This window comes from Streptomyces sp. NPDC014891, from assembly GCF_043081085.1.
Classification (GTDB): Bacteria; Actinomycetota; Actinomycetes; order Streptomycetales; family Streptomycetaceae; genus Streptomyces.
Window position 1 is genome coordinate 286,820 of sequence record NZ_JBIBWF010000006.1, and the last position, 55,793, is coordinate 342,612.

The 55,793-nt window shown below is 72.8% G+C and carries 49 protein-coding genes and 1 tRNA gene (1 of these 50 cut by a window edge); 27 read left to right on the forward strand and 23 right to left on the reverse strand.

The window, feature by feature from the left end; genetic code table 11:
* Positions 1–59: 59 nt before the first annotated feature.
* Both ACF09E_RS19730 and metH read right to left on the reverse strand, forming a co-directional pair.
* The gene (locus ACF09E_RS19730) at positions 60–758 is read right to left on the reverse strand and encodes an HAD family hydrolase (protein ID WP_392206294.1); all 699 of its coding nucleotides are present in this window, start codon (positions 756–758) and stop codon (positions 60–62) included.
* A 136-nt stretch (positions 759–894) separates the two neighbouring features.
* Positions 895–4,425 carry a methionine synthase gene (gene metH, locus ACF09E_RS19735; protein ID WP_392206295.1) on the reverse strand — a complete coding sequence of 1,177 codons (3,531 nt, stop codon included), beginning with the start codon at positions 4,423–4,425 and terminating at the stop codon, positions 895–897.
* 243 nt (positions 4,426–4,668) lie between these two features.
* Here metH and ACF09E_RS19740 point away from each other — a divergent pair, with 243 nt between their 5' ends.
* The 6 genes from ACF09E_RS19740 to ACF09E_RS19765 all read left to right on the forward strand — a co-directional run bounded on the left by ACF09E_RS19740 (position 4,669) and on the right by ACF09E_RS19765 (position 12,191).
* The gene (locus tag ACF09E_RS19740; protein WP_392206296.1) at positions 4,669–5,433 is read left to right on the forward strand and encodes an IclR family transcriptional regulator; all 765 of its coding nucleotides are present in this window, start codon (positions 4,669–4,671) and stop codon (positions 5,431–5,433) included.
* A 267-nt stretch (positions 5,434–5,700) separates the two neighbouring features.
* A complete protein-coding gene (locus ACF09E_RS19745; protein WP_361851268.1) occupies positions 5,701–6,459 on the forward strand; it encodes an MIP/aquaporin family protein in 759 nt (252 codons plus the stop codon).
* Positions 6,460–6,494: 35 nt separating this feature from the next.
* A complete protein-coding gene (gene glpK / locus ACF09E_RS19750; protein ID WP_388804540.1) occupies positions 6,495–8,021 on the forward strand; it encodes a glycerol kinase GlpK in 1,527 nt (508 codons plus the stop codon).
* 6 nt (positions 8,022–8,027) lie between these two features.
* Positions 8,028–9,632: an FAD-dependent oxidoreductase gene (locus tag ACF09E_RS19755; protein WP_392206297.1), complete on the forward strand. Its 1,605-nt coding sequence runs from the start codon at positions 8,028–8,030 to the stop codon at positions 9,630–9,632.
* Positions 9,633–9,746: 114 nt separating this feature from the next.
* Positions 9,747–10,808 (forward strand): LLM class flavin-dependent oxidoreductase, encoded by a 1,062-nt coding sequence (locus tag ACF09E_RS19760; protein WP_392206298.1) that lies wholly within the window; start codon positions 9,747–9,749, stop codon positions 10,806–10,808.
* Between the two features lie 141 nt (positions 10,809–10,949).
* Positions 10,950–12,191 carry a PAC2 family protein gene (locus ACF09E_RS19765; RefSeq protein WP_392206299.1) on the forward strand — a complete coding sequence of 414 codons (1,242 nt, stop codon included), beginning with the start codon at positions 10,950–10,952 and terminating at the stop codon, positions 12,189–12,191.
* 294 nt (positions 12,192–12,485) lie between these two features.
* Here the strand turns inward: ACF09E_RS19765 and mshC are convergent, their stop codons facing one another.
* From mshC to ACF09E_RS19785, 4 genes are all read right to left on the reverse strand, one after another.
* Positions 12,486–13,715, reverse strand: coding sequence for a cysteine--1-D-myo-inosityl 2-amino-2-deoxy-alpha-D-glucopyranoside ligase (gene mshC / locus ACF09E_RS19770; protein ID WP_392206300.1), 1,230 nt, complete (start codon positions 13,713–13,715; stop codon positions 12,486–12,488).
* A 159-nt stretch (positions 13,716–13,874) separates the two neighbouring features.
* Entirely contained in the window at positions 13,875–14,681 is an 807-nt protein-coding gene (locus ACF09E_RS19775; RefSeq protein ID WP_392206301.1) for an SCO1664 family protein, read from the reverse strand.
* Complete coding sequence (locus ACF09E_RS19780) at positions 14,678–15,268, reverse strand: DUF3090 domain-containing protein (protein ID WP_388804523.1); 591 nt, start codon at positions 15,266–15,268, stop codon at positions 14,678–14,680. Before ACF09E_RS19780 ends, ACF09E_RS19775 begins: the two co-directional genes overlap by 4 nt.
* 68 nt (positions 15,269–15,336) lie before the next feature.
* Positions 15,337–16,026 (reverse strand): histidine phosphatase family protein, encoded by a 690-nt coding sequence (locus ACF09E_RS19785; RefSeq protein WP_392206302.1) that lies wholly within the window; start codon positions 16,024–16,026, stop codon positions 15,337–15,339.
* Positions 16,027–16,119: 93 nt separating this feature from the next.
* Between ACF09E_RS19785 and corA the strand changes: the two genes are divergently transcribed.
* Positions 16,120–17,112, forward strand: coding sequence for a magnesium/cobalt transporter CorA (gene corA, locus ACF09E_RS19790; RefSeq protein WP_392206415.1), 993 nt, complete (start codon positions 16,120–16,122; stop codon positions 17,110–17,112).
* A 40-nt stretch (positions 17,113–17,152) separates the two neighbouring features.
* On the opposite strand, the gene ACF09E_RS19795 is transcribed toward corA, so the two are convergent.
* Both ACF09E_RS19795 and ACF09E_RS19800 read right to left on the reverse strand, forming a co-directional pair.
* Positions 17,153–17,938 (reverse strand): ferritin-like domain-containing protein, encoded by a 786-nt coding sequence (locus tag ACF09E_RS19795; protein ID WP_392206416.1) that lies wholly within the window; start codon positions 17,936–17,938, stop codon positions 17,153–17,155.
* Between the two features lie 312 nt (positions 17,939–18,250).
* Complete coding sequence (locus ACF09E_RS19800) at positions 18,251–19,300, reverse strand: LLM class F420-dependent oxidoreductase (RefSeq protein WP_392206417.1); 1,050 nt, start codon at positions 19,298–19,300, stop codon at positions 18,251–18,253.
* Positions 19,301–19,430: 130 nt separating this feature from the next.
* On the opposite strand from ACF09E_RS19800, the gene ACF09E_RS19805 reads away from it, so the two are divergent.
* Positions 19,431–20,408, forward strand: a complete 978-nt coding sequence (locus tag ACF09E_RS19805) for an aldo/keto reductase (protein WP_361858946.1) — start codon at positions 19,431–19,433, stop codon at positions 20,406–20,408.
* On the forward strand, positions 20,405–22,768 hold the full coding sequence (locus ACF09E_RS19810) for a helix-hairpin-helix domain-containing protein (protein ID WP_392206303.1): 2,364 nt from the start codon (positions 20,405–20,407) through the stop codon (positions 22,766–22,768). The genes ACF09E_RS19805 and ACF09E_RS19810 overlap by 4 nt, the downstream gene beginning before the upstream one ends.
* Before the next feature lie 88 nt (positions 22,769–22,856).
* Here the strand turns inward: ACF09E_RS19810 and ACF09E_RS19815 are convergent, their stop codons facing one another.
* Positions 22,857–23,555, reverse strand: coding sequence for a hypothetical protein (locus ACF09E_RS19815; RefSeq protein ID WP_392206304.1), 699 nt, complete (start codon positions 23,553–23,555; stop codon positions 22,857–22,859).
* A 47-nt stretch (positions 23,556–23,602) separates the two neighbouring features.
* Here ACF09E_RS19815 and ACF09E_RS19820 point away from each other — a divergent pair, with 47 nt between their 5' ends.
* A complete protein-coding gene (locus ACF09E_RS19820; RefSeq protein WP_073915128.1) occupies positions 23,603–23,791 on the forward strand; it encodes a DUF5703 family protein in 189 nt (62 codons plus the stop codon).
* 122 nt (positions 23,792–23,913) lie between these two features.
* Here the strand turns inward: ACF09E_RS19820 and ACF09E_RS19825 are convergent, their stop codons facing one another.
* From ACF09E_RS19825 to ACF09E_RS19835, 3 genes are all read right to left on the reverse strand, one after another.
* On the reverse strand, positions 23,914–24,819 hold the full coding sequence (locus ACF09E_RS19825) for a chaplin (RefSeq protein ID WP_392206305.1): 906 nt from the start codon (positions 24,817–24,819) through the stop codon (positions 23,914–23,916).
* Positions 24,820–24,959: 140 nt separating this feature from the next.
* Positions 24,960–25,193 carry a chaplin ChpH gene (gene chpH, locus ACF09E_RS19830; RefSeq protein WP_030315925.1) on the reverse strand — a complete coding sequence of 78 codons (234 nt, stop codon included), beginning with the start codon at positions 25,191–25,193 and terminating at the stop codon, positions 24,960–24,962.
* 128 nt (positions 25,194–25,321) lie between these two features.
* Entirely contained in the window at positions 25,322–26,656 is a 1,335-nt protein-coding gene (locus tag ACF09E_RS19835) for a M20/M25/M40 family metallo-hydrolase (protein ID WP_392206306.1), read from the reverse strand.
* Positions 26,657–26,864: 208 nt separating this feature from the next.
* Here ACF09E_RS19835 and ACF09E_RS19840 point away from each other — a divergent pair.
* Both ACF09E_RS19840 and ACF09E_RS19845 read left to right on the forward strand, forming a co-directional pair.
* Positions 26,865–26,952 (forward strand) — tRNA-Leu (locus ACF09E_RS19840).
* A gap of 76 nt (positions 26,953–27,028) precedes the next feature.
* On the forward strand, positions 27,029–27,955 hold the full coding sequence (locus tag ACF09E_RS19845) for a pseudouridine synthase (protein WP_392206307.1): 927 nt from the start codon (positions 27,029–27,031) through the stop codon (positions 27,953–27,955).
* On the opposite strand, the gene ACF09E_RS19850 is transcribed toward ACF09E_RS19845, so the two are convergent.
* From ACF09E_RS19850 to ACF09E_RS19865, 4 genes are all read right to left on the reverse strand, one after another.
* Positions 27,939–28,568, reverse strand: coding sequence for an MBL fold metallo-hydrolase (locus tag ACF09E_RS19850; protein ID WP_392206308.1), 630 nt, complete (start codon positions 28,566–28,568; stop codon positions 27,939–27,941). The two genes, ACF09E_RS19845 and ACF09E_RS19850, sit on opposite strands and share 17 nt — an antisense overlap.
* On the reverse strand, positions 28,568–29,653 hold the full coding sequence (locus ACF09E_RS19855) for an S-(hydroxymethyl)mycothiol dehydrogenase (protein ID WP_392206309.1): 1,086 nt from the start codon (positions 29,651–29,653) through the stop codon (positions 28,568–28,570). Before ACF09E_RS19855 ends, ACF09E_RS19850 begins: the two co-directional genes overlap by 1 nt.
* 122 nt (positions 29,654–29,775) lie before the next feature.
* On the reverse strand, positions 29,776–31,233 hold the full coding sequence (locus tag ACF09E_RS19860) for an amino acid permease (protein ID WP_392206310.1): 1,458 nt from the start codon (positions 31,231–31,233) through the stop codon (positions 29,776–29,778).
* A 211-nt stretch (positions 31,234–31,444) separates the two neighbouring features.
* Positions 31,445–32,146 (reverse strand): FadR/GntR family transcriptional regulator, encoded by a 702-nt coding sequence (locus tag ACF09E_RS19865; protein ID WP_392206311.1) that lies wholly within the window; start codon positions 32,144–32,146, stop codon positions 31,445–31,447.
* 156 nt (positions 32,147–32,302) lie between these two features.
* Between ACF09E_RS19865 and ACF09E_RS19870 the strand changes: the two genes are divergently transcribed.
* The 3 genes from ACF09E_RS19870 to ACF09E_RS19880 all read left to right on the forward strand — a co-directional run bounded on the left by ACF09E_RS19870 (position 32,303) and on the right by ACF09E_RS19880 (position 34,783).
* Positions 32,303–32,830, forward strand: a complete 528-nt coding sequence (locus tag ACF09E_RS19870; RefSeq protein WP_392206312.1) for a gluconokinase — start codon at positions 32,303–32,305, stop codon at positions 32,828–32,830.
* Positions 32,831–32,891: 61 nt separating this feature from the next.
* The gene (locus ACF09E_RS19875) at positions 32,892–34,289 is read left to right on the forward strand and encodes a gluconate:H+ symporter (protein ID WP_388804489.1); all 1,398 of its coding nucleotides are present in this window, start codon (positions 32,892–32,894) and stop codon (positions 34,287–34,289) included.
* A 53-nt stretch (positions 34,290–34,342) separates the two neighbouring features.
* Positions 34,343–34,783: an ASCH domain-containing protein gene (locus ACF09E_RS19880; RefSeq protein WP_392206313.1), complete on the forward strand. Its 441-nt coding sequence runs from the start codon at positions 34,343–34,345 to the stop codon at positions 34,781–34,783.
* On the opposite strand, the gene ACF09E_RS19885 is transcribed toward ACF09E_RS19880, so the two are convergent.
* The 3 genes from ACF09E_RS19885 to ACF09E_RS19895 all read right to left on the reverse strand — a co-directional run bounded on the left by ACF09E_RS19885 (position 34,771) and on the right by ACF09E_RS19895 (position 40,260).
* Positions 34,771–38,133, reverse strand: a complete 3,363-nt coding sequence (locus tag ACF09E_RS19885) for a HEAT repeat domain-containing protein (RefSeq protein WP_392206314.1) — start codon at positions 38,131–38,133, stop codon at positions 34,771–34,773. The two genes, ACF09E_RS19880 and ACF09E_RS19885, sit on opposite strands and share 13 nt — an antisense overlap.
* Positions 38,130–38,537, reverse strand: a complete 408-nt coding sequence (locus ACF09E_RS19890; protein WP_392206315.1) for a hypothetical protein — start codon at positions 38,535–38,537, stop codon at positions 38,130–38,132. Before ACF09E_RS19890 ends, ACF09E_RS19885 begins: the two co-directional genes overlap by 4 nt.
* 67 nt (positions 38,538–38,604) lie before the next feature.
* On the reverse strand, positions 38,605–40,260 hold the full coding sequence (locus tag ACF09E_RS19895; RefSeq protein ID WP_392206316.1) for an FAD-binding dehydrogenase: 1,656 nt from the start codon (positions 40,258–40,260) through the stop codon (positions 38,605–38,607).
* Positions 40,261–40,365: 105 nt separating this feature from the next.
* Between ACF09E_RS19895 and ACF09E_RS19900 the strand changes: the two genes are divergently transcribed.
* From ACF09E_RS19900 to ACF09E_RS19920, 5 genes are all read left to right on the forward strand, one after another.
* On the forward strand, positions 40,366–41,019 hold the full coding sequence (locus ACF09E_RS19900; RefSeq protein WP_392206317.1) for a TetR/AcrR family transcriptional regulator: 654 nt from the start codon (positions 40,366–40,368) through the stop codon (positions 41,017–41,019).
* Positions 41,016–41,780, forward strand: coding sequence for a glucose 1-dehydrogenase (locus tag ACF09E_RS19905; RefSeq protein ID WP_392206318.1), 765 nt, complete (start codon positions 41,016–41,018; stop codon positions 41,778–41,780). Before ACF09E_RS19900 ends, ACF09E_RS19905 begins: the two co-directional genes overlap by 4 nt.
* A gap of 63 nt (positions 41,781–41,843) precedes the next feature.
* A complete protein-coding gene (locus ACF09E_RS19910) occupies positions 41,844–42,380 on the forward strand; it encodes an NUDIX domain-containing protein (protein WP_392206319.1) in 537 nt (178 codons plus the stop codon).
* Between the two features lie 223 nt (positions 42,381–42,603).
* Entirely contained in the window at positions 42,604–42,999 is a 396-nt protein-coding gene (locus ACF09E_RS19915; RefSeq protein WP_361856845.1) for a DUF202 domain-containing protein, read from the forward strand.
* Positions 42,996–43,322: a DUF202 domain-containing protein gene (locus ACF09E_RS19920; RefSeq protein ID WP_392206320.1), complete on the forward strand. Its 327-nt coding sequence runs from the start codon at positions 42,996–42,998 to the stop codon at positions 43,320–43,322. The genes ACF09E_RS19915 and ACF09E_RS19920 overlap by 4 nt, the downstream gene beginning before the upstream one ends.
* 28 nt (positions 43,323–43,350) lie before the next feature.
* Here the strand turns inward: ACF09E_RS19920 and ACF09E_RS19925 are convergent, their stop codons facing one another.
* Complete coding sequence (locus ACF09E_RS19925; RefSeq protein WP_361856851.1) at positions 43,351–44,280, reverse strand: NADP-dependent oxidoreductase; 930 nt, start codon at positions 44,278–44,280, stop codon at positions 43,351–43,353.
* A 94-nt stretch (positions 44,281–44,374) separates the two neighbouring features.
* Here ACF09E_RS19925 and ACF09E_RS19930 point away from each other — a divergent pair, with 94 nt between their 5' ends.
* Positions 44,375–45,304: an MBL fold metallo-hydrolase gene (locus tag ACF09E_RS19930; RefSeq protein ID WP_392206321.1), complete on the forward strand. Its 930-nt coding sequence runs from the start codon at positions 44,375–44,377 to the stop codon at positions 45,302–45,304.
* 85 nt (positions 45,305–45,389) lie between these two features.
* Here the strand turns inward: ACF09E_RS19930 and ACF09E_RS19935 are convergent, their stop codons facing one another.
* A complete protein-coding gene (locus ACF09E_RS19935; RefSeq protein WP_392206322.1) occupies positions 45,390–46,754 on the reverse strand; it encodes an enolase C-terminal domain-like protein in 1,365 nt (454 codons plus the stop codon).
* 132 nt (positions 46,755–46,886) lie between these two features.
* Here ACF09E_RS19935 and ACF09E_RS19940 point away from each other — a divergent pair, with 132 nt between their 5' ends.
* Together ACF09E_RS19940 and ACF09E_RS19945 are read left to right on the forward strand one after the other, a co-directional pair.
* Positions 46,887–47,909 (forward strand): phosphotransferase family protein, encoded by a 1,023-nt coding sequence (locus ACF09E_RS19940; RefSeq protein WP_392206323.1) that lies wholly within the window; start codon positions 46,887–46,889, stop codon positions 47,907–47,909.
* 6 nt (positions 47,910–47,915) lie between these two features.
* Complete coding sequence (locus ACF09E_RS19945; protein WP_392206324.1) at positions 47,916–49,130, forward strand: acyl-CoA dehydrogenase family protein; 1,215 nt, start codon at positions 47,916–47,918, stop codon at positions 49,128–49,130.
* Between the two features lie 39 nt (positions 49,131–49,169).
* Here the strand turns inward: ACF09E_RS19945 and ACF09E_RS19950 are convergent, their stop codons facing one another.
* Positions 49,170–49,763 carry a TetR/AcrR family transcriptional regulator gene (locus tag ACF09E_RS19950; RefSeq protein WP_392206325.1) on the reverse strand — a complete coding sequence of 198 codons (594 nt, stop codon included), beginning with the start codon at positions 49,761–49,763 and terminating at the stop codon, positions 49,170–49,172.
* A 105-nt stretch (positions 49,764–49,868) separates the two neighbouring features.
* Positions 49,869–50,645 (reverse strand): SDR family oxidoreductase, encoded by a 777-nt coding sequence (locus ACF09E_RS19955; protein ID WP_392206326.1) that lies wholly within the window; start codon positions 50,643–50,645, stop codon positions 49,869–49,871.
* Between the two features lie 182 nt (positions 50,646–50,827).
* On the opposite strand from ACF09E_RS19955, the gene ACF09E_RS19960 reads away from it, so the two are divergent.
* The 4 genes from ACF09E_RS19960 to ACF09E_RS19975 form a co-directional block, all read left to right on the forward strand.
* A complete protein-coding gene (locus tag ACF09E_RS19960; protein WP_392206327.1) occupies positions 50,828–52,102 on the forward strand; it encodes an exo-beta-N-acetylmuramidase NamZ domain-containing protein in 1,275 nt (424 codons plus the stop codon).
* Between the two features lie 163 nt (positions 52,103–52,265).
* Positions 52,266–53,612 carry an erythromycin esterase family protein gene (locus tag ACF09E_RS19965; RefSeq protein WP_392206328.1) on the forward strand — a complete coding sequence of 449 codons (1,347 nt, stop codon included), beginning with the start codon at positions 52,266–52,268 and terminating at the stop codon, positions 53,610–53,612.
* Between the two features lie 211 nt (positions 53,613–53,823).
* Positions 53,824–55,056: a serine-threonine protein kinase gene (locus ACF09E_RS19970; protein WP_392206418.1), complete on the forward strand. Its 1,233-nt coding sequence runs from the start codon at positions 53,824–53,826 to the stop codon at positions 55,054–55,056.
* Between the two features lie 190 nt (positions 55,057–55,246).
* Positions 55,247–55,793, forward strand: the 5' portion of a protein-coding gene (locus ACF09E_RS19975) for a hypothetical protein (RefSeq protein WP_361858796.1). 65 nt of this gene lie beyond the right edge of the window; only the first 547 of its 612 coding nucleotides appear in the window; the start codon lies at positions 55,247–55,249; its stop codon lies off the right edge, out of view.

Sequence of the window (55,793 nt, forward strand, 5' to 3'; positions counted from 1 at the left end):
TCCCCGGGGGTGCCTCCCCGGGCGAAATGACATTCCGCCCGGGAAAGCTCAGAAGGAGCTCAGATTCCGGTGATCAATGTGCGGAGGAAGGGCACGTCGACCTCTTCGAGGGAGCGCACGACGACCCGGCCCGGGGAGGGCGCGATGGGCGCGACCGAGGGGACGGCGACGACCCGGCAGCCGGCCGCCTCGGCGGCCGCCACACCGGTCGCGGTGTCCTCGACCACGGCGCACAGCGCGGGGTCGGCCCCGACGCCTCTGGCGGCCGTCAGGTAGGGGTCCGGGTGCGGCTTGGTCCGGACGACCTCGTCGCCGGCCACGGTGAGGGCGAAGCGGTCGGGGCCCAGGGAGTCGAGGACCCGGTCGATGATCCGCCGGTGCGAGGCGGAGACCAGCGCGGTCGGGATGGAGTGCCGGGCCAGCTCGGCGAGCAGCCGGTCGGCGCCCGGCATGAGGGGCACGCCGCGCTCGATGCGCTGCTCGAACTTCTCGTTGAGCAGGACGGTCAGCTCGGCGAGGGTGATGTCGGCGCCGGTGGACTCGATGAGGTAGCCCGCGCTGCGCGTCATGGGGCCGCCGACGACGACGTCCCGCCAGGCCTCGTCCAGCCGGTGTCCGAGGTCGGCGAAGGCCTCGACCTCCGCGTCCCACCAGAAGCCCTCCGTGTCGACGAGGGTCCCGTCCATGTCGAGGAAGACCGCCTGCAGGGCGGAGCTTCCGTTCGTACGGATCAGGGACGCGGGGACCGTACTGGTCATCCGGCACACCTCCATGGAGGGACGAGAAGGCCGGCCCCCTCCCCGGTACGGGGAGGAAGACCGGCCTGCACTGGACCGACAAGTGTACGTCCGGATCACCGAAAGGGCGCGGATTTGCGGACGGGGTCCGGTCCGGTCACCGCGCGTTGAAGTACTTCGCCTCCGGGTGGTGGATCACGATGGCGTCGGTGGACTGCTCGGGGTGGAGCTGGAACTCCTCGGAGAGGTGCACGCCGATCCGCTCGGGACGCAGCAGCTCCGCGATCTTCGCGCGGTCCTCCAGGTCGGGGCAGGCGCCGTAGCCGAGGGAGAAGCGCGCGCCGCGGTACTTGAGGTCGAACATGTCCTCGACCGCGGCCGGGTCCTCGCCGCCGAAGCCGAGCTCGGCGCGGACGCGGGCGTGCCAGTACTCGGCCATGGCCTCGGCCAGCTGGACGGAGAGCCCGTGCAGCTCCAGGTACTCGCGGTAGGAGTCGGAGGCGAACAGCTTGGCGGTGGCCTCGCCGATCTTCGAGCCGACGGTGACGACCTGGAGGCCGACGACGTCGGTCTCGCCGGACTCCTCGGGGCGGAAGAAGTCCGCGAGGCAGAGGCGGCGGCCGCGGCGCTGGCGGGGGAAGGTGAAGCGGGTCCGCTCGTTGCCGTCGTCGTCGAGGATGATCAGGTCGTCGCCCTTGGAGACGCAGGGGAAGTAGCCGTAGACCACGGCCGCCTCCAGCAGGTTCTCGGTGTGCAGCCGGTCGAGCAGGCCGCGCAGCCGCGGCCTGCCCTCGCTCTCGACGAGCTCCTCGTACGTGGCGCCGCCGGCGCGGGCCTGCTTGAGGCCCCACTGGCCCTTGAAGAGGGCGCCCTCGTCCAGCCAGGAGGCGTAGTCCTTGAGCGGGATGCCCTTGACGACGCGGGTGCCCCAGAACGGCGGGGTGGGGACGGGGTTGTCGACGGCTACGTCGGAACGGCCGCCGGGCTCCTCCGCCTCCTCGACCTGGACGACCGGGGCGTCCCGCTTGGGGACGCGGCGCTGCTTGAGCGGCGGGAGTTCCGCTCCGGGGACGCCGCGCTTGACGGCGACGAGGGCGTCCATGAGGCGCAGGCCCTCGAAGGCGTCGCGGGCGTAGCGGACCTCGCCCTGGTAGATCTCGTGCAGGTCCTGCTCGACGTACGCCCTGGTGAGGGCGGCGCCGCCGAGGATCACGGGGTACTTGGCGGCCAGCTCGCGCTGGTTGAGCTCCTCCAGGTTCTCCTTCATGATCACCGTGGACTTGACCAGGAGGCCCGACATGCCGATGACGTCGGCGGAGTGCTCCTCGGCGGCTTCCAGGATCGCGGAGACCGGCTGCTTGATCCCGATGTTGACGACGTTGTAGCCGTTGTTGGACAGGATGATGTCGACGAGGTTCTTGCCGATGTCGTGGACGTCGCCGCGGACGGTGGCCAGCACGATCGTGCCCTTGCCGTCCGCGTCCGACTTCTCCATGTGCGGTTCGAGGTGCGCCACCGCGGTCTTCATCACCTCGGCGGACTGGAGCACGAACGGCAGCTGCATCTGGCCCGAGCCGAACAGCTCGCCGACCGTCTTCATGCCGTCGAGCAGGATCTCGTTGACGATCTCCAGCGCGGGGCGGACGGTCAGCGCCTCGTCGAGGTCCGCCTCCAGACCGTTCTTCTCGCCGTCGATGATCCGCCGCTTCAGCCGCTCGTCCAGCGGCAGGGCGAGGAGCTCCTCGGTCTTGCCGGCCTTGAGCGACTTGGTGTTGACGCCCTCGAAGAGGGCCATCAGCTTCTGGAGCGGGTCGTAGGCGGGTTCGTCGCCCTGTCCGGGGCGGCGGCGGTCGTAGATCAGGTCGAGGGCGGTCTCGACCTGCTCGTCGTCGAAGCGGGCGATCGGCAGGATCTTCGAGGCGTGCACGATCGCCGAGTCCAGGCCGGCCTTGACGCACTCGTCGAGGAAGACCGAGTTCAGCAGGATGCGCGCGGCCGGGTTCAGACCGAAGGAGATGTTGGACAGGCCCAGGGTCGTCTGCACGTCCGGGTGGCGGCGCTTCAGCTCGCGGATCGCCTCGATGGTGGCGATGCCGTCCTTGCGGGACTCCTCCTGGCCGGTGCAGATGGTGAAGGTCAGGGTGTCGATGAGGATGTCGGACTCGTGGATGCCCCAGTTGCCGGTGAGGTCGTCGATGAGCCGCTCGGCGATGGCGACCTTGTGCTCGACGGTACGGGCCTGGCCCTCCTCGTCGATGGTGAGGGCGATGAGCGCGGCGCCGTGCTCCTGGGCCAGCCGGGTGACCTTGGCGAAGCGGGAGTCGGGGCCGTCGCCGTCCTCGTAGTTGACGGAGTTGATCACGGCCCGGCCGCCGAGCTTCTCCAGACCGGCCCGGATCACCTCCACCTCGGTGGAGTCGAGGACGATCGGCAGGGTGGAGGCGGTGGCGAAGCGGCCGGCGAGCTCCTCCATGTCGGCGACGCCGTCGCGGCCCACGTAGTCGACGCAGAGGTCGAGCATGTGGGCGCCCTCGCGGATCTGGTCGCGGGCCATCTCGACGCAGTCGTCCCAGCGGGCCTCCAGCATCGCCTCGCGGAACTTCTTGGAGCCGTTGGCGTTGGTGCGCTCGCCGATCGCCATGTACGCGGTGTCCTGGCGGAACGGCACGGTCTGGTAGAGCGAGGCGGCGCCCGGCTCGGGGCGCGGGTCGCGCGGGCCGGGGGTGAGGTCGCGGACGCGCTCGACGACCTGGCGGAGGTGCTCGGGGGTGGTGCCGCAGCAGCCGCCGATGAGGGAGAGGCCGTACTCGCGGACGAAGGTCTCCTGGGCGTCGGCGAGCTCGGCGGGGCTGAGCGGGTAGTGGGCGCCGTCGGAGGTGAGGACGGGCAGGCCGGCGTTGGGCATGACGGAGAGCGGGATGCGGGCGTGGCGGGCGAGGTAGCGGAGGTGCTCGCTCATCTCGGCGGGGCCGGTGGCGCAGTTCAGGCCGATCATGTCGATGCCGAGCGGCTCCAGGGCCGTCAGGGCTGCGCCGATCTCGGAGCCGAGGAGCATGGTGCCGGTGGTCTCGACGGTGACGGAGACGATGAGCGGCACGTCGGCGCCGAGGGCGTCGAGGGCGCGGCGGGCGCCGATGACGGAGGCCTTGGTCTGGAGCAGGTCCTGGGTGGTCTCGACGAGCAGGGCGTCGGCGCCGCCGGTGAGGAGGCCCTCGGCGTTCTGCTGGTAGGCGTCGCGCAGCAGGGTGTAGGGGGCGTGGCCCAGGGTGGGGAGCTTGGTGCCGGGGCCGATGGAGCCGAGGACCCAGCGCTGGCGTCCGGTGGAGGCGGTGAACTCGTCGGCGACCTCGCGGGCGATGCGGGCGCCGGCCTCGGAGAGCTCGTGGACGCGCTCGGGGATGTCGTACTCGCCCAGGGCGGCGTGGTTGGCGCCGAAGGTGTTGGTCTCGACGCAGTCGACGCCGGCGGCGAAGTACTCCCGGTGGACCGAGCGGACGATGTCGGGCCTGGTGAGGTTGAGGATCTCGTTGCAGCCTTCGAGGTTCTCGAAGTCCTCGAGGCTGGGGTCCTGTGCCTGGAGCATGGTGCCCATGGCTCCGTCGGCGACGACGACTCGGCTGGCGAGTGCCTCACGGAGGGCTGCGGCGCGGTTCCGGCTGTCTGCGGAAGGGGTCGGCAACGAGGCCATGGATGAGCTCCCTGGGATGCGACGGCTGTCGGCTTTGCACCTTCGGTGGAGGGTGCACGGGGCCAGCGTAACCGCGCGCCGGTCGGGGTGGACACGGCGTCTCGCGGGGCGGACGGCATCCTGTGTGCGGGGACTCCCGGTTCTGCCCGTTCTCGGCCGACACTGTCATGTGTAACGCGAGGTCGGCATCGACCGATAGTGTTCAGCATTGTCGAACAGCGTGAGAGGGAGAGGGGTCGGGCGATGGCGAAGAACATCCAGTCGCTTGAACGGGCGGCGGCCATGCTGCGACTGCTCGCGGGCGGCGAGCGCCGGCTGGGCCTGTCCGACATCGCGTCCTCCTTGGGACTCGCCAAGGGAACCGCCCACGGGATCCTGCGCACGCTCCAGGCGGAGGGCTTCGTGGAGCAGGACGGGGCCTCGGGCCGCTACCAGCTCGGCGCGGAGCTGCTCCGGCTCGGCAACAGCTACCTCGACGTGCACGAGCTGCGCGCGCGGGCGCTGGTCTGGACGGACGACCTGGCCCGGTCCAGCGGCGAGAGCGTGCACCTGGGGGTACTGCACCAGCAGGGCGTGCTGATCGTGCACCACGTCTTCCGGCCGGACGACAGCCGGCAGGTCCTGGAGGTGGGGGCCATGCAGCCGCTGCACTCCACGGCGCTGGGCAAGGTGCTCTCGGCCTACGACCCGGTGGCGCACAGCGAGGTCGTGGAGGTCGACCGGGAGGCGTTCACGCCCCGGACGACCACGGCGCTCGGCGACTTCGAGTCGCTGCTCGACATGACGCGCGCCAAGGGCTGGGCGGCGGACGTGGAGGAGACCTGGGACGGGGTCGCCTCGGTGGCGGCGCCGATCCACGACCGGCGGCGGATGCCGGTGGGCGCGGTGGCGGTGACGGGCGCGGTGGAGCGGCTGTGCCCGGCCGGGGAGCTGCGGCCCGAGCTGGTCGCGGCGGTCCGGGACTGCGCCCGCGCGGTCTCCCGGGACCTGGGGGCCGGGCGGTTCTGACCCTGCGCCACCTCGCCCCCCGACCTGAGTGAACCCGCCGGTAACGATCGCGTTATCGGCGGGTTTTTCGCATCCCGGGGCCTTGACGTGCTGTTAACCCCGGGGCAAAACTTCCGTTCATCGGTCGGCAATGCCGAACACTTGACGGCAATACGCGTTACAGTGTCGCAGTGCCAAGGGCCGGAAACAGCCCTCACACGAGGGTGCGGACCTCCGGAGGGACCCGGAGTCCGCCGTTCCCCTGGACGAAGGACAAAGGAGTCGCGGGTGTCCAGCTCCGACATCTTCCTCGGCGAGACCATCGGTACCGCCGTTCTGATTCTGCTCGGCGGCGGTGTGTGCGCCGCCGTCACGCTCAAGGGCTCCAAGGCCCGCAACGCGGGCTGGCTCGCGATCACCTTCGGGTGGGGCTTCGCCGTCATGACGGCCGTCTACATGACGGCTTCCCTCTCGGGCGCCCATCTGAACCCCGCCGTCACGGTCGGCATCGCGATCAAGGACGGCGACTGGAGCAACGTCCCCGTCTACATCGCGGGCCAGATGCTCGGCGCCATGATCGGCGCGGCGCTGGTCTGGGTGGCCTACTACGGCCAGTTCCAGGCCCACCTCGCCGACCCCGAGGCCTCGGGCGAGAAGCCGATCGAGGGCCCCGGCCCGGTGCTCGGCATCTTCTCCACCGGCCCCGAGATCCGGAACACCTGGCAGAACCTGGCCACCGAGATCATCGGCACCGTCGTGCTCGTCCTGGCCGTGCTCACCCAGGGCCTCAACGACAGCGGCAAGGGCCTCGGCGTCATAGGCGCCCTGATCACCGCGTTCGTCGTGGTCTCCATCGGCCTCTCGCTCGGCGGCCCGACCGGCTACGCGATCAACCCGGCCCGCGACCTCGGCCCGCGCATCGTGCACGCCCTGCTCCCGCTGAAGCACAAGGGCGGCTCCGACTGGAGCTACGCCTGGATCCCGGTCGCCGGTCCGCTGATCGGCGGAGCCCTCGCCGCGGGTATCTACAACATCGCGTTCGCCTGAGCCGTCCTTCTTCCAGACCTCCCTTGGAGCCAACCGTGACCGACGCACACACCTCCGGCCCGTTCATCGCGGCCATCGACCAGGGCACCACGTCCTCCCGCTGCATCGTCTTCGACAAGGACGGCCGGATCGTCTCGGTCGACCAGAAGGAGCACGAGCAGATCTTCCCGAAGCCGGGCTGGGTCGAGCACGACGCCGCCGAGATCTGGACCAACGTCCAGGAGGTCGTCGCCGGCGCCCTGACCAAGGGCGGCATCGCCGCCGCCGACGTCAAGGCCATCGGCATCACCAACCAGCGCGAGACCACGCTGCTCTGGGACAAGAACACCGGCGAGCCCGTCCACAACGCCCTCGTCTGGCAGGACACCCGCACCGACGCCCTCTGCAAGGAGCTCGGCCGCAACGTCGGCCAGGACCGCTTCCGCCGCGAGACCGGCCTGCCGCTCGCCAGCTACTTCGCAGGCCCCAAGATCCGCTGGATGCTCGACAACGTCGAGGGCCTGCGCGAGCGCGCCGAGGCCGGCGACATCCTCTTCGGCACCATGGACTCGTGGGTCATCTGGAACCTCACGGGCGGCACCGACGGCGGCGTGCACGTCACCGACGTCACCAACGCCTCGCGCACCATGCTGATGAACCTGCACACCCTGGCCTGGGACGAGAAGATCGCGGAGTCGATGGGGGTCCCCCTCAACGTCCTCCCCGAGATCCGCTCCTCCGCCGAGGTCTACGGACACGTCAAGGACGGCGTCCTCGCCGGCGTCCCGGTCGCCTCGGCGCTCGGCGACCAGCAGGCCGCCCTCTTCGGCCAGACCTGCTTCGCCGAGGGCGAGGCCAAGTCCACGTACGGCACCGGCACCTTCATGCTGATGAACACCGGCGACAAGATCATCAACTCCTACAGCGGCCTGCTGACCACGGTCGGCTACCAGATCGGCGACCAGAAGCCGGTCTACGCCCTGGAGGGCTCCATCGCCGTCACCGGTTCGCTGGTGCAGTGGATGCGCGACCAGATGGGCCTCATCAAGTCCGCCGCCGAGATCGAGACCCTCGCGTCCTCGGTCGAGGACAACGGCGGCGCCTACTTCGTGCCGGCCTTCTCCGGCCTGTTCGCCCCCTACTGGCGCTCCGACGCCCGCGGCGTGATCGCCGGCCTCACCCGGTACGTCACCAAGGCGCACATCGCACGCGCCGTCCTGGAGGCCACCGCCTGGCAGACCCGCGAGATCACCGACGCCATGACGAAGGACTCCGGCGTCGAGCTGACCGCGCTCAAGGTCGACGGCGGCATGACCTCCAACAACCTGCTGATGCAGACCCTCTCCGACTTCCTGGACGCGCCCGTCGTGCGTCCGATGGTCGCCGAGACCACCTGCCTCGGCGCCGCCTACGCCGCCGGCCTGGCCGTCGGCTTCTGGCCGGACACCGACGCCCTGCGCGCCAACTGGCGCCGGGCGGCGGAATGGACCCCTCGCATGGACGCCGACAGGCGTGACAGCGAGTACAAGAGCTGGCTCAAGGCCGTCGAGCGGACCATGGGCTGGATCGAGGACGAGGAGTAGATCGACATGACCACCCTGCAGAGCGTCCCTGCCCTCGGGACGCACCCGGCGACCGGCTCCCTGCCGAGCCGCGCCGAGACCCGGGACCGGCTTTCCAAGGCGACGTACGACCTCCTGGTGATCGGCGGCGGCATCCTGGGCATCTCCACCGCCTGGCATGCCGCGCAGTCGGGCCTGCGGGTGGCCCTGGTGGACGCCGGCGACTTCGCCGGCGCCACCTCCTCCGCCTCCTCGAAGCTGCTCCACGGCGGTCTGCGCTACCTGCAGACCGGCGCGGTCAAGCTGGTCGCGGAGAACCACTTCGAGCGGCGTGCGGTGTCCCGCCAGGTGGCACCGCACCTCGCCAACCCCCTCACCTTCTACCTGCCCGTCTACAAGGGCGGACCGCACGGCGCGGCCAAGCTCGGCGCCGGCGTCTTCGCCTACAGCGCCCTGTCGGCCTTCGGCGACGGCGTCGGGCACCTGCTCTCCCCCGCCAAGGCCGCGCAGGACGTGCCGGAGCTGCGGACGGACAACCTGAAGGCCGTGGCCGTCTACGGCGACGACCAGATGAACGACGCCCGCATGGCGCTGATGACGGTCCGCGCGGCGGTCGACGCCGGCGCCACCGTCCTCAACCACGCCGAGGTCACCGGACTCCGCTTCACCCGGGGCCGGGTCACCGGCGCCGAGCTCAAGGACCGCACCAGCGGCGACGAGTTCGGCGTCACCGCCCGCCTCGTGCTCAACGCGACCGGCCCCTGGGTGGACCACCTGCGCCGTATGGAGGACCCCAACGCGGCGCCCTCCATACGCCTCTCCAAGGGCGCGCACCTGGTCCTCAAGCGGACCTCGCCCTGGAAGGCCGCCCTGGCCACCCCCATCGACAAGTACCGCATCACCTTCGCCCTCCCCTGGGAGGACATGCTGCTCCTCGGCACCACCGACGAGGAGTACGAGGGCGACCCCGGCCAGGTCGAGGTCACCGAGAAGGACACCGCCCAGATCCTGGACGAGGCCGCCTTCTCCATCCGCGACCAGCAGCTGTCACGGGACCTCATCACCTACGCCTTCGCCGGCCTGCGCGTGCTCCCGGGCGGCCCCGGCGACACCTCGAAGGCCAAGCGCGAGACGGTCGTCACCGAAGGCCGCGGCGGCATGCTGTCGGTCGCCGGAGGCAAGTGGACCACCTTCCGCCACATCGGCCGCACGGTCATGAAGAAGCTGGAGCAGCTCCCCGGCCACCCGCTCGGCGAGGACTACGAGTCGGTGTCCACACTGCCGAAGCGGCTGCCGCTGCCCGGCATCGCCAACCCGAACGCCGTCGCGCACCGGCTGCTCGTCGACGGCCCGGCGCCCGGCCCGCGGATGGCCGCCGACACCGCCAAGCACCTGGCGACGCACTACGGCTCGCTCTCCTTCGACATCGCGCGCATGGCGAACGACAACCCGGACCTCGCCCGGCGCATCCACCCGGACGCCCCGGAGATCTGGGCGCAGGTGGCCTACGCCCGCGACCACGAGTGGGCCGAGACCGCGGACGACGTGCTGCGCCGCCGCACCACGCTGACCATCCGCGGCCTCGCCACGGACGAGATCCGCGCCGGCGTCGAGACGATGCTGAAGGCGTAGCACCGGGACCCGGATCCCGTACGCGCGGGGGCGGTTCCTCTCCGGAGGGCCGCCCCCGCGGCGTGCCACACGCCGTCCACACCGGCGCAACACTCGGCGCGCAGAGTGGATCGCATGAAATTCCAGGTGCTCTCGATCGTCCACCACTCCCCGCACCCGCTCACCGGCGAACTCCTGTCCGCCGCCGACCGGTTGGAGCAGGTCGTCACGCTCGGCGAGACCGCCGAACGGCTCGGGTTCGACGCGTACGCCGTCGGCGAGCGGCACGCCGGCCCGTTCCTCTCCTCCGCCCCGACCGTGCTGCTCGCCGCGCTCGCCGCCCGCACCACCCGGATCAGGCTGCTCACCGGCGTCACCGTCGTCGCGATCCTCGACCCGGTCCGGGTCGCCGAGGACTACGCCACCCTGGACCAGCTGTCCCGCGGCCGGCTCGAACTCGTCGTCGGCAAGGGCGCGGAGGCCGGCCACTTCGACCTCTTCGGTCTGGACGAGGAGCGCCAGTGGGACCTCCAGAAGGAGAAGTACGAGCTGCTGCGCCGGCTCTGGACGGAGGAGGGCGTCGACTGGGAGGGCGAGTTCCGGCCGCCGCTGAAGAACGTCACCACCGTGCCCCGCCCGTACGCGGGACCGCCCCGGATCTGGCACGGCTCGGCCACCAGCCTCAACTCCCCCGAACTCGCCGCGAAGCACGGCGACCCGCTCTTCACCGCCAACGCCATCCAGCCCCGCGAGGCCTACGCCCGGCTCATCGCCCACTACCGGGAGAAGTTCGAGGAGTACGGGCACGACCCGGCGCACGCGCGCGTGGCGGCCGGCTCCGGCGGACTGCTCATCGCCGACACCACCCAGGAGGCGATCACCCGTCACAAGGACCTGTACGAGGCGAAGGTGCGGCAGAGCTTCAGGCCGCACCTGGAGGGCAAGGCCGGTTACAACACCCCGTTCCGCACGATCGAGGACGCCGTCGCGGACGGCCCCCAGCTCATCGGTTCCCCGCAGCAGATCATCGACAAGATCCTCGGCTACCACGCCCACTACGGGCACGACCTGCAGTCCGTCACCGTCGACACCTTCGGGCAGTCGACGGCCGAGCAGACCGAGACGCTCCAGCGGTTCGCCGAGGAGATCGCGCCGGTGGTCCGGAGGGAGGCGCCGAGCACGCTCTGGGAGGAGTGAGGGCGCCGTGTGCGGAGGCGGGTTCCTGGGTAGTCGATCAAGGCCGCACGGGTTTTCGGGGATGTCCGGAGGCTGCGGACGGACCTGGAGAAAGCCGTAAGGTTGGTCCGTACGACAGGAACTTCGAAAAGGAGGCGCTGGGTGATCGAGCTCGAGGGGGTACCCGAGCTGATCGACCCGGTCATGGTGGCCGCGTTCGAAGGCTGGAACGACGCCGGCGACGCCGCCTCCACCGCGGTCGCCCATCTCGACCGGGAATGGAAGGGCGAGGTGTTCGCGGCGCTCGACGCCGAGGACTACTACGACTTCCAGGTCAACCGGCCCACCGTCTTCCTGGACAACGGCGTCAGGAAGATCACCTGGCCGACGACCCGGCTCTCCGTGGTCCGGGTCGGCGGCGAGAAACCGCGGGACCTGGTGCTCGTGCGCGGGATCGAGCCGTCGATGCGCTGGCGCTCCTTCTGCAACGAGATCCTCGCCTTCGCCCACGAGCTGGGGGTGGAGATGGTCGTGATCCTGGGCGCGCTGCTCGGGGACACCCCGCACACCCGGCCCGTCCCGGTCAGCGGTGTGACGTCCGACCCGGACCTGGCGCGCACGATGGACCTGGAGGAGACCCGGTACGAGGGGCCGACGGGCATCGTGGGCATCCTCCAGGAGGCGTGCACCCACGCGGGTGTGCCGGCCGTGAGCCTGTGGGCGGCGGTGCCGCACTACGTGTCGCAGCCGCCGAACCCGAAGGCGACCCTGGCCCTCCTCAACCGCCTGGAGGACCTGATCGGGCTGCGCATCCCGCTGGGCGAACTGCCCGAGGACGCGCGGGCCTGGCAGGTGGGCGTGGACCAGCTGGCCGCGGAGGACAGCGAGGTCGCCGAGTACGTGCAGACGCTGGAGGAGGCCCGGGACACCGCGGAGCTGCCGGAGGCCTCGGGCGAGGCGATCGCCCGCGAGTTCGAGCGGTATCTGCGGCGCCGCGAGCCGGGCACGGGTCCGGGCGGCCCGGGGGTGGCGATGGAGGGCGGCGACACGCCCTTCCTGCGGGACACCGGCAGCGGCCGGACGCGCCCGCCGAAACCCGAGCAGCCGGGCCCCGAGGCGGTCCCGGGAGCGGAGGCGGCTGAGACCCCCGAGACGACTGAGACGGCCCAGACGGCTGAGAGGCCGGGCGCTCCGGCGGCACCGGAGGGCGCCGCGGCGGAGACCCCGGCGACGGGCTCAGGATCGGCCGACGCCCCGGACGAGGGTTCGGGCGAGGGCTTGGACGCGGGTACGGAGCCGGGCCGGGAGTCCGGCGACGGCGCGGAGGCGGACCGGGACACCGGCGACGGCACGGACGACGGCTCCGACGCGGACGGCCGCCCGGAGAGCGGCTCCGGCGCGTAGCCGCCTCGCCGGAGGGACGGAACGGAACGGGAGGGGTGCCCTGCGGGGCGCCCCTCCCGTCGTCGTGCCGGGCCTCGGTCCGGTTCCGGCCTGTCGGCCTGATGGAACGTCCGTCGCGGACCGGACCCAGGAGAGCCCCTCGTTCGTGGCATCGCGGGCGCCGGCGGTGGCGGCCACGCCGACGGCTCCGGGCGCTCGCGGGGGCCGTCGCCGGCGGCGCGACGGAACCGCCCCCGGACTTCGGCGAGAAGTCCGGGGGCGGTCGCCCGCAAGGGAGTCGTGCGGTGCCGTCCGCTACAGGGCGACGCCCAGCAGGGCGTCGACGGCGCGGGAGACGAGTCCGGGGGCGGAGTCGTCCGTGCCGCCCCCGGCCGTCTGGAGCGCGGCCCAGCGGTCGACCGCGGCGAGCGCGGTGGGGGTGTCGAGGTCGTCGGACAGGGCGTCGCGGAGCTCCTCGACGAGCGCGTCGGCGGACGGTCCGTCGGGGCGCGAGACGGCGGCACGCCAGCGGTCGAGCCGCTCCACGGCGTCCTGGAGGACCTGGTCGGTCCACTCCCAGTCGTCGCGGTAGCGGTGCGAGAGCAGCGCGAGCCGGATGGCGGCCGGGTCGACGCCGTCGCGTCGGAGCTTCGAGACGAAGACCAGGTTGCCCCGGGACTTGGACATCTTCTCGCCGTCGAGGCCGACCATGCCGGCGTGGACGTACGCCTTCGCCATGGGGAACTCGCCGGTGAGGGTCTGGGCGTGGGAGGCGCCCATCTCGTGGTGCGGGAAGATCAGGTCGGAGCCGCCGCCCTGCACGTCGAATCCCATGCCGAGGTGGTCGAGGGCGATCGCGACGCACTCGATGTGCCAGCCGGGGCGGCCGGCGCCGAGGCTGCCGCCGTCCCAGCTCGGCTCGCCCTCGCGGGCGGCCATCCAGAGCATCGGGTCGAGCGGGTTCTTCTTGCCCGGACGGTCCGGGTCCCCGCCGCGCTCGGCGGAGAGGTGGCGCATCAGCTCGGTGGTGTAGTTCGAGACCTGCCCGAAGTGCGGGTCGGCGTCGACGGAGAAGTAGACGTCCCCTTCGAGCTCGTAGGCGGCCCCGGAGTCCCGGAGGCGCTCGACGAGCGGGACGATGCCGGGTATGGCCTCGACGGCGCCGACGTAGTGCTGCGGGGGCAGCATCCGCAGGGCGGTCATGTCCTCGCGGAACAGGGCGGTCTCCCGCTCGGCGAGGCCGACCCAGTCGACGCCGTCGCGGATCGCGCGCTCCAGGAGCGGGTCGTCCACGTCCGTGACGTTCTGGACGTAGTGCACCTGCCGCTTGGTGTCGAGCCACACGCGCTGAACGAGGTCGAACGCGTTGTAGGTCGCCGCGTGACCCATGTGGGTCGCGTCGTACGGCGTGATGCCGCAGACGTAGATACGGGCGACGGGGCCGGGGGCGAGGGTCACTCGTCCGCCGGTCGCGGTGTCGTGGATCCGGAGGTCGCGGCCCTTGCCGGGAAGGGCGGGGACCTCAGAAGCGGGCCAGGCATGCATGACCCGAGCGTAACCGGACAGGTGTTCCGGATACGAACCGGATCCGGGATCTTGACCTGTTAGGCGGTCTTGCGGGTCGGAGGCGTGCGTGTATACCCCCCAGGGGTCCACGCCCCTGGAAGGGCCCCTCCCAGGGATGGCCGAAACCTTTCGGTTCGGTCAGACCGGCGGCCAGGGGATGGCCGGCCACTGCCCCGAGGGCTCCGGGTGCCGTCCCGAGCTCCGCAGCGCCGCCACGCGCCCGCGTACGGCCGCCACCTCGGCCTCGGTGAGCAGTTCCGCCAGACGGGTGGCGAGCGGCTCCCCGGGGGCCAGGGAGCGGTCGAGCGCGCCGAGGACGTCGGCCGCCTCGGCGGGCAGCTCCTCGCCCGCCCAGCCCCACAGCAGCGTGCGCAGCTTGTCGTCGACGTGGAAGGTGACGCCGTGGTCGATGCCGTACAGATGTCCCCCGGGAGCCGTCAGCAGGTGCCCGCCCTTCCGGTCGGCGTTGTTGATGACGGCGTCCAGGACGGCGAGCCGCCGCAGTTCGGGGGTGTCCGCGTGAACGAGCAACGCGGTGCGGTCCTCGTCCAGCTGGGCGGGCCCGACGGCCTTCCAGCCCTCGCCGGCCTCGTCGTCCTCGGTCAGGGCGAGCAGGCGCGCGCCGGGGTCGGCCTCGATCCAGAGCTGGACCATGCCCTCCCCGTACGGCCCGTCGCGGAGCACGGTCGGCGGGACCAGGCCCCAGCCGGTCGCCTCGGAGATCTCGTACGCGGCGACCTCGCGGCGGGCCAGGGTGCCGTCGGGGAAGTCCCACAGCGGCGCCTCGCCGGCGACCGGCTTGTACACGCAGGCCGCCTCCCTGCCCTCGTAGGCGACGGAGCAGTACAGGACGGCGTTGGAGGCCTCGCGGACCCGGCCGCGGACGGTCAGCTCACCGCGGGCGAGCAGCTCGGCGTCCCGCGGCCTCGGGGGGCTGCTGCTCATGCTCCGCGGCGGTATCCGTTCTGGCGCGGGCAGACGTGGCCCTCGGGGTCGAGCGGCAGGCTGCACAGCGGGCAGGGCGGGCGACCGGCGTTGACCACGTCCAGGGCCCGCTTCGCGAAGGCGCGGGCCTGGGCGCCGCTGAGGCGGACCCGGAGCATCGGCGGACCGTTCTCCTCGTCCTGGAGCAGCCGCTCCTCGGCCTCGGCGAGGTCCTCCTCGGAGTCCGCGTCGAGCTCGACGAGCGCCTGCGCCTCGACGATCATGCGCTGCTCCTCGCCGTCCCAGGCGAGCGCCATGGTGCCGACCCGGAACTCCTCCTCGACGGGGACGTCGAGGGGGGCGGTGTCGGCCACCTCGGCCGGCGCGACGGCGGGGACCGGGGCGTTGCCCCCGGTGCGGCGGACGACCTCGTCGAGGAGTTCGTCCATCCGCTCGGCGAGCGCGGCGACCTGGGTCTTCTCCAGGGCCACACTGGTGACCCGGCCGGCGGCGGACGCCTGGAGGAAGAACGTACGGCGGCCAGGCAGCCCGACCGTACCGGCCACGAAACGCTCCGGTGGGTCGTAGAGGAACACCTGACGGGACACGTTTCCCGGCTCCCTTGCGTCTCGACAGTCGTACTACGGCGGCGCGTCCACCCTACTGCGCGAAGGGATCACGGTGCGCCCGCACCACCACCGACCTCGGCGGTCCCCCTGGTGTCGGGGTGCTCGCGGGGGGCGAAGCCCGCGAAGTCGCCGGTGTCGCCGAGGCGGACGAGGAAGGGGCGCAGACGCGTGTAGCGGATGACGGTGACCGAGCAGGGGTCGACGTGGAGGCGCTGGAAGAGGTCGAGGTGGAGGCCGAGGGCGTCCGCCACCACGGACTTGACGATGTCCCCGTGCGAGCACATGACGTAGGCGGCGTCCTCGCCGTGCTCGGCCTCGATCCGCGCGTTCCAGTCGTGGACCGCCTCGACGGCGCGGGCCTGCATCGCGCGCATCGACTCGCCGCCGGGGAAGGCGGCGGCGGAGGCGTGCGCCTGGACGACCTCCATCAGGGGTTCGTCGTTCAGCTCGGCCAGCTTCCGGCCCGACCAGTCGCCGTAGTCGCACTCGTTGATCCGGTCCTCGACGTGCAGCGGGAGGTCGGGACGGGCGTCCAGGAGGGGCCGCACGGTCTCCCGGCAGCGCTGGAGGGGGCTGGAGACGACGGCGGCGAGCGGGACGTCCGCGAGCCGCCCGGGGAGCGCGGCGGCCTGCGCGGCGCCGCGCTCGTCGAGGGAGATCCCGGGGGTGCGCCCGGCGAGGACCCCGGAGGTGTTGGCGGTGGAGCGTCCGTGCCGGACGAGGATCAGCGTGGCCATGGCGGCCAGCCTAGGCGTTGCCGGGAAGTGAGCGGCGGGGTGTGGAGGTCAGCGGGAGGGGCATGGGTGCGTCGGGAACTCGTTCGAGGGAGAATACGGCGCGTGATCGTGGATTCAGCCATCTACCGGGACGGGCGTCGTACGGACGGCCCCGCCGACCTCTCCGACGCGCTCGACGAGGCGCGGGCCACGGGGGACGCCTTCCTGTGGGTGGGGCTCCACGAGCCGACGGAGGCGGAGTTCGAGCACGTCGCCTCGGAGTTCGCCCTCCACCCGCTGGCCGTCGAGGACGCCCTCAAGGCCCATCAGCGGCCCAAGCTGGAGGTCTACGACGACTCGCTGTTCGTGGTGCTCAAGCCGGTCGTCTACGAGCCGGAGAGCGACCGGGTCTCCTCGGGCGAGCTGATGGTGTTCATGGGCGACTCCTTCGTGGTGACCGTCCGGCACGGCGAGGGCGCCCCGCTGGCGCAGGTGCGCAAGCGGCTGGAGGCCGACCAGGAGGTCCTGAAGCACGGGCCGACGGCGGTGCTGTACGCGGTGAGCGACGCGGTCGTGGACCACTACCTCGACGTGGCGGGTGAGCTCCAGGTCGACCTGGAGGAGCTGGAGGCGGACGTCTTCGCCCCCACCGGCGGCAATCCCTCGAACACGGCGGAGCGGATCTACACGGCGAAGCGGCAGGTCCTGGAGTTCCGCCGGGCCGCCGGGCCGCTCTCCGGGCCGATGGCCCGGCTCACGGGCGGTTCGGTGCCGTTCGTCAACGAGCAGTCGCAGCCCTTCTTCCGGGACGTCAACGACCACCTGCTGCGCTCCAACGAGCAGGTGGAGGGCCTCGACCGGCTCCTGTCCGACGTCCTCTCGGCCCATCTCGCGCAGATGGGAGTGCGGCAGAACGACGACATGCGGAAGATCTCGGCGTGGGCGGCCATGGCCGCGGTGCCCACGATGGTCGCGGGGATCTACGGCATGAACTTCGACCACATGCCGGAGCTGCACTGGACGGCCTCGTACCCGGTGGTGATCGTCGTGATGGTGGTCATCGAGGCGGCGCTGTACCGGCTGTTCAAGCGGCGCGGCTGGATGTGACGGGGTCCGGGGCCCGCCGCGCGGCGGGCCCCGGACCCCGTCAGAAGGCGGGCGCGGGGGTCGCGGGACCGCCGAGGGCGTCGAGTCGCTCGGGCATCTTCAGGCCGACCATCCGGTGCCAGCCGGCCGCGCGCTCCCAGGCGTACATGCCGTGGATGCCCGCGGCGAGGACGGCGGCCTTAGGCCGGGGCCAGCGCAGGATCCGCCCCATGTGCGCCATCACGGCGAGGCTGACGTCGCGGTAGACCCCGATCTCGACCAGGGCGGACTCGCGCAGGGTCCGCTGGATGAGCCGGCCGTGCCCCGCGCGCGCGAGGCGCAGCAGTTCCTCGTGGCAGTAGGCGAGGTGGTTCGCCTCGTCGTTGTCGATCATGTGGATGGCCTTGCCGAGTTCGGGATGGCTCCCGAAGTACGTGACGAGCATGTCCATCTGGTCGGCGGCCCGCTGCTCGGTGACCCGGCTGTGGGCGAGGTAGACGATGATGTCCTCCTCGCTCAGCGGCTCCTCGCGGCGCAGCTTGTCGTGCGCGAGGCCGATGCCGCGCTGTTCGAGCAGCATCGTGTAGTCGGTGTCGGGCGGCACGGGGACCGGCTCCAGGCCGCGCTTCTTCATCAGCGCGTTGAAGATCCGGCCGTGCTTGTCCTCGTCGGCGCCGTGCCGGGTGATCTTGGGAGCGAGGTCCCTCATCCCGGGGGCGACGAGCGCCGCGATCCGGCCGTTCTCCCAGCCGCCCTGGGTCTCGCCGCTCGCCGCGATCGAGCAGAAGAGCCGGAAGGACTCGTCGTTGTCGATGATTTCCTGGAACAGGCCCTTGGCCGTGAGCATCGCCGCCACCTCCGTGCGCAAGTCCGCACTCCGTCCGGCCCCCGGGACAACGAGTCAAGTGCGCTCCGCCGCCCGGGGCAACAGGAGGGCCGGACGGCTCGGCCGAAAGAGTGAGTCCCGAGGGCGTAACCGCAGGGCCCGCGGAGCCGTTGTGCAGCGTGACGGCCGTGGCGGGGAAGACCCCCGAGCCCCCACCACGGCCGCAGACCACCCCGCGCGGACCGCGCTCACGTCACCCGGCGTCCTCGCCGGGCCGGGCCGGGATCCGCCCGCCATGGCCACCGGCTCGGGGCCGGGCGGGCGGTCCGTGCGTCACGCCAGGCCGGCGCGCTCCATGGCCTCGACGCCGGCCCGCAGCGCCGCCACCCGCTCGTCGAGGGTGAAGCCGGCCGGGGCCAGGGTCAGGGTGGTGACCCCGGCCTCCGCGTAGGCCGTCATCCGCTCGGCGATCCGCTCCACCGGGCCGAGCAGCGAGGTCTGGTCGATCAGGCTCTGCGGCACGGCCGCGGCGGCCCCCGTCTTGTCTCCGGACAGGTACTTGTCCTGGATCTCGGCGGCCTCCTTCTCGTACCCCATGCGCTGCGCGAGCTGGTTGTAGAAGTTCTGCTTGCGGCTGCCCATGCCGCCCACGTACAGCGCGGTGTACGGACGGAACACGTCGGCGAGGGCGTCGACGTCCTCGCCCAGGGCCAGCGGCACGGTCGGACAGACGTCGAAGCCGTCCATCGTCAGGCCGGCCTTCTCGCGTCCCGCGCGGATGTGCCGGAGCGCGGTCTCCTCCAGGTGCGCGGCGGAGGGGAAGATCAGCAGCGCGCCGTCGGCGATCTCGCCGGTCTGCTCCAGGTTCCTGGGACCGATCGCCGCGATGTAGAGCGGGATGTGCTCGCGCTCCGGGTGGACGGTGAGCTTGATGGGCTTGCCGGGGCCGCCGGGCAGCGGCAGGGTCCAGTGCTCGCCGTCGTAGCTGAGGCGCTCGCGGGTCATCGCCCTGCGGACGATCTCGACGTACTCGCGGGTGCGGGCGAGCGGCTTGTCGAACTTCACGCCGTACCAGCCCTCGGAGACCTGCGGCCCCGAGACGCCGAGGCCGAGGCGGAAGCGGCCGCCGGTGAGCGAGTCGAGGGTGGCGGCCGTCATGGCCGTCATGGCCGGCTGACGGGCCGGGATCTGCATGATCGCGGAGCCGACGTCGATGCGCTCCGTCTTCGCCGCGACCCAGGCGAGCACGGTGGGCGCGTCGGAGCCGTAGGCCTCGGCGGCCCAGCAGACGTCGTAGCCGAGGCGGTCCGCCTCCTGAGCGACGGCGAGGTTGTCGCCGTCCATGCCCGCACCCCAGTAGCCGAGGTTGATGCCGAGCCGCATGTCCACGCACCCCTTACCCATCGGTAACGTCCTTGTGGGCGGGACTCTAGCGCGCGGCCGGGGCGGCCGTCAGGACGCGGTTGTCCACAGGCTCTCTCCGCGTGGTGCCCTGGCCAGTAATCTCGCGGCCATGGAGCAGAGGCATCTCGGACGTACGGGCCTGCGTGTGTCGCGCATCGGACTCGGCACCCTCACCTGGGGCCGGGACACCGACGAGCACGACGCCGCCGAGCAGTTGAAGTCGTTCTGGGACGCGGGCGGCACGCTCGTGGACACCGCCGACGTGTACGGCGGGGGCGAGGCGGAGTACCTGCTCGGGCGTCTCATGGAGCGGCTGGTGTCCCGGCAGGACCTGGTGCTGTCGACCAAGGCGGGCAGCGTCCCCGACCCCGACCGGCGCACGGACGGCTCGCGCGGCCACCTGCTCGCCGCGCTCGACGCCTCCCTCGCCCGGCTCGGCACGGACCACGTGGACCTGTGGCAGCTGCACGCCTTCGACCCGTACACGCCGCTGGAGGAGTCGCTCCAGGCCCTCGACATCGCGGTGCGCAGCGGGCGCGCGCGGTACGCGGGGGTGGCCAACTTCTGCGGCTGGCAGCTCGCCAAGGCGGGCACCTGGCAGCTCGGCGGGGACCGGACCCGGCTCGCGGGGGCGCAGCTGGAGTACTCGCTGCTGCAGCGGGGCGTGGAGCGCGAGGTCCTGCCGGCGGCGCAGGACCTCGGGATAGGCCTGCTGCCTTCCTCCCCGCTGGGCCGCGGGGTCCTGACGGGCAAGTACCGCGGCGGGACGCCGTCCGACTCGCGCGGGGCCTCGGAGACGATGGCGCCGTTCGTGGAGCCGTACCTGGACGATGCCGCGAGCAGGATCGTGGACGCGGTCGCGACGGCGGCGGAGGGCCTGGCGACGACCCCGCTGCACGTGGCGCTGGCCTGGGTCCGCGACCGGCCCGGGGTGACCGCGCCGATCGTCGGCGCGCGCACGGCGCGTCAGCTCGCGGCCGCGTTGTCGGTGGAGACCCTTAGTCTTCCTGACGAGATCTGTCGGGCGCTGGACGATGTGTCGGCGCCCGTGCACCGCTATCCGGATCACGACTGGAGCACCTTGTGACCGAGCCTGCCGGGGAGACCGCGCCCGAGGCACCCGAGGACGGGGCACCCACCGACGACGCACGGGAGGACGCGCACGAGGGAGCCGCCGAGCCCCCGGCGCCGGAGGCGGCCGAGGAGCCGGCCACGGCCGAGGAGTCCGCGGTCGGCGGGGAGCCGCCGGCGGACGCGGGTGCCGCATCCGAGGGGGAGCCCGGCGTCGCCGACGAGGCGGACGGGACGGACCAGGCGGACGAGCCCGCCGGGGACCGTGCGTCCGAGGCCCCGGACGAGGCCCCGGACGAGGCCGCCGGGGACGCCCCGGAACAGCAGTCCGACAGCCCCGGGTCCGCCGGGGACGGGACGGCGCAGGCGGCCGGGGGCTCGGCTGAGACCGCGGCCCCTGACACGCCCGAGCTGAGCGACGCGCAGGCCGAGCTCGCCGCGCAGCGGGAGCTGCGGGCGAGAATCGAGGCGCGGAAGGCCGAGAAGGAGGGGCCCCTGGCGAGCGGCGCCAAGCTGAGCGGCACCGCGGCCGACCTGCTGGCGGCCGTCCGGGCCGTGGAGGGCGGCAAGGCCTCCGGCAGCACGTTCTACGAGGCCCCCGAGCCCGCGCCCCGCCGCACCGCCCCCGAGGCGGCCCCCGTGATGACGGTGCGTCCGCCGGTCCCCGCGCAGGCGCCCGCGCCCGCCCCCGGCACGACCGCCGCCGTCCGGGAGGTACTGGCCAAGGGCGGTGCGCCCGAGGCACTGGCCGGGCAGGTCGCGGCCGTTCTCGGCGAGGGCGCGGCCCAGGCCCTGCTGGACGACCCCTGGCAGCTGCTCGCGGTCTCCGGAGTGCGCCCCGAGCAGGCCGACGGCTTCGCCCGGGCCCTGCTCGGAGCGGAGTGCGGCCCCGACGACCCGCGCCGGGCGGTCGCCCTGACCGTGTGGCTCCTGGAGCGGGCCGCGCTCCAGGGCCACACGGCGCTGGAGATCGACACCGTGCGTGCCGGGCTCGCCGGACACGCGGTGCCCGATCCCGGAGCGGGCGTCGAGGAGGCGGTGTCCGCGGGCGCGGTGCTCGTCTTCCAGGAGGAGACGGCCGAGGAGCCGCCCGCGGGGGACGAGGAGGACGAGGAGGGCCCGGAGGCCCCCGAGGGGCCCGCCTCGCCGGTGCTGCTCGGGCTCGACCGGTACGCGCTCGCCGAGGAGAGCCTCGCGGACGGACTGGCCCGTCTGGTCCGGACGGCGACGGCCGACACCTGGGAGGGCTCCGAGCTCGAACGGGCCGCCGGAGCGCACGGACTCGTCCTGCACACCGGCGGCGAGGCCTCCCGCGCCGAGCCGGTCGCCCTGGCCGCGGCCGCCCGCGCGCGGGGACTGCGCGCCCTGGTGGCCGTCCACGCGGACGCCGGCCGGCGCGCGCTCGGCCCCGCGGGGGCGGACGCGGTCACCGTCGCCGCGCTGCTCTCCGGAGCCGCCGGTCCCGGCCGCGACGAGGAGGGGGCCTTCGCGCTGGACCTCCTGGTGGTGCTCGACGCCCCGCAGCTGGACGTGGAGACCGCCGCGATGCTCGTCGAGTCGCTGCCCGACGGCTGCCGGCTGGTGCTGGGCGGCGACCCGGGCGTCCTCGGTGCGCCGGGAGCAGGCCAGGTCTTCGGCGACCTGCTCGCGGCCCGGGTGTGCCCGCGGATCGCCTCGCGCCTGCCCGATCCTGGGCCGCTCGGCGAGCTGGTGTCGGGCATCGGCGCCGGCGAGCTGAACCAGGTCGAGGCCCCCGGCAAGGAGATCGTCATCGTCCCGGTGCGCGACGCCGGCGAGGCCGTGCACCGCACCGTCCAGCTGGTCGCCGACTCGGTGCCGCGGGCGATCGGGGTGCCGGCCGACCAGACCCAGGTGGTCACCGTCGGCCACGGCGGCTCCGCGGGCACCCGCGCCCTCAACACCGCGCTGAAGCAGCGGCTGAACCCCGGCCCCGGCCGCTTCGGCGGTTTCGACCCCGGGGACCGGGTCGCGTACGCGGAGGTGCCGGGGCGGACGGTGACCGGCACGGTCCTGTCGGCCGACGCCGAGGGGCTGCGGCTCCGCTGCGGCGACGCCGAAGTCCTTGTACCTAAGGAGCGAGTGGAGGCGTCGCTGCGGCACGGCTGGGCGGTCACCGCGCACCAGGCGGCCGGGATGCGCTGGCCCGCGGTGGTCGTGGCGCTCCCGGGCGACGCCGCCGGCGGCCTGAGCAGGCCGTGGGTGTACACGGCGTTCGGCCGCGCGGAGCGGCATCTGTCCGTCGTGCACGGTGTGGACCAGGCGCTGCCGCGCGCGGTGGCCGAAGGAACGGCCCCGGAACGGACGACCCGGCTGCGTCCGCTCCTGGAGGCGCTGCTCGCCGTGCCCGAGGAGTAGGACGCGGAACGGCGGAGGGCCGGGACACCGATCGTGGTGTCCCGGCCCTCCGCCGTCTCCCCGCGCCGTGCGCTCCCCCGAGGCTGCCTCAGGGGGCGCCGGCCCCGGCCTCCCGGCCGGTGTCGGCGTCCTCCGCCTCGTCGGTCTCGTCGGCGTCCTCGGCGTCTTCCAGGTCGTCGTCGAAGACGGAGCTGACGTCGAAGCGGCAGACGATCCGCTCCGGATCTGCCTGCTCGAAGGGGGCGTTGAGCCACTCCCCCGGTTCCGGCAGTTCCTCGGCCGCGGTGACCCACAGCGTGGAGTCGCCCTCCTCCAGGCCGAACTCCTTGTGCCGGGAGGCGATCTCGTCCGGTTCGTACTCGCCGAAGAGCACCCCGAGGGCGGCGAGCGGCGAGACCCCGGCCCGGGCACCGGGTCCGGTGGGGTCGGCGCCGCCGTCGGCCTCGGCGACGCGGCGGGCCTGGGCGAGCAGGCGATTGGGCTCCGCGACGGCGTAGTCGCGGCGGATCAGGAGGCTGAGTGCGTGCGGTGCGTCGGGTCCGGCGTACGGCGGCAGTGCGCCGTCCGCGCCGGGGATCTCGAAGGGAGTGACCTCGTCGTACCGGTCGTAGAGGAGTTCGTCGTACGCCTCGGCGGCTCCGGCGAGGGCGTTGAAGGCTTCGTAGACGGCCGGGTCGTCGTCACCCGTGCGGCGTTCGACCGCCGTGAGGTGACGGTCCAGTGCGGCTTTGACCGCCTCGGCGGCGGCGCGTACCTCGGCAGCGGTGGGCTGCGCAGCATCAGACATGGGACGCACGCTATCCGTAGCGGGCCCGTGCCCGCACAATAGATGCGATGCCGGAATACGAATTTGTCGACGTGTACGTGCCGCGCGGTGTCTCCCGCAAGGAGGCGACGCGCCTGCTGACCGACCATGCCGAGTACGGACACTGGGAGTTGGACCGTCTCACCCTGCACCGGGACGGAAGCCGCAGAGTGCGGCTGAAACGGCGGATCATCCGCCAGGTCCGCGCGACCTGGTAGCGCGACGAGAAGGGGCCCCGCGGTGTGCGGGGCCCCTCTGCGTGGTGCGCCGGCCGGGGCGCCGCCCGGCCCGGATCACCGTCCGGGTGTCCGGTCGGCGGGGCATCGGACGGCGGCGCGGGTCAGGCGGCGCTGCGGGTGCGGCGGTAGATCAGCGAACCGGCGAGCAGCAGGCCCGCGCCGGCGGGGACGATCACGCCGAGCGGACCGGAACCGGTCTCGGCGAGTTCCTCGACGGCACGCGGCGGGGTGCCGTGCGCACCCGGGGTGTTCGGACCGTTCTCGCCACCGGGGGTACCGGGCGTACCCGGGGTTCCCGGAGTGCCGGGCGTACCCGGAGTACCGGGGTTACCCGGGTTACCGGGGTTGCCAGGGTTACCCGGATTCCCAGGGTTACCGGGGTTGCCAGGGTTGCCAGGGTTGCCAGGGTTGCCAGGGTTACCCGGATTCCCGGGGTTGCCCGGGTTACCGGGGTTGCCAGGGTTACCGGGGTTACCGGGGTTGCCAGGGTTGCCGGGGTTACCCGGATTCCCAGGGTTCCCGGGGTTGCCCGGATTCCCGGGGTTCCCGGGGTTCCCGGGATGCGTCGGCTCGATGCCGTTGCCGCAGGTGTTGCCCGCCGCGGCGTTGCCCAGGCCGACGCCCGTGATGCTGTTGCCGCACACGTTGACCGGGACGTCGACGGGCACCTGGACGGTGTTCCCGGAGCCGACGCCCGGGGAGTTGCCGGTGTGTCCGCCGGCGGAGGACCCGCCGCCCGGCTTGCCGGGCTTCCCCGGCTTGGAGGTGTTGGCGCACTTGTTGCCCATCGCCGGATTCAGCAGTCCGACGACGTTGACGGTGTTTCCGCAGGCGTTCACCGGTACGTGGACCGGGACCTGGACGGAGTTCCCGGACGCGACGCCCGGGGAGTTGGCGGCCGCGCCGTTCGCAGCGGAGTCGGCGTGCGCGTAACCGCCGCCGACCGCGGCGAAGACACCGCCGGCTGCCGCAACGGTGATCAGACCCTTGCGCGTGACCTGTCGCATAGTTCGTTCCCTGCCTGCTCGGCTTCGAAAGAGTGCCACCGGGTGGAACACCCGGGGCGGAAATGGCCACCGGCCCCGGAGTGCATGGCACGCACTCCGGGGCCGGACCGGCTCACACCCTCACGGGGCGAGGCACAACGTCAGGCGTTGACGCAGGTGTTGCCGAAGGCGGGGTTCAGCAGCCCGATCACGGAGACCGTGTTGCCGCACACGTTCACGGGAACGTGAACCGGCACCTGGACGACGTTGCCCGAGAGGACACCGGGGGAACCGATGGCCGCACCCTGGGCACCCGAGTCGGCGACGGCCATGCCCGCGCCCGCGAGAACCAGACCGCCAGTGGCAGCCGCAGCAGCGACGACCTTCTTGATCATTATTCCTCCTAGTTGGAAATGCGGTCCCAGCCGCGGACCGCACCACCTGTAACGAGGGGGAATGGTGGGGGCTACGAGCCCCCGTGTTCATTCACTCTTTCCGGTCACATGCAAACGCGCGGACGAATTCAGCAGGCGTCGATGAAACGGTCCAGGACGCGGGCGCCGAACTTCAGGCCCTCCACCGGGACCCGCTCGTCCACCCCGTGGAACATGCCGGCGAAGTCGAGCTCCGGCGGCAGCTGGAGCGGGGCGAAGCCGAAGCAGCGGATGCCGAGGTCGTCGAAGGACTTCGCGTCGGTGCCGCCGGAGAGCATGTACGGCACGGCCCGGGCGATCGGGTCCTCGGCGCGCAGCGCGAGCTGCATGGCGTCGACCAGGGCCCCGTCGAAGCTGGTCTCCAGGGCCTTGTCGCCGTGCACGTCCTCCCGCTTCACGTTCGGCCCGAGGATCCGGTCGAGGTCCGCGAGGAACTCCTGCTCGTAACCGGGCAGGAAGCGGCCGTCGACGTGCGCGGTGGCCTGGCCGGGGATGACGTTCACCTTGTAGCCGGCGCCGAGCATCGTCGGGGCGGCCGAGTTCCGCAGGGTGGCGCCGACCATCTTGGCGATGCCGCCGAGCTTGGCGAGGGTGCCGTCCATGTCCTCGGGGTCGAGGGGGGTGCCCAGCGCGTCGGAGAGCTCGTCCAGGAACGAGCGCACGGTCTTGGTGACCCGCACCGGCCACTGGTGGCGGCCGAGGCGGCCGACGGCCTCGCACAGCTCGGTGATGGCGTTGTCGTCGTTGGTCATCGAGCCGTGGCCGGCCGTGCCCTCGACGGTCAGGCGCATCCAGTGCATGCCCTTCTGGGCGGTCTCGACCAGGTAGAGCCGCAGGTTCTCGTTCACCGTGAACGAGAAGCCGCCGACCTCGCCGATCGCCTCGTCGACCCCGTAGAAGAGGTCGCGGTGCTTGTCGACCAGGTGCCGGGCGCCGTAGGTGCCGCCGGCCTCCTCGTCGGCGAGGAAGGCGAGGACGATGTCGCGCGGGGGCTTGCGGCCGCTGCGCAGCCGGTCCCGGACGACCGCGAGGGTCATCGCGTCCATGTCCTTCATGTCGACGGCCCCGCGGCCCCAGACGCAGCCGTCGGCGATCTCCCCGGAGAAGGGGTGGTGGGTCCAGTCCTCGGCGTTGGCCGGGACGACGTCGGTGTGGCCGTGGATGAGCAGGGCGGGCCGCGAGGGGTCCTCGCCCTCGATGCGGGCGACGGTGGAGGCCCGCCCCTTGTGCGACTCGATGATCTGCGGTTCGAGCCCGACCTCCGCGAGCTTCTCGGCGATGTACTCCGCCGCCGCGCGCTCGCCGGGCCCGGAGTGGTCCCCGTAGTTGCTGGTGTCGATGCGGATGAGGTCGCGACAGAGGTCCACGACCTCGTTCTCGGCGGTCCCGGCGGCGCCGTTCCGGCTCGTGTTCGACTCGCTCACGCTGCTTCCTCCCACTACGTGCCCCACGTGGTTGCTTCGGTCCTCGCTCCATCCTCCCGCGTGGCCCCCTTCCCGCCCAAGGGCGGCCCCCGGCCGACATGCGGCTGTCACATGACGGGGGCCACCCGGGGTGGTGATCCGCCACCCCGAATGTTTGCTATGGTTTTCCTCGTCGGAAGGGCCCAGCGGCCAGGACGGCAGACACCTTGTCCGGGTGGCGGAATGGCAGACGCGCTAGCTTGAGGTGCTAGTGCCCTTTATCGGGCGTGGGGGTTCAAGTCCCCCCTCGGACACCACACGGAAGTCCCGGTCGATCTCATCGACCGGGACTTTCGGCATGCGTACGTGTACCTGCGGTCACGAGGCGGAACGGTGAGAGGGAGAGCGAAGGCGCCGGTGGCGCCGCTGCCGCAGCGGGACGGGGTCGATCCCGTGCGGCTGCGGCTGCCGGAGGATCCGGACGGGGTCTGGGCGACCGTGCGGGAGCACCTGCTCGACCGGTACGGGGCGGCCGTCGGGGCCGGGCGGATCGAGGAGATGCTCGGCGCGGGGCGGTTCGTCGGGGTCGACGGGCCGGTGGCCGCGGACGACCCGTACACGGCGGGCCGGTACGTCTGGTTCCACCGGGACTTCCCCGCGGAGGAGCCCGTGCCGTTCCCCGTCGGGGTGGTGTACCGGGACGACCGGATCGTCGTCGCCGACAAGCCGCACTTCCTCGCCACGATGCCGCGGGGCCGGCACGTCACGGAGACCGTGCTGGCGCGGCTGCGGCGGGAGCTGGACCTGCCGCGGCTCCAGCCCGCGCACCGGCTCGACCGGCTCACGGCGGGCCTCGTGCTGTGCGTCGTACGGCCGGAGGACCGGGGGGCGTACCAGACGCTGTTCCGGGACCGGCTGGTGCGCAAGGAGTACGCGGCGGTGGCGCCGTACGACCCGGCGGTGGCGCTGCCGGTGACGGTGCGGAGCCGGATCGAGAAGGAGCGCGGGGTGATGGCCGCCCGGGAGGTGCCGGGCGAGCCGAACAGCGAGAGCCGGATCGCGCTCGTGGAGCGGCGGGGCGGGCTCGGTCTGTACCGGCTGGTGCCGGAGACCGGGCGGACGCACCAGCTGCGGGTGCACATGAACGCGCTCGGGCTGCCGATCCTGCACGATCCGGTCTATCCGGTGGTGCGTGAGGACGGGCCGGAGGACTTCCGGCGTCCGCTGCAGCTGCTGGCGCGGACGCTGGAGTTCACCGACCCGTTCACGGGTGCGCCGAGGCGGTTCGGGAGCCGGCTGGCCCTCAGTGGCCTCGGTTGATCCACTCCTGGAGGTGCGGGGCCTCGGCGCCGATCGTGGTGCTGTCGCCGTGGCCGGTGCGGACCGCCGTCTCCGGCGGGAGGGTGAGGAGCTTCTCGCGGATCGAGTCGACGATCGTCGGGAAGTCCGAGAAGGACCGGCCGGTGGCGCCGGGGCCGCCCTGGAAGAGGGTGTCGCCGGTGAAGACCGTGCCCAGGTCGGGGGCGTACAGGCAGATGCCGCCGGGGGCGTGGCCGGGGGTGTGCAGGACCGTGAGGTCGGTGCCGGCGATGGTGAGGACCTGGCCGTCGGCGAGGTCGCCGTCGGGGCTGTGGTCGGGGTGGGTCTGCTTCCACAGCGGCTGGTCGGCGGGGTGAAGCAGGATGCGGGCGCCGGTGGCGGCCGCGAGCGCCGGGGCCGCGTCGATGTGGTCGTTGTGGGCGTGGGTGCAGACGATGGCGCGCAGGGCGCGGCCGTCGAGGGCGGCGAGGATGGCCTCGGCGTCGTGGGCGGCGTCGATGACGATCGCCTCGGTGTCGTCGCCGACGATCCAGACGTTGTTGTCGACGTCCCAGGTGCCGCCGTCGAGGCTGAAGGTGCCGGAGGTGACGACGTGGTCGATGCGGGCGGCCATCAGAAGACCACCACCGAGCGCAGGACGTCGCCCTCGTGCATGCGGCCGAAGGCCTTCTCGACGTCGTCGAGACCGATGGTCTCGGTGACGAAGGCGGAGAGGTCGATGCGGCCCTGCTGGTGCAGGTCGACGAGCATCGGGAAGTCGCGGGAGGGCAGGCAGTCCCCGTACCAGGAGGACTTGAGCGAGCCGCCGCGGCCGAAGACGTCGAGGAGGGGGAGTTCGAGCTTCATCTCGGGGGTGGGGACGCCGACGAGGACGACGGTGCCGGCGAGGTCGCGGGCGTAGAAGGCCTGCTGGTAGGTCTCGGGGCGGCCGACGGCCTCGATGACGACGTCGGCGCCGAAGCCGCCGGTGAGCTCGCGGATCGCCTCGACGGGGTCGGTGGAGCGGGAGTTGACGGTGTGGGTGGCGCCCATCGTGAGGGCCGTCTCCAGCTTCTGGTCGTCGATGTCCACGGCGATGATCTTCGCGGCTCCGGCGAGGCGGGAGCCGACGATCGCCGCGTCGCCGACGCCGCCGCAGCCGATGACGGCGACGGTGTCGCCGCGGCCGACCTCGCCGGTGTTGATCGCGGCGCCGATGCCGGCCATGACGCCGCAGCCGAGGAGGCCCGCGACCTCGGGGGCGACGGCGGGGTCGACCTTGGTGCACTGGCCGGAGGCGACGAGGGTCTTCTCGGCGAAGGCGCCGATGCCGAGGGCCGGGGACAGCTCGGTGCCGTCGAGGAGGGTCATCCGCTGCTTGGCGTTGTGGGTGTCGAAGCAGTACCAGGGGCGGCCGCGGAGGCAGGCCCGGCACTGGCCGCACACGGCGCGCCAGTTGAGGATCACGAAGTCGCCGGGCTCGACGTCGGTGACGCCCTCGCCGACGGTCTCGACGATTCCGGCGGCCTCGTGGCCGAGCAGGAAGGGGAACTCGTCGTTGATCGCGCCCTGCTTGTAGTGGAGATCGGTGTGGCAGACGCCACAGGCCTGGATCTTCACGACGGCCTCGCCGGGGCCGGGATCGGGGATCACGATCGTCTCGACGCGTACCGGTTCGTTCCTGCCGGGGGCGATGACCCCCTGGACGTGCTGCGGCATCGCGAACTTCCCTTCCTCCGACCGGATCTTGTAAGGCTCTTGCGTACCACTATCTCCTGACAAAAGGCGAGACCCCCGCAGGCCGTGCCTGCGGGGGTCTCGCCGTTCCCGTGGGGGGAGGGTCAGTCGCGGGTGGCCGCGGCGGTCGCGCGGACCCGCTTGCGGACCAGGAACCAGCCGGCGACGAGGGCCGCCGCGATGAGCGGGAGGCAGTTGACGGTGGTCCGGCTGATGCCGCCGTCCATCCACATGAGGACGAGGACGGAGCCGAGGAAGACCAGGGTCACGATCTGGGTGTACGGGGCCCAGGGCAGCTTGTAGCCGGGGCGGTTCAGGCGGCCCTCCTGGGCGTTGCGCCAGAACAGGAGCGAGCAGACCATGATCATGGCCCAGGTGCCGATGATGCCGATGGAGGCGAAGTTGAGGACCAGTTCGAAGGCCTCGCCGGGCATCACGTAGTTGAGCGCGACGCCCATGACGCCGAAGGCGGCCGTGAGCAGGATGCCGCCGTAGGGGACACCGCCCCTGTTCATGACGCCGGTGAACTTGGGCGCGGAGCCGGAGAGCGACATGGAGCGCAGGATGCGGCCGGTGGAGTAGAGGCCCGAGTTGAGGCTGGAGAGGGCGGCCGTGAGGACGACGAGGTTCATCACGCCGGCGGCGCCGGGGACGCCCAGCTTGTCGAAGACGGTGACGAAGGGGCTCTGGTCGCCGGAGTACGCGGTGTACGGGAGGATCAGCGCGAGCAGGACGACGGAGCCGACGTAGAAGAGGCCCACGCGCCACATGATCGAGTTGATCGCCTTCGGCATGATCTTCTCGGGGTTCTCGGTCTCGCCGGCGGCGACGCCGCACAGCTCGACGGAGGCGTAGGCGAACACGACGCCCTGGATGAGCAGCAGCATCGGCATCATGCCGTTGGGGAAGATGCCGCCGTTGTCGGTGATGTTCGCGAGGCCCGGGGTGCTGCCGCCGACGTCGTGCGAGGTCACGATGAGGAAGATGCCGACCAGCATGAAGGCGACGAGGGCGCCCACCTTGATGATCGCGAACCAGAACTCCATCTCGCCGAAGTACTTCACGGAGATGAGGTTGGCGGCGAGGACGACCGCGAGGGCGATCAGCGCGAGGATCCACTGCGGGACGTCGCTGAACATCGACCAGAAGTGGGCGTAGGTCGCGGCCGCGGTGATGTCGGCGACGGCGGTGGTCGACCAGTTGAGGAAGTACAGCCAGCCGGCCGTGTAGGCGCCCTTCTCGCCCATGAACTCGCGGGCGTAGGAGACGAAGGCGCCGGACGAGGGGCGGTAGAGCACGAGCTCGCCGAGGGCCCGCACGACGAAGAAGGCGAAGACGCCGCAGACCGCGTACGCGATGAAGAGGGAGGGGCCCGCCTGGGCCATCCGGCCGCCGGCGCCCAGGAAGAGGCCGGTGCCGATCGCGCCGCCGATGGCGATCATGTTGATGTGGCGGGACTTGAGGTCCTTGCGGTATCCGGCGTCGCCGGCGTCGACGTGGGGGGCGGCCGGGTTCGCCTTGGCGGCGGACAGCGGGTCGGCCGCGATGACGCGGTCACTCATGGACTGGTTCGCCTTCGTGAGGGGGCTGTGCGGTACCCGGCCGTGCCTGGTGGGGGGTGTCCCCGGCACGGCCAGCGCACATCCTCACGGCAAGGTGCGGCGGCTGACTGTGGCGCATGTCACTGAACGCCCATATTTGAGCTAGTTCAGAGCTTTACCGGCGCTTTACGGCACGGTGGAGGAGCGTTCGGGCGGGGTTCGCCGGCACTCCCTAGGGGGCGAGGACGTCCAGTTCCTGGAGGGCGCCGACCGCGATCTGCCGGGTGAGCTCCTCGGCGCGGGCCGCGTCCCGCTCCCGGACGGCCTCGGCGACCTGCACGTGGAGGGTGACGGCGGCCGGGTCGGGGTCCTCGAACATCACGTGGTGGTGGGTGCGGCCGGTGAGGACCTCGGCGACGACGTCGCCGAGGCGGGCGAACATCTCGTTCCCCGAGGCGTCGAGCACGACCCGGTGGAAGGCGATGTCGTGGACGAGGTACTCCTCCAGGCGGCGGCCGCGGGAGGTGGCGACCATGCCGAGGGCGTGTTCGGTGAGCTCGCGGCACTGCTCGGGGGTGGCGTTCTCGGCGGCCAGGCCGGCGGCGACGGGCTCGACGGCCGAGCGGAGCACGGTGAGCGAGCGGAGCTGGCGGGGGCGGTCGGCGCCGGCCAGCCGCCAGCGGATGACCTGGGGGTCGTACACGTTCCAGCTGGCGGTCGGAAGGACGGTCACGCCGACGCGGCGGCGGGACTCGACGAGGTGCATGGACTCCAGGACGCGGACGACCTCGCGGATCACGGTCCGGGACACGTCGAAGCGCTGGGCGAGCTCGTCGGTGCGGAGCACGGTGCCGGGCGGGTACTCCCCCGCGGTGATCGCGAGACCCAGGGTGGCGAGGACGTGCGAGTGGAGCCCCTGGGCCGGTGTCGTCATGGCGACAAGCCTATGCGCGCCCGCGGGGATGATCACCTCGATCATCTCCGCGATTAAAAGTACTACTTTTATGTCACAGCCTCTTGAATACGTCGTACCCAATGGGTTTCATGGGCGCGACGGATCGATGTCGAAGAAGACAGCGAGGCAGTACCCATGAACTCCACCCCCCGGCCCGGGACGCGGGCCGTCGTCGTCGTGATGGGCGTCGCCGGGACCGGCAAGACCACGATCGGTCCGCTGGTCGCGGAGGCCCTCGGGCTCCCCTACGCCGAAGGCGACGACTTCCACCCGGCGGCCAACGTGGCCAAGATGTCGGCGGGCACCCCCCTGGACGACCGCGACCGCGAGCCCTGGCTGGACGCCATCGGCGCCTGGGCGCACGACCGGGCCGGGCTCGGCGGTGTGGTGAGCAGTTCCGCGCTGAAGCGCAGCTACCGGGACCGGCTCCGCGCCGCCGCCCCCGGTGTCGTCTTCCTCCATCTGACCGGCGACCGGGAGCTGATCGAGCAGCGCATGACGGCCCGCAGAGGCCACTTCATGCCGACGGCGCTCCTCGACTCCCAGTTCGCCACCCTGCAGCCGCTGCAGCAGGACGAGACCGGTGTCGCCGTCGACGTGTCCGGCACCCCCGAGGAGATCGCCGCCCGGGCCGCGGCCGCGCTGCGCGGCCTCGCCGGCTGATCCCCCCGGCCCCCGCCCCTCCCGCCCCGCCCGTCCCCCCGCTCGTACGAAGGACACCACCGTGACCAGTCTCAGCGTCGAGATCCTGGCAGCGGACGCCGCCGAACCGATCACCTCGGCAGGCAACGCCCAGCTCGGCATCGCCGTTCTCGCCGGCATCGCCGTCATCGTCCTGCTCATCACCAAGTTCAAGCTGCACGCGTTCCTGGCGCTGACCATCGGATCGCTCGCCCTCGGCGCGTTCGCCGGCGCACCGCTCGCGGACACCATCAAGTCCTTCACCACCGGCCTCGGCAACACCGTCGCCGGCGTGGGCGTCCTGATCGCCCTCGGCGCGATCCTCGGCAAGCTGCTCGCGGACTCGGGCGGCGCCGACCAGATCGTCGACACCATCCTCGCCAGGGCGAGCGGACGGGCCATGCCGTGGGCCATGGTCCTGATCGCCTCGGTGATCGGTCTGCCGCTCTTCTTCGAGGTCGGCATCGTGCTGCTGATCCCGGTGGTGCTGCTCGTCGCCAAGCGCGGCAACTACTCGCTGATGCGGATCGGCATCCCGGCCCTCGCCGGCCTCTCCGTGATGCACGGGCTGATCCCGCCGCACCCCGGACCGCTCGTCGCCATCGACGCGGTCGGCGCCAACCTGGGCGTGACCCTCGCCCTGGGTCTCGTCGTCGCGATCCCGACCGTGATCATCGCCGGGCCGGTCTTCTCCCGGTACGCGGCCCGCTGGGTGGACATCCCGGCCCCGGAGAACATGATCCCGGTGCGCCCCTCCGAGGACCTCGAGAAGCGCCCCGGCTTCGGCGTCACCGTCGCGACCGTGATGCTGCCCGTCGTCCTGATGCTGGTGAAGGCGCTCGTCGACATCGTCGTCGACGACCCGGAGAACGGCGTCCAGAAGGTCACGGACGTCATCGGCTCCCCGCTGATCGCCCTGCTCGCGGCCGTCATAGTCGCGCTGTTCACGCTGGGCCGCGCCGCCGGCTTCAGCAAGGAGCGGCTGTCCTCGACCGTCGAGAAGTCCCTCGCCCCGATCGCCGGCGTGCTGCTGATCGTCGGCGCGGGCGGCGGCTTCAAGCAGACCCTGATCGACATCGGCGTCGGCCAGATGATCCTGGAGTTCTCCGAGGACTGGTCCATCCCCGCCCTGCTGCTCGCCTGGCTGATCGCGGTCGCGATCCGGCTGGCGACGGGCTCCGCGACGGTGGCGACGATCTCCGCCGCGGGCCTCGTGGCCCCGCTGGCGGAGGGCATGTCGACGACCGAGGCGGCACTGCTCGTCCTGGCCATCGGCGCGGGTTCGCTCTTCTTCAGCCACGTCAACGACGCCGGGTTCTGGCTGGTGAAGGAGTACTTCGGCATGACCGTCGGCCAGACGGTGAAGACCTGGTCGGTGATGGAGACGATCATCTCGGTCGTGGGCATCGTGTTCGTCCTGCTGCTGTCGCTGGTGCTGTAGCCGGCGCGTCCGACACGGCTCCGGGGCCGGTCGTGGCTGACAGACTGTCGGCCATGACCGGCCCCCACGCGCTCAAGCCCTTCCTCCTCGCCTACCCCGGCCCCCTGCGGGACCGGCTCGTCGCGGCGGTGCTCTCCGGCGAGAAGACCGCCACGACGGGGCTCCTCGTGGAGTACGAGGTCGAGAACGAGGAACTGCCGGAGGCGGGCGAACGCTCGGCGCTCATCGACTCGGACGGTCGCGAGGTGGCGGTCGTGGAGATCACGGAGGTCGAGGTCCTGCCCCTGGGCGAGGCGGCCCTCCGCCTCGCGCTCGGCGAGGGCGAGGGCTACCGCTCGGTCGCGGAGTGGCGCGCGGGCCACGAGAGCTTCTGGCACGGCGAGGAGATGCGGGAGGCGCTCGGCGACCCGGAGTTCGTGGTGGACGAGGAGACGGTGCTGGTCGTGGAGTGGTTCAAGGTGGTGGAACGGCTGGAGGCGGCTCAGGGGGACTGAGGGGCGAGGACGGTGAGCAGCGCCTCGGCGAGGTCGCGGATCCTCCGGTCCTCGGACCCGGTCGCCCGGCGGACGAGCGGGAGGAGCGCGGGGTCATCGCGACGGAGGTCGGCGAGGATGCGGAGGGCGATGAGCCGCACCGACGGGTCGGTGTCATGGACGAAGCGGTCATGGGCGACGGCGGCGAGCTCGGGACCGGAGCTCAGCGCCCGGAGACTGTCCAGGGCGGCGAACCGTATGACGTCGTCCTCGGCGTGCATGGCCTGGCCGAAGACCAGGCGCACCGCCTCGGCGTCGTCTCCGTACGTGGTCAGCAAGTGGCCGAAGGCCGCCTTCCGGCCTTCCTCGTCGGGGTGGGTCCGGGCCCGGTCGACGACCAGGTCCCGAGCGAGCTCGCGGTCCAGCTCAACCAGCCCGATCAGAGCCTGGTTCTGGACCGAGGAAATCGGATCGTTCCGCACCCGGTCGAGCAGGACGCCCGCGACGGCCGCGTCGTCCGCGACGTGCGTCGCGTAGAGCCGGAGCGCGGTCTCCCGGACCCAGCGGGACTCATCATGCGCCAACCTGTGAGAAAGCAGTTCCACGGCCGACGGGTCCAGGGTGACGCCCTCGGCCAGACAGCGGAGGGCCGCCCTGCGCACCGCGGTGTCCGGGTGGGCGGACAGTTCGTGCAGGAGCGCGTGGGTGTCCGGGGCGTCGGAGCCGATCTGCCGGACGGCGTCTATCGCCGCGGCCACGACCTCGGGGCTCTCGTCGGCTCTCATCCACTCCTGGACGAAGGCGCGGACGTCCGGCTCGTCGCCGGCCCGCGCCGCCACGGCGGACAGCGTCGCGGCCCGGAGTCCGGGGTCGGGGTCCGCAAGGGTCTCCCGCAGGAGTTCCAGCGCCCGCGCCCCGTCCTCGGTGTGCGCGACGAGCGGGCGCACGGCCTGTCGGCGGACGAAGGGGTCGAAGTCGTCGTCGATCACCCGGGCGATCTCGGCACGTGTCTCCGGGCTGTCGGTCCGGCGGCCTTGCAGACAATGGAGTGCCGCGATCTGGACCCGCAGGTCGTCGTCCGCCAGCTGCTCGACGGCGACTCGGGCCGCCCAGTCCGGGTCGACGTCCTCCGCGACCGACAGGTGTCCCAGGAGGGCCGCTCGCGCGTCAGCGCCCGGGCCCGCGCGCAGGCAACGGTCCACCAGGTCCATGGTGGCCGGATCCCGGCCCGTGGAGCGGACGAGCAGGCGGGCGGCCCCGAGCCTCGCCATCGTGTCGTCACTGTGCAGGAAGGTCTCCGCGAGGTAGGCCGTGCGGGGCAGCGCTCCCCCGCCCCGGAGGCACAGGAGAATGTTCGTGGCGAGCTGGTCCGTCGAGTTCAGCGCGAGGGACCAGTCGCCGTAGGCCCCCTCGTCGAGCCGCCAGCCCTCGTGCCAGCGCGCGTACACCTCCCGTCCCGTCCAGTCGTCACCGAGGGCCGCCAGCGCCGGGCCGAGGGACTCCACGTGGGTGTAAGGGTGGAAGATGGGTACGTCCAGCACCCTGGCGCACTCGAACAGCCGGATCACCGTCCGGACCGTGGCCGCGCTCTGCGGGGCCAGCACCCCCAGCCGGCGTACCTCGGCGAGACAGCGGGCCACGAAGGCGACTTCGGCGAACGCGTCGTCATGACGGGTCCCCAGCGGCACCGCGATCGCCCGCGGCGCCAGCAACCGGTCGATCACGCCCGCCACGAACCGTTCGTCCAGCAGCCCCACCAGCAGCAGCAGGATCTCGTGCCACGTCGGGTCGTGGACCTTGTCCGCGAAGAGGTTCTGGAGGTCCTCCTCCGACAGGCTTCGTTCGTGGTTGAAGCGGTGGGCCAGGTCCGTCGCCGCCAGGTACTCCAGGAACGTGCGGTGGACGAAGCCGTAGATCTCGCCGCCGTAGCGGCTGAGGACGAAGTTGCGGTGGCGGAACTGGTCCAGCATCACGCGGGCCGCCGTCGCCGCGCGGTCCGGTGGGAGGGCGTAGCGGTCCCTCAGGTACTCCTCGAAGCTCTTCAAGAGGTCCGGGCCCGCTATGTGGTTGCCGGAGATGCCGCCGTGGCCCTCCTGCATCTGCCGGGCGATCAGCCGCAGGAGTTCGCGCTTGTCCTCGGGGCCGAGGTACGGGAGGTGCTCCTCGACCTGGCGGTCCCTGAGGTACTTGCTGGGGTCCCAGTGCTCCACCAGGACGTCGACGGCGTGCTCGTACACCGTCCGCCGGTCGCGCGGGAGTTCGCGGCGCCGGCCGATGATGGCCAGGATCGTGAGGATCAGGGGGTTGCCCGCGAGCTCACGGACGGAGGTCGACGCGTCGACGGCCGTCGTGACGCGTTCGATCAGCCGCCGGGCCTGGTCCGGGTCGCCCGGGCAGGCCAGGGCGAACCACTGCCCCGCGAACACGCCGATCTGTTCCCGGTCGAGGTCCTGGAGCATGAAGTCGGTGAAGCCCGCGCCGTCCAGGACGGCCCGCTGGTAGCCGTAGCCGCGTGAGGTGACGACGATCCTCGCCCGCGGGTGGCGGGCGGCGAAGCCGGCGATGCGGCGGGTGACCGCGTCCCTGACGTCCTTCTCGAAGAGCTCGTCGAGGCCGTCGAAGAGGACGAGGGCGCGATATGTGCCGTCCCCCGCCAGGACCGCGGTCAGCGTCTCCGGCGGGAGGCCGAGGCCCTCCGTCGCGTACTGGTGGGCCAGGAAGTCCTCGAAGGTCCGCTCGCGCCAGGCGGGCTGCGCGTACTCCCGGAGTTCGACGATCAGCGGGAGGGTGCCATGCAGTGCCGCGAGGCCGGGGGGCGGCTCGGGGGAGGTGAGGACGAGCGCCAGGTAGCGGGCCAGGGTGGACTTGCCGGAGCCGGGGTGCCCGAGCAGGACCACCCGGTCGTGCTCGGGGCGGACCAGGACGTCGAGAACGGGCAGCGGTGGCCGGTCCCGGTAGGCGCGGCGGACGCGGTCGACGGTCTCCCGGTCGATGCCCGGCGGCAGGTCGTGCAGCTCGGCCTCCGCCGGGTCCATGAGGCGGCGCAGGAGTTCCTGCGGCAGTTCCACGGGCGGCGGGTCGGCCCGTACGGACTGGGGGACGAAGACGTCCCGCAGGTGCAGGACCGGGCTCTCGTCCTGTTCCCGGAGGGGGGTGAGGACCTCCAGGTCGAGACGGCCGTAGCGCTGGCGGACGCGGGTGGCGTAGGCCTCGCGGGCCGACTCGATCTCCGGCGGTCCGGGCTGGGGCGGGACGGGGGCGAGGGTGACGTGGACATCGCCCTGGACGCCGCTGATCTGGGTGAGGGGGCCCTGGACGGTGGCTCCCGGCGCCGACTGGCGTGCCGTCCAGCGCTTGAAGAGGCCCCTCACGGGGTCGGGGAGGTCGGCGGTTCGACGCGGACCGAGCCGCCCACCCCGTCGATCTGATGCAGTTCGCCCGCCGTCCGGGCGCCGTGGGCCGACTGCGTACCGCCGCCCTGCCCCTCCGTGGGGGCGGCGGCGGGGGTCGGCGGGGTGCCCGTGCCGCCGCCGATCCTGATCACCACGTCCCCGGTGACGTTCCTGATCTGGTGCAGCGATCCGCCGGTCGTCGCCCGGTCCGCCGACTGGGCGGCGGGGCGGTTGAACAGGCCGAACGCGGTCAGTGCGAAGCCCGCCATCGTGAAGAACAGACTCAGGACGCTGCTCCACTTGTCGGCGGCGTCCAGCCCCTGGAGGACGAGGAAGGCGGCCAGGCCGCCCAGGGCCAGGAACCCGCCAACGGCGATAAGCATTACACGTCTTGTCACACCGTCATCTTGCCCCGGCGGGCCCTCCTCCGTCAGCTCACCGCCTCCCCCGTCAGCCCACCGCCTTAGCGGCCGCCCTGCCCGCCGCGCGGCCCGAGAAGATGCAGCCGCCGAGGAAGGTGCCTTCGAGGGAGCGGTAGCCGTGGACGCCTCCGCCGCCGAAGCCGGCCGCCTCGCCCGCCGCGTAGACGCCCGGCAGCGGCTCGCCGCCCTCCGTCAGGACGCGGGAGTCCAGGTCGGTCTCCAGGCCGCCGAGGGACTTGCGGGTGAGGATGTTGAGGCGGACCGCGATCAGCGGGCCCGCCTTCGGGTCCAGGATGCGGTGCGGGGCGGCCGTGCGGATGAGCTTGTCGCCGAGGTACCTGCGGGCTCCGTGGATCGCCGTGACCTGGAGGTCCTTGGTGAAGGGGTTGGCGATCTCGCGGTCGCGGGCGCTGATCTCGCGGCGCAGGGCCGTCTCGTCGATGAGGTCCTCGCCCGCGACCCGGTTCATGCCGCGGACGAGGGCGGAGAGGTCGTCCTCGACGACGAAGTCGACGCCCTTGTCCATGAACGCCTGGACCGGGCCGGGGACGTCGGCGCGGGCCCGGCCGATGACGTCGCGGATCGACTTGCCGGTCAGGTCGGGGTTCTGCTCGGAGCCGGAGAGGGCGAACTCCTTGCCGATGATCCGCTTGTCGAGGACGAACCAGGTGTGGTCGTGGCCGGTCCGCATGATGTGTTCGAGGGTGCCGAGGGTGTCGAAGCCCGGGAAGAGCGGGACGGGGAGCCGCTTGCCGGTCGCGTCCAGCCAGAGCGAGGAGGGCCCGGGGAGGATCCGGATGCCGTGCCTGGCCCAGACGGGGTTCCAGTTCTCGATTCCCTCGGTGTAGTGCCACATCCGGTCGCGGTTGATGTGGCTGGCGCCGGCCTTCTCGGCGATGCCGAGCATCAGTCCGTCGACGTGGGCGGGGACGCCGGAGAGCAGCTTCGCGGGCGGGGTGCCGAGCCGGTCGGGCCACTGCGCGCGGACCAGCTCGTGGTTGCCGCCGATGCCGCCGGAGGTGACGATCACGGCCTGGGCGCGCAGCTCGAAGGCCCCGGTGGCGGTGCGGCTGCTGGCCGTGCCGCGCTCGGCCGCGGAGGGTTCCAGGATCTCGCCGGTCACGGTGTCGACCGTCCCGGCAGTGCGGCCGAGGCCGGTGACGCGGTGCCGGAAGCGCAGGTCGACCAAGCCGCGGGCGGCGCCCTCGCGGACCTTGCGCGCGAAGGGGGCGACGAGGCCGGGGCCCGTCCCCCAGGTGATGTGGAAGCGGGGGACGGAGTTGCCGTGGCCGGTGGCGTCGTAGCCGCCGCGCTCGGCCCAGCCGACGACGGGGAAGAACCGCACGCCGCGCGCGTGGAGCCAGGAGCGCTTCTCGCCGGCGGCGAAGTCGACGTAGGCCTCGGCCCACTTCCGCGGCCAGTGGTCCTCGGTCCGGTCGAAGCCGGCGGTGCCGTACCAGTCCTGGAGGGCCAGGGCATGGCTGTCCTTGACGCGCATCCTGCGCTGCTCGGGCGAGTCGACGAGGAAGAGGCCGCCGAAGGACCAGTGGGCCTGGCCGCCGAGGGACTGCTCCGGTTCCTGGTCGAGGAGGATCACGGTGCGGCCGGCGTCGACCAGCTCGGCGGTGGCGACGAGGCCGGCGAGACCCGCCCCGATCACGATCACATCTGCGTCGTAGGACATGGACCGCATCTTGGATACACAGATGTATCGAGTCAACCTTTTCGCCGCGCGGGCCGTGAGCGGCACCCCCTCCCGCTTTCTAATGTCGAGCATTAATATGAATGCATGGCAAGGACATCGGGTCCCGAGACCCGGGACAGACTGATCCGTGCGGCGGAGGAGCTCTTCGCCGCCCACGGCGTCCACGGCGCGCAGCTGCGGGACGTCGTGAGCCTGGCCGGACAGGCCAACCCCTCCGCCGTGCAGTACCACTTCGGCTCGCGCGCCGGACTGCTCGACGCCGTGATGGCCGGCCGCCAGGCCCGTACGGAGGCCGTGCTCGCCCCGCTCCTCGCGGCGGCGACCGACACCCCGCGCGAGCTGGTCGCCGCGCTCGTCACGGCCGAGGCGAGCGAACTGCGCACCGACCGGGGCCGCCGCTGCCTGCGGATCTCCGCGCAGCTCAGCCATGAGAGCGGGGTCCGCGCCCGGACCCCGCACCCCACGCTCGCCGGCACCGGCTACTGGCGCCTGATCGAGCGGATCGCGGAGTGCCTGGGCGCGGACGGGCTGCCGGGGCCGTTGCTCCTGGAGCGCCTCGACCTGGCGCTGACCCTGGTGGGCGCGGCGATGGCGGACCGGGCCCGGCAGTACCTCGACGGCACCGAACCCCTCACCGGTGAGGCGCTCTTCCTCGCCGATCTGGTCGAGACCACCACCGCCCTGCTGCGTGCCGCACAGCCGGAGCAGGCGCACCTCCCCCGAAAGGATCTTCCATGAACGACCTCACCGGCAGGACCGTGCTGATCACCGGCGGCGCCCGCGGCCTGGGCGCGGAGGCCGCCCGGCAGGCGGTCGCGGCCGGCGCGAACGTCGTCCTCACCGACGTCCTCGACGAGGACGGCCGGGCGACCGCCGAGGCGCTCGGCGAGCGGGCGCGGTTCCTGCACCACGACGTGACCTCCGAGGAGGAGTGGGCGGCGGCCGTCGCGTACGCCGTGGCGGAGTTCGGCGGGCTGCACGGCCTGGTGAACAACGCGGGCATCTCGACGGGCTCCTTCCTGGAGAGCGAGTCCGTCGAGCACTTCCGCAAGGTCCTCGACATCAACCTGACCGGCGTGTTCATCGGCATGAAGGCCGCGATACCGGCGATGAAGTCCTCCGGCGGGGGCTCCATCGTGAACATCTCCTCGGCCGCGGGCCTGATGGGCCTGGCGCTGACCGCCGGCTACGGCGCCTCCAAGTGGGGCGTCCGGGGCCTGACGAAGATCGGCGCGGTGGAGCTCGGCACGGCGGGCATCCGCGTCAACTCGGTCCACCCGGGCATGACGTACACCCCGATGACGGCGGCGGTCGGGATCGAGCGCGGCCCGGGCCGGTACCCGAACACGCCGATGGGCCGGGTCGGCGAGGCCGACGAGATCGCCGGCGCGGTCGTCTTCCTGCTGTCGGACGCCGCCTCGTACGTGACGGGCGCGGAGCTGGCGGTGGACGGCGGCTGGACCACCGGGCCGACGGTGAAGTACGTCATGGGGCAGTGACCCCGCGGCGCCCCGCCTCTCCGGACCCGTGCCGCTTCCGGCCCGTGCTGCTTGGATGGCGGGATGAGTGCCGCTGAAGAGATCCTCGACGTCGTCGACGAGCAGGACCGGGTGATCGGGCGGGCCCCGCGCGCGGAGGTGTACGCGCGGGGCCTGATCCACCGCTGCGTCTTCGTCCGGGTCCGGGACGCCGAGGGCCGGATCTTCGTCCACCGCAGGACGCCCGTGAAGCTGGTCTTCCCGTCGATGTACGACATGTTCGTCGGCGGGGTGGTCGGCGCGGGCGAGTCCTACGACGAGGCCGCGCTGCGCGAGGCCGAGGAGGAGCTGGGGGTTCGGGGCCTGCCCCGGCCCGAGCCCGTCCTGACCTTTCTGTACGACTCCGCGGGCGTGGCCGGCAGGTGGTGGTCGGCGGTCTACGAGGTGCGCTGCGAGCTGCCGGTGGACCCGCAGGCGGAGGAGGTCGCCTGGCACGCCTTCCTGACGGAGGCGGAGCTGGCGGAGCGGCTCGGCGACTGGCCGTGGGTGCCGGACGGGCTGGCGGCGTACGAGCGGCTGCGGGAGCACGGGGCGGCGGGCGGCGGGCACCTCCCGGGCTGAGCCCGCGGGCCGAGAGGGCGGGAGCGCAGGTCCGGGGTGTGCAGGTCCGGCGGCCGGGACCGGCGGGCGTCGGTGCGGGCGGCGCTGGTCCGGGGTGTGCGGGTCCGGCGGTCGGTGCTGGAGGGCGTCGGTCCGGGCTGCGCAGGTCCGGGGTGCGGGGCGGGGCGGTCGGTGGCCCCCCCGGCGCCCGGCGGTCCGATCATCCGAACGTTAGGGTGCGCGTGTGAGCGATTTCGTACAGAGCGTGCGCCTGTGGTTCGCGCCGCAGCGGATCCGGGACGAGGGCGAGACGCCCGACTACCGGTTCTCCCTGGCCAACGAGCGGACCTTCCTGGCCTGGATCAGGACCGCGCTCGCCCTGGTGGGCGGCGGCTTCGCCGTCGACCAGTTCCTGCCGGACCTGCGCTGGGGCGTCCGGGTCGGGCTGGCACTCGCCCTGCTCGCGGCCGGGGTGCTCTGCGCGCTGCGGGCGGTGAACCACTGGGTGCGCTGTGAACGGGCCATGCGGCGCGGCGAGGACCTGCCCGGATCCCGATTCCCGGCGGTGCTGAGCCTGGTCGTGGCCGTGGTGGCGGTCGCGATGGTCGTGGTCGTGCTGTTCGGCTGGGCGGGGCGGTGACGGCGGCCGCGTCCGGGATCGACGCGCGTGATCCCGGGCTCCAGCCGGAACGGACCCGGCTCGCGTGGCGGCGTACGACCCTGTCGTGCACGGTGGTGGCGGTGCTCGCCGTCAAACTGGCCGTGAGCGACGAGACCACCGCCGCGGGCCTCACCGGGCTCGCCCTGTCGGCGCTGGTGTGGATCGGGTTCCTGGCCGTCGCCCACCGCCGGATCCGCTCCCTGAGCCCGGCCCGGCCCCAGCCCCTCTCCCACCGGGGCGCGCTGCTCGCGGCCTGCTGCACGATCGCGCTCGCGGTGTTCGGGGCGGTGCTGATCTGGTGAGCGGCCCCGCGGGCGGGGCCGGGACGGCTCAGGGGACGGTGACGACGACCTTGCCGTTCAGGCCGCCCGCCGCGTTGGCCCGCTGCGCGTCCGCGGCCTGCTCCAGGGGGAACGTCCTGGCCACCCGGACGGTGAGCGCGCCCTCGTCGACCAGGTCCGCGAGGGCCGCGAGGTCGACCGGGTCGGGCCGGACCCAGAAGTAGCGGCCGCCGAGGGCGAGGACCTCGCCGTCGGCGATGGAGGCGAGCCGGCCGCCGGGCGCCAGCAGCCCGGCGGAGATCCGCAGGAACGGTCCGCCGAGGGTGTCGAGCACCGCGTCCACGCCCTCCGGGGCGAGCGCGCGGACCTGATCCGCGAAGTGCGCCTCGTCGTACACGACCGGCTCGGCGCCGAGCCGCGCGACCCGTTCGAGGCCGGCCTCGCGCGCCGCGCCGATGACCCGGCAGCCGAGGTGGCGGGCGATCTGCACGCCCATCGAGCCGACCCCGCCGGCCGCCGCGTGCACGAGGACGGTGTCGCCGGGACCGACCGCGAGGGGCCCGCGGAGCGCCTGGTAGGCGGTGAGGCCGGCGAGCGGCAGTGCGGCGGCCTCCTCGAACCCCACCGAGCGCGGCTTGCGGGCGAGGGTGCGGACGGGCGCGGCGACGTACTCGGCGAAGGTCCCCCGGGAGAGGAAGTCCTCACGGACGTAGCCCATGACCTCGTCGCCCTCGGCGAACTCGGTGACGGATACGCCGGGTCGGACGACCACCCCGGACACGTCCCAGCCGGGCACCACGGGGAAGACCGCGTCCATCATCCCGTCGAGGTAGCCCGCCTGGCACTTCCAGTCGACCGGGTTGACCGCGGCGGCCCGCACGGCGACCAGCACCGCGTCGGGCCCGACCTTGGGATCGGGCAGTTCTCCGTACTCCAGGACCTCGGGGCCGCCGTACCGGCGGTAGCTGATCGCCTTCATGGTGTCGACCCTCCGCGCAGCGGTGTCCGCCCGCAACCGGGGAGACTCTCCGTGTCCGATCGGGCTCTCACGCCTCTCAACCGGGGGAATCCCTGTGCCTGCCACCACCGCCCACGACGCCCGCGCCCCCCATGTGGTCGCGCTCGCGCCGAACGTCCACGCCTTCCTCCAGCCCGACGGGGGCTGGTGCCTGAACAACGCCGGCTTCCTCGGCGACGCGCGCGAGACGCTGCTCGTCGACACCGCCGCCACCGAGCGCCGGGCGCGGCTGCTGCGGGACGCGGTCCTCGCGGAGGGCCTCCCGCTGCCGGGGACGATCGTCTCCACCCATCACCACGGGGACCACACCTACGGCAACGGGGTGTTCCTGCCGGAGGCCCGGATCGTCGGCCACGAGAACTGCCGGAGCGAGCAGCTCGCCGCCGGACACCAGCTCCATCTGCTCTGGCCGCAGACGGACTTCGGGACGGTCGACATCGTGCCGCCGTCCGTCACCTACCGCGAGCGGCTGACGCTGTACGTGGGCGGGATCGAGGTCAGGGTCGTGCACCCGGGTCCCGCGCACACCACGGGCGACTCGATCGTGCACCTGCCCGAGCAGGGCGTCGTCTTCACCGGCGACCTGGTCTTCCACGGCGGGACGCCGTTCCTGCCGATGGGTTCGCTGGCCGGGTCGCTGCGGGCGCTCGACGTGCTGCGCTCGCTCGACGCGCCGACGGTGGTCCCGGGGCACGGGCAGGTGACCGACCCCTCGGTGTACGACGCGACCGAGCGGTATCTGCTCTGGGTGCGGGAGCTCGCGGCCGAGGGGCACGCGAGGGGCGCGACGCCGCTGGAGACGGCGCGGCGGGCGGAGCCGGGCGAGTTCGCCGCGTGGCGGGAGAGCGTGCGCCTGGTGGCGAACCTGCACCGGGCGTACGCGGAACTGGCGGGCCTGCCGGAGGGGTCGCCGCTCGACCCGGTGGCGGTCTTCGGCGACATGGCGGCGATGAACGGCGGGGTGCCGGTGGCCTGCCACGCGTAGCCCGGCACGCCCGGGGTGGGGGCGGGTGGGCGGCACCGGCTCCCCCGGGTCGCCCGACTGCCCGTCGCGGGCCCGGCCGGCGGGGCTACCAGCCGCCCGGGGTCCACCCCGGGTCCGCCACCCGCATGGCGGCCGCGTCGTCGCGGTTCCGCAGGGTGCCGTCGTCGTCGAGCCAGCGGCGGTGCAGGGCGGCGAGCGCCTCCCGGTCGAGTGCGACGCCGAGGCCGGGCGCGTCGGAGACGGCGAGCCGCCCGTCCCGGAAGACGGGACGGGCGGTGACCACGTCCTCGGTCTGCCACGGGTAGTGGGTGTCGCAGGCGTGCCGGAGCCCGGGCAGGGTCGCGGCGACCTGCGTCATGGCGGCGAGGCTGATCCCCAGGTGGGTGTTGGAGTGCATGGAGAGCCCGACCCCGTACGTCCGGCAGAGCGCGGCGAGTTCGCGGGTGCGTCCTAGTCCGCCCCAGTAGTGGTGGTCGCAGAGGACGATCCCCACGGCGCCCTTCGCGAAGGCCTCCGGGACCTCCTCGAAGGTGGTCACGCACATGTTGGTGGCGAGCGGGACGCGGGTGCCGGCGGCGACCTCGGACATCGCCGCGGTGCCGGACGCCGGGTCCTCCAGGTACTCCAGGACGTCCTGGAGCTCGTGCGCGACGGAGAGCGAGGTCGCCACCGACCAGGCGCCGTTGGGGTCGAGGCGGAGCGGGCTGCCGGGGAACTCCTCGGCGAGCGCGCGGATCGCGGCGACCTCGCGCTCCGGTGCGAACACGCCGCCCTTGAGCTTGAACGAGCGGAAGCCGTGGAGGCGCTCGAAGCGGCGGGCCTGGGCGACGATGCCCGCGGGGTCGAGGGCGGCGCCCCAGTCGTCGACGGGTCCGGACGAGGGGTGGGTGGCCCAGCGGTGGAAGAGGTAGGCGCTGTACTCGACGGAGTCGCGGACCTTGCCGCCGAGGAGGGCGTGGACGGGCAGCCCGAGGGTCCTGCCGAGGGCGTCGAGGAAGGCGGTCTCGAAGGCCGAGACGACGGAGAGGCGGAGCTTCTCCGCGGTGTGGACTCCGCGCAGGCCGGCCGCGTCGACCCCCGCCTCGCCGGTCCCGGGCACGTCACTCCGTCCCCCGCCGCTCCCGGTCACGCGGCTCCGTGCTCCGTCGGCCCCGGCGGTGTCGGCCGCTCCCCCGCCCGCCCCACCGTCGAGCGCCTCGGCGAGCGCGAAGAGGCCGTTCACATCCGTGACCGCATGCCCTGGCAGCGCCTCGGCCAGCGGGCCGGCCAGGTCCAGGTAGACGCCGTCGCCGTACGTCTCCCCCAGGCCGGTCACCCCGCCCCGGGTGACCACCTCCACCACCAGCCGGGGCGTATAGGGCTGGTGAACGCCCTGGACGTTGAGGAGGGGCGGGTCGGCGATGAGGATCGGGGTCACCCGGACGTGGTCGACAAGCAGCTTCGCATCCATATGTGAACCCTATTCAGGGATGAGATCCATGACCAGAGTGTGCGGGACGGTTTCACGGCACCCCTCTGGACGACATACCGACTGGTCGGTCATCATGAACGCCGACCGAAGCCGATCCGGAGGTACGCATCGATGAGTTCCGCCCCGCCACCAGGCCTCGACCCCGAGCAGCTGCGCCGCCACCTCGACCGCGAGCGCCCCGGCCTGGTGTCCGGCCCCCTCGAAGCCCGGCTCATCGAGGGCGGCCGGTCGAACCTCACGTACGTCGTGACCGACGGCACCGGCCGCTGGGTGGTCCGCAGGCCGCCCCTGGGACACGTCCTCGCCACCGCCCACGACATGCGGCGCGAGCACCGCGTCATCAGCGCGCTGCACGCCACGGACGTGCCCGTGCCGGAGACGCTGCTGCTCTGCGAGGACGACTCCGTGCTCGGAGCTCCCTTCTACGTCATGGAGTTCGTCGACGGGACGCCGTACCGCTCGGCGGCGGAGCTCGCCCCCCTCGGCCCCGAGCGCACCCGCGCCGCCGTGCTCGGACTGGTCGACACCCTCGTCGCCCTGCACGCCGTGGATCCGGCATCCGTCGGGCTCGCCGACTTCGGGCGCCCCGAGGGCTTCCTCGACCGGCAGCTGCGGCGCTGGGGCAAGCAGCTCGACGCCTCGCGCGGGCGGGAGCTCGCCGGGATCGACGAGCTGCACGCCGCCCTCGGCCGCGCGCTCCCCCGCTCGCCCGAGCCGACCGTGATCCACGGGGACTTCCGGCTCGACAACGTCCTCATCGGCGAGGACGACCGCATCGGGGCCGTCCTCGACTGGGAGATGTCGACGCTCGGCGACCCGCTGACCGACCTCGGTCTGCTCGTCATGTACAGCACGCCGCTCGACCTGCCCGACTCCCCCATCTCCACCACGGCCACCGCACCCGGGCACCCGACCGCCGCCGAACTGGTCGAGCGCTACGCCGCCCGCTCGGGCCGCGACACCTCCGCGCTCGCCTGGTACACCGCCTTCGCCTGGTTCAAGCTCGCCGTGATCCTGGAGGGCATCCACTACCGCTGGACGCTCGGCCAGACCGTCGGCGCGGGCTTCGACCGCATCGGCGAACTCGTCCCCGTCTTCATCGAGCACGGCCTCACGACCCTTCAGGAAGGCTGATCCGCCATGGACTTCGCGTACGACGCCCGCACCGAGGACCTGCGGGCCCGGCTCCTCGCCTTCATGGACGAGCACGTCTACCCGGCGGAGGCCGTCGCCGAGGAGCAGCGCGCCCGGCTCGCCTCGCCGTGGGACACCCCGCAGGTCGTCGAGGAGCTCAAGGCGGAGGCCAGGCGGCAGGGCCTCTGGAACCTCTTCCTGCCGGACGCGGAGTACGGCGCCGGGCTGACCAACCTCCAGTACGCGCCGCTCGCCGAGATCACCGGCCGCAGCCCGCACCTCGCGCCGACCGCCCTCAACTGCGCCGCCCCGGACACCGGGAACATGGAGCTGCTCGCGCAGTTCGGCGACGAGGCCCAGCGCAAGCAGTGGCTGGAGCCGCTGCTCGCGGGCGAGATCCGTTCGGCGTTCGCGATGACGGAGCCGGAGGTCGCCTCCTCCGACGCGACGAACATCGAGACCCGGATCCGGCGGGACGGGGACGGGTACGTCGTCGACGGCCGCAAGTGGTACATCTCCGGGGCCATGAACCCCGACTGCCGGATCTTCATCGTCATGGGCAAGACCGACCCCGACGGGGCCGACCCGCGCCGTCAGCAGTCGATGATCCTGGTGCCGCGCGACACCCCCGGTGTCGAGGTGCGGCGGGCGATGCAGGTCTACGGCTACGAGGACCACTCCCACGGCGGCCACGCCGAGGTGGTCTTCGACGGCGTCCGCGTCCCCGCCTCGCACCTGATCGGCGAGGAGGGCGGCGGCTTCGCCATCGCCCAGGCCCGGCTCGGCCCCGGCCGCATCCACCACTGCATGCGGCTCATCGGCATGGCCGAGCGGGCGGTGGAGCTGATGTGCCGCCGGGCCGTCTCGCGCACCGCCTTCGGCAAGGCCCTGGCCCAGCAGGGCGTCGTCCAGAACTGGATCGCGGACGCCCGGGTGCAGATCGAGCAGCTGCGGCTCCTCGTCCTCAAGACGGCCTGGCTCATGGACACCGTCGGCAACCGGGGCGCGCACACCGAGATCCAGGCCATCAAGATCGCGACCCCGCGGGCGGTGGTCGACATCATCGACAGGGCGGTGCAGGCGCACGGGGCGGGCGGGGTCTCCCAGGACTTCCCGCTGGCCGAACTCTGGGCCGCGGCGCGGACGCTGAAGCTCGCGGACGGTCCGGACGAGGTGCACCAGCGGTCGCTGGCGCGTCGGGAGCTGAAGAAGTACCTGTAGGACCGCCCCGGCAGGCCGCACCCCCGGGCGGGGGTGCGGTCAGGGGCGCAGGGCCCGCAGGAGGAGGTCGGCGAGGTGGCCGGCGACCTGCTCCGGGGTGAGCGGGCCGTCCGGGCGGTACCAGGTGGACAGGTGGTGGACCGAGCCGAAGTGGTAGTCGACGACCAGGTCGGCGGGGGTCGCCGCGGAGAAGACCCCGCCCTGCTGACCCTCCTCGATCAGGGCCCGGAACCGCTCGTGGTAGCGCCGCCGCTCGGACCTGACCTGCTTGTTCTTCTCCGGGCTCAGGTGGTGCATGGAGCGGAAGAAGATGGCGGCGTCGTCGAGGTTCTCGATCGTGGTGACGACGACGTCGGCGGCGGCGCCGCGCAGCCGGTCCTCGACGGGCGCGTCGGCGTCCGCGAAGGCGTCGAGGCGCTCCTGCTGGAGGCGCAGGACGCGGGAGTACACCTCCTGGAGGAGGTCCTCCTTGGAGCCGAAGTAGTGGTAGAGCGCGCCCTTGGTGACCCCCGCGGCCTCGACGATCTCCTGGACGGAGGTGCGGTCGTACCCCCGCTCGGCGAAGAGCCGGGTGGCGGCGGCGAGGAGCCTCTGGGGGACGGGGGCGCCGCTCCCGTCCGTCGTCCTGGCCATGCTCCGCCGCCTTCCTGGTGGTCGTTCTCGGGTGGTTCTCGATGCTGGTTTCCGGTCAGGGGAACGAGTTCCCGCCGGTAGATCTTCGCATCCGGCGGGGCCCGGTCAGCGCGTACCCGTCTCCCAGGTCTGCTGGACGTGGTTCATCGTGCCGAGCCAGCGTTCCGGATCCGTGGCCCGGTTGCGGTAGTAGCCGGCCACCTCGGGGTGCGGCAGCACCAGGAAGCGCTCGGCGGAGATCGCGTCGAGGAGGGCGTCGGCGACGTCCTCGGGCTCGATGGCGGTGGGGGCGAGGACGAGTTCGCCGGCCGTCCCGGCGGCCGTGAGCATGTCCGTGCGGACGCCCTGCGGGCAGATGGCGTGGACGGCGAGGCCGCGGTGCCGGTAGGTGAGGGAGAGCCATTCGGCGAAGGCGTACGCGCCGTGCTTGGAGACGCTGTAGGGCGCGGCTCCGATCATGGTGAGCAGTCCGGCGGCGGAGACCGTGGAGACGAAGCGGCCGCTGCCGCGCTCCAGCCAGTCCGGGAGGAGGGCGCGGGCGGCGCGGACGTGGGCCATGACGTTGACGTCCCAGGCGGCGGCCCAGACGTCCTCCTCGGCGAAGGCGTCGCCGGGCGAGGAGAGGCCGGCGTTGGCGCACCAGATGTCGACGGTGCCGCCGAGGGCCTCGCGGGCCTCGTCGACGACGGCGGAGGCGTCGCCGGGCACGGCGAGGGCGCCGATCTCCTCGGCGACGGCCTTGGTGCGCGCGGGGTCGAGGTCGTTGACGACGACGCGGGCCCCTTCGGCGGCGAACCGGCGCGCGAGGGCTGCGCCGATGCCGCCGCCCGCTCCCGTGACGACGACTCCGGCGCCCTGGACCTGGTTCGTGCCCTCGCTCATGGACCCACCCCTCCGCTCGACGACCTGTGGTGACCTGTGACGACGGGGACAGACTAACCAGTCGGTATGGAAAGACGGAAGAGTGTCGGAGGCCCGCCTCGTTCCCGTGGGCGGTCAGGACCGCTAGCGTGCGTGCCCATGTCACGCGCCCCGGCCGGGGACGGCGATCGAGGAGGTTTCGCATGGGCCTGTCGCGACGGAGTCTGCTGGCCGCCGGTGGCGCCCTCGGGGCGGTGGCGGCCGGCGCGCCCGGCGCCGCGGCTGCGGGTCAGGGACAGGGGCAGGGACAGGGACAGGGGCAGGGGCACGCGCGGGTGCGGACCGGCTTCGACCGGCTCGCCGACGACGGGTACGCCCTCCTCGCCGGCGAGCGCGTCGGCGTCGTCACCAACCCGACCGGAGTCACCCGGGACGCCCGGCACCTCGTGGACGTGATGCACGCCGACGAGCGGGTGGACCTGGTGGCGGTCTTCGGGCCGGAGCACGGCTTCCGGGGCACCGCGCAGGCGGGCGGCTCCGAGGGGCGGTACGACGATCCGGCGACCGGGCTGCCCGTCTTCGACACGTACCTGAAGAGCGGCCGGCCGCTCGCGGACGTCTTCACCGCCTCCGGCGTGGACACGGTCGTCTTCGACATCCAGGACGCCGGCGCCCGTTTCTACACCTACATCTGGACGCTGTACGACTGCATGGCGGCCGCCGCGCTCGCCGGGAAGCGGTTCGTGGTCCTGGACCGGCCGAACCCGGTCACCGGGCGGGCGGCGCTGGGTCCGGTCCTGGACCGGGCGTTCGCCACCTTCGTCGGACGCGAGCCGATCTCGCAGGCGCACGGCATGACGGTGGCCGAGCTGGCCCGCCTCTTCAACGGCGAGTTCCTCGCGGCGCCGGTCGCGCTGGAGACCGTGCGGATGACGGGGTGGCGCCGCGGCGACTTCTTCGACGCGACGGGGCTGCCCTGGGTGCCGCCCAGCCCCAACATGCCGACCCCGGAGACCGCCCTGGTCTACTCGGGCACCTGCCTCTTCGAGGGGACGAACCTCTCCGAGGGGCGGGGCACCACCCGCCCCTTCGAGCTCCTCGGCGCGGAGGGGATCGACCGCCGGTGGGCGGAGGCCGCGAACGCGCTCGGCCTGCCCGGGGTACGCCTCCGGGAGGCCTACTTCGCGCCGACCTTCTCCAAGTTCCAGGGGAAGACCGTGGGCGGCGTGCAACTGCACGTCCACGACCGGGAGTCCTTCGATCCGGTGCGGACCGGCATCGGGCTCCTGATCACCGCCCGGAGCTCGTGGTCCGGCTTCGCCTGGCGGGCGGACCACTGGATCGACAAGCTGACCGGGTCGACCCGGGTGCGGACGATGATCGACGCGGGCGCGGGGGTGGACGAGGTCGTCGGCGCGTGGCAGGCGGACCTGGCGGCCTTCCGCGCGGTGCGGAGGGAGTACCTGCTGTACCGGTGAGGCGCGGTCGCGCCGGATCACCCGGGCTCACGGCGCGCCTGGCGGGGCAGGGTCGACGGGGTGGGGCCGACGGGGCGGGGCCGACGGGGTGGGGCTGCCCCCATGATCGACAGGGGTGCGGGCGGGATGTCCCCCGCCCGCCCCGCCGACCAGGCTGGACCCCATGAACCGCTTCCCCTCCTCGTTACGGCGCCGCCTGCCCGTCGTCGGTCTCCTCCTCGCCGCCTGCCTCGGCTCCCTGGCACCCGCCGCAGGGGCCGCCGGTCCCCCGCCCCCCGTCGATCCCGCCCGCGAACTCGCGCGCACCGCGCAGCCGTTGACCGACCTCCGGCCGCTGGACCGGATGATCGGGTCGGCCAAGGTCGTCGGGATCGGCGAGGCCACGCACAGCTCCGCGGAGTTCTTCACCACCAAGCACCGCGTCTTCGAGCACCTCGTGGAGAGCAAGGGCTTCACCGCCTTCGCCCTGGAGGCGAACTGGTCCACGGGCCTGCTCGTCGACGAGTGGGTCCGCACGGGCCGGGGGGACATCCGGGCGATCATGCGGGACGAGTTCCAGGAGTCGTACCGGCTCTGGAACACCGAGGAGTACCTCGACCTCTTCCAGTGGATGCGGCGGCACAACCAGCGCCATCCGGACCACCCGGTCCGCTTCCTGGGCAACGACCTCGGGTACGCGGGAGCGAACGTCTTCGACGAGGTGACCTCGTACGTGGCCCGCACCCGGCCCGCGCTCCTTCCCCGCGTCCAGGAGCTGTACCGGAGCTCGCGCCCCACCGGCGGGGTCGAGGCGTGGATGCGGGGGTACATGGGCCGGCCGCGGGCCGAACGGCAGCGGATGGCCGCCGACGTGAACACCGCCCTCGCCCTCCTGGAGCGGCAGCCGCCCGCCGCGCGCGACCCGCGCGCGCGGGAGGCGGCGGAGTGGGCGGTGCAGCACGCGCGGGCGATCGCCCAGGTCGGCACCGAGTACGCCCACGACCTGGAGACTCCGGAGGGCGTGGCCGCGGCGATGCTCTACCGCGACCGGACCATGGCCGACAACACCGTGTGGTGGCAGCGGCAGACCGGCGACCGGATCGTGCTCTCGGCGCACAACGGGCACGTCGGCTACGAGACACCCAAGGCCGACCAGTACCCGCGGATCCAGGGTGCCTTCCTGCGGGACGCCCTCGGACGGGACTACGTGAGCGTCGGCGCCTCCTTCGGGCAGGGCTCCTTCACCGCGCACGACACCGGGGCCCCCGGGGAGCCGCGGCGGGTCTTCACGCTCGGCACGCTCGGACCGGACAGCAACGCCCACACCCTGGACCGGGTCTCGCCCGCCCCCTTCTACCTGGACATGCGGCGGGCGTCACCGGCCGCGCGGGAGTGGCTCGCCGTCCCCCGCCCGACCCGCGGCATCGGTACGGCCTACCCGTGGCCGGACGCCGTGTATCCGGCGCGCCTCTCCACCGGGTACGACCTGCTGATCCACTTCCCCCGGATCACGGCGGCGCGCATCCGCTGAGGCGGGAGGTACGGCCGGGACGCCCGGTGCGGCACGGGGACGGCCGCCGTCCGGGCTGTCCGGGACCGCCACGGCCCGGGACCCGTCCGGCGACGGGTCCCAGGTCTGGCCGGGGGCGCGCGCGGGCATGCTGGCCTGGAGCCGCCGCCCGCGCACGGCGCGTCCTGGGTGCGACGGCCACCTCGACGGAGAGGGCCGGGCCGTGACCGGGATGAGTGTGGAGCCGTACCGGGAGATCACGTTCGACAAGGAGGGCGACGGGCCCGCGGGTCAGCCCGCGGCCCTCGCCGCACTCGCCCGGCAGGGCGTCACCGACCTGGTGGTGTTCGCGCACGGGTGGAACAGCTCACCGGCCGGGGCCACCCGGCTCTGCTCCGACTTCTTCGAACCCTTCCCCGGGCTGCTCGCGCCCGGCGTCGAGGCCGGGTACGCGGGGGTGATCTGGCCCTCGATGATGTTCACCGGCGAGCCGGTCCCCGACTACCGGGCCCTGGTGACGGTCCTGCCGGAGAAGGAGCCGGTCCTCGACCGGCTCACCGAACTCCTGGTGACGGCGCCGGCGGACGAGGCGGCGTTCGCCGCGTTCGGGGCGCTGCTGCGGGAGCTGACGGACGTGGACGGCGGCGGGCCGGGCGGGCCCGGAGCCGCCGGGCCCCGGGAGCCGGTCCCCGCCTTCCTGGTCGCGGACCCGGTGGAGGTGTGCGCCCTGTTCACCGAGGCGCTGGAGGGGGCCGGGCCGGACTCCGGTCGCGCGGCCGGGCGGGCGGAGGGCTTCGGGGAGGGGCTCGCCCGGTACTGGAAGGGAGCCCGGGAGGCCCTGCGCCAGGCCACGTACTACGTGATGAAGAAGCGGGCCGGGCGGGTCGGCGAGTTCGGCCTCGGGCCCCTGCTGGGCGAGGTCGCCCGCGCCGCCCCGCGCCTCCGGGTCCACCTGGTGGGCCACAGCATGGGCGCGCGGCTCGTCGCGTACGCGCTGAAGGGGCTGCCGCCCGGGGCCCGCCCGGTCGCCTCGGTGACCCTCCTCCAAGGCGCCTTCTCGCACTACGCGTTCGCGGCGCGGCTGCCGCACGACCCCGGGCGCGCCGGCTCCCTGCGGGGCCTGCAGGAGCGGGTCCGGGGGCCCGTGGTCGCCTGCTACTCGCGGCACGACACGGCGCTCGGGGTGTTCTACCCGCTGGCGTCCCGGCTGGCGGGCGACTCCGCCTCGCTGGCCCCGGCCGGACTGCTCGGGCCGGGCGATCCGCGCTGGGCGGCGATCGGGCACGACGGCGTCCAGGCGGTGCCGGGGACGGTGGTGCGGCCGCTGGCGGCGGTCCTGCGGGAGGGAGTGCCGGCCTCGGGCTGCGTGAGCGTCGACACGGCGGACGTGGTCCGCTCCCACGGCGACGTCTGCCGTGCGGAGCTGGCCCGGGTGGTGGTGTCGGCCGCGCGAACGGGCAGGTAGGAGGGTCGCGGGGGCATCCCGGGCGCGCACCCGGGCCGCTTCGGGCTCCTGAGGACTCCTCTGTTCCGCCCCGTCTCCGGCGCTCCGGGGCCACCGCTGATGGCTGCCATCCGATTTTCGATGGAACACCGCGGGGCGCTCGTTCGTCCCTCTGATACCGCGGAACGACCAGCGACGGAGGTGGCGGGAGATGGCCGGTTTCCGGAGTCTCGCGAGACAGGTGCGCGATCCGGGGTGCGACACGGCGCTGCGCAGGTACTCCCTGCGCAAGTGCCTGGAGCGGTTCGCGCCGTACGGACACAGGGCGACGTGGGACCACCTGTGCCGCCGGCACAGGTTCGGACCCGAGGACCGGGAGCTCGACCCCGGGCGGCTGATCGCCGCGCTCGACGAGCTGGAGGAGGCGCGGGCCGTGTGGCTCGCGTACGAGGAGGAGTTCGCCGCCCGGAGGCGGCGCGAGAAGCACGAGGGGCTGCGCGGGCTCGGCGCCCTGGACGACTGGCACCGGCGGGTGTGGGGCGGCAACGGCGTGGTGCGGTGCGGCGATCCCGCCGTGCACCCCTCGGACCCGCTGCCCGAGGTGCTGCGGCGGCTGATCACCGCCCTGGAGGGCGACCCGGGCGAGCGGTGCCCGGTGTGTACGGGGCCGCGCATCGAGTGGACCGGCGGCGACACGTACGAGCCGTGGCTCGGTCCGGTCTGCGGGGACTGCGGGGTGGGCGTGCCGCGCGCGGTGC

Excerpts from the sequence above, each read along its gene's own strand:
- ACF09E_RS19905 (WP_392206318.1), top strand. The coding sequence starts at position 41,016 with ATGAACGACCTCACCGGCAGGACCGTGCTGATCACCGGCGGCGCCCGC.
- ACF09E_RS19785 (WP_392206302.1), bottom strand. The coding sequence starts at position 16,026 with ATGGCCACGCTGATCCTCGTCCGGCACGGACGCTCCACCGCCAACACC.
- ACF09E_RS19890 (WP_392206315.1), bottom strand. The coding sequence starts at position 38,537 with ATGCTTATCGCCGTTGGCGGGTTCCTGGCCCTGGGCGGCCTGGCCGCC.
- ACF09E_RS19955 (WP_392206326.1), bottom strand. The coding sequence starts at position 50,645 with ATGAGCGAGGGCACGAACCAGGTCCAGGGCGCCGGAGTCGTCGTCACG.
- ACF09E_RS19910 (WP_392206319.1), top strand. The coding sequence starts at position 41,844 with ATGAGTGCCGCTGAAGAGATCCTCGACGTCGTCGACGAGCAGGACCGG.
- ACF09E_RS19755 (WP_392206297.1), top strand. The coding sequence starts at position 8,028 with ATGACCACCCTGCAGAGCGTCCCTGCCCTCGGGACGCACCCGGCGACC.
- ACF09E_RS19775 (WP_392206301.1), bottom strand. The coding sequence starts at position 14,681 with ATGAGCAGCAGCCCCCCGAGGCCGCGGGACGCCGAGCTGCTCGCCCGC.
- ACF09E_RS19815 (WP_392206304.1), bottom strand. The coding sequence starts at position 23,555 with ATGTCTGATGCTGCGCAGCCCACCGCTGCCGAGGTACGCGCCGCCGCC.
- ACF09E_RS19805 (WP_361858946.1), top strand. The coding sequence starts at position 19,431 with ATGGAGCAGAGGCATCTCGGACGTACGGGCCTGCGTGTGTCGCGCATC.
- ACF09E_RS19970 (WP_392206418.1), top strand. The coding sequence starts at position 53,824 with ATGAGTGTGGAGCCGTACCGGGAGATCACGTTCGACAAGGAGGGCGAC.
- ACF09E_RS19855 (WP_392206309.1), bottom strand. The coding sequence starts at position 29,653 with ATGCCGCAGCACGTCCAGGGGGTCATCGCCCCCGGCAGGAACGAACCG.
- ACF09E_RS19740 (WP_392206296.1), top strand. The coding sequence starts at position 4,669 with ATGGCGAAGAACATCCAGTCGCTTGAACGGGCGGCGGCCATGCTGCGA.
- ACF09E_RS19865 (WP_392206311.1), bottom strand. The coding sequence starts at position 32,146 with ATGACGACACCGGCCCAGGGGCTCCACTCGCACGTCCTCGCCACCCTG.
- mshC (WP_392206300.1), bottom strand. The coding sequence starts at position 13,715 with ATGCATGCCTGGCCCGCTTCTGAGGTCCCCGCCCTTCCCGGCAAGGGC.
- ACF09E_RS19945 (WP_392206324.1), top strand. The coding sequence starts at position 47,916 with ATGGACTTCGCGTACGACGCCCGCACCGAGGACCTGCGGGCCCGGCTC.
- ACF09E_RS19965 (WP_392206328.1), top strand. The coding sequence starts at position 52,266 with ATGAACCGCTTCCCCTCCTCGTTACGGCGCCGCCTGCCCGTCGTCGGT.
- ACF09E_RS19820 (WP_073915128.1), top strand. The coding sequence starts at position 23,603 with ATGCCGGAATACGAATTTGTCGACGTGTACGTGCCGCGCGGTGTCTCC.
- ACF09E_RS19935 (WP_392206322.1), bottom strand. The coding sequence starts at position 46,754 with ATGGATGCGAAGCTGCTTGTCGACCACGTCCGGGTGACCCCGATCCTC.
- ACF09E_RS19880 (WP_392206313.1), top strand. The coding sequence starts at position 34,343 with ATGACCGGCCCCCACGCGCTCAAGCCCTTCCTCCTCGCCTACCCCGGC.
- ACF09E_RS19825 (WP_392206305.1), bottom strand. The coding sequence starts at position 24,819 with ATGCGACAGGTCACGCGCAAGGGTCTGATCACCGTTGCGGCAGCCGGC.
- ACF09E_RS19950 (WP_392206325.1), bottom strand. The coding sequence starts at position 49,763 with ATGGCCAGGACGACGGACGGGAGCGGCGCCCCCGTCCCCCAGAGGCTC.
- ACF09E_RS19960 (WP_392206327.1), top strand. The coding sequence starts at position 50,828 with ATGGGCCTGTCGCGACGGAGTCTGCTGGCCGCCGGTGGCGCCCTCGGG.
- ACF09E_RS19800 (WP_392206417.1), bottom strand. The coding sequence starts at position 19,300 with ATGCGGCTCGGCATCAACCTCGGCTACTGGGGTGCGGGCATGGACGGC.
- ACF09E_RS19925 (WP_361856851.1), bottom strand. The coding sequence starts at position 44,280 with ATGAAGGCGATCAGCTACCGCCGGTACGGCGGCCCCGAGGTCCTGGAG.
- metH (WP_392206295.1), bottom strand. The coding sequence starts at position 4,425 with ATGGCCTCGTTGCCGACCCCTTCCGCAGACAGCCGGAACCGCGCCGCA.
- ACF09E_RS19870 (WP_392206312.1), top strand. The coding sequence starts at position 32,303 with ATGAACTCCACCCCCCGGCCCGGGACGCGGGCCGTCGTCGTCGTGATG.
- ACF09E_RS19850 (WP_392206308.1), bottom strand. The coding sequence starts at position 28,568 with ATGGCCGCCCGCATCGACCACGTCGTCACCTCCGGCACCTTCAGCCTC.
- ACF09E_RS19795 (WP_392206416.1), bottom strand. The coding sequence starts at position 17,938 with ATGCTCACGGCCAAGGGCCTGTTCCAGGAAATCATCGACAACGACGAG.
- chpH (WP_030315925.1), bottom strand. The coding sequence starts at position 25,193 with ATGATCAAGAAGGTCGTCGCTGCTGCGGCTGCCACTGGCGGTCTGGTT.
- ACF09E_RS19730 (WP_392206294.1), bottom strand. The coding sequence starts at position 758 with ATGACCAGTACGGTCCCCGCGTCCCTGATCCGTACGAACGGAAGCTCC.
- ACF09E_RS19860 (WP_392206310.1), bottom strand. The coding sequence starts at position 31,233 with ATGAGTGACCGCGTCATCGCGGCCGACCCGCTGTCCGCCGCCAAGGCG.
- ACF09E_RS19900 (WP_392206317.1), top strand. The coding sequence starts at position 40,366 with ATGGCAAGGACATCGGGTCCCGAGACCCGGGACAGACTGATCCGTGCG.
- ACF09E_RS19760 (WP_392206298.1), top strand. The coding sequence starts at position 9,747 with ATGAAATTCCAGGTGCTCTCGATCGTCCACCACTCCCCGCACCCGCTC.
- ACF09E_RS19940 (WP_392206323.1), top strand. The coding sequence starts at position 46,887 with ATGAGTTCCGCCCCGCCACCAGGCCTCGACCCCGAGCAGCTGCGCCGC.
- ACF09E_RS19895 (WP_392206316.1), bottom strand. The coding sequence starts at position 40,260 with ATGTCCTACGACGCAGATGTGATCGTGATCGGGGCGGGTCTCGCCGGC.